Source organism: Lysinibacillus sp. fkY74-1, assembly GCF_053165895.1.
The window spans coordinates 1-57,671 of record NZ_CP170173.1 but is presented as its reverse complement, the minus strand read 5'-3'; the positions used below and the strand labels follow the sequence as shown (position 1 = coordinate 57,671).

The following is a 57,671-nucleotide window of genomic DNA, read 5'->3' as shown; positions in this document are numbered from 1 at the left end:
AATCATGATTCTGTCTTTTAAACAGTGAACCCTAATATTTATAAGGAGGCCCTTTTTTTAAAAATGATGGAATTGCTCGATTGGTAAAACAAAGACAGTGGCTCCTCCTACCTCAACCTCCACAGGGTAAGGAATATAGGAATCAGCATTTCCTCCTAATGGAGAAACTGGCGCAACCATCTGCTCCCGAGCACGACAATTATCCCGAATAATATCTAAAAGTTTGGGTATGAGAGAGTCTTCAGTTCCTATAAGAAACGTCGTATTTCCTGAACGTAAAAATCCTCCTGTGCTCGCTAATTTAGTTGCGCGAAACTGATTTTTCGTTAAAGCATTCGATAAGCGGCTGCTATCCTGATCTTGCACTACAGCTACGACTAACTTCATTCGCACTCACCCCTTTTATAAAATTAACCTAAATAGGTTTCAATATTATTCCTAAACTTTAGCATGTATAAACTTTTAATACTTCCACTATTAATAATCCAACTGAAAATAAAATAATGGATAGTATCATTATATCACATTGTTATAGACAACTTCATGCATTTACTGTATTGCTTTCAATAATAATGACCATACTTCTTCCACAACACTATCAATATCTTGGTCAGCATTCACCATACGTATACGTTCTGGGTAACGCTCAACGAGTAGTAAATATCCTTCATGCACCTTTTGATGAAATGGTAAACTTTCAACATCTAAACGATTTACTTCGCGATTACCCGTTGCATAAATACGAGCTAAACCTACTTCTGGTGCAATATCGAATAATATCGTCATATCAGGTAATTTCTTACCGATAGCAAATTCATTAATAGAAAGCACCTCATCAATACCTATCCCTCTTGCATAACCTTGATAAGCTAAAGAGGAATCGATAAAACGATCACATATCACCAATTTCCCAGCATCTAAAGCAGGTCGAACCTTTTCAAAATAATGCTGGCTTCTTGCTGCAGCATATAACAACGCTTCTGTTCTTTCATCCATTGCTGTATGCGCAGGATTTAAAATAATGGTTCTTATTTTTTCTGCAATTTCAATTCCACCAGGCTCTCTTGTAGCTAGAACATCAATATTTTTTTCGGCTAACCGCTCTGCTATCTTTTGAATGACTGTTGTTTTCCCTGCTCCCTCTGGACCTTCAAATGTTATAAATAAATTGCTATTCATGCTGTTAATTGCCTCCAACTATTTAATGACCTGAATCATTTTTTCTGTTAAACGGTGATTACCTTGAAATGTTGCACCTGCTGCTAGCAGTTCTTCTAATTGACTTAATTTTGCTACTGTTATTCTTTCACCTGGTACTAGCAATGGAATGCCAGGTGGATAAGGAATAATCATACTTGCTGATATTCGTCCTATAGTTCGCATATATGGTAACCATTCTTTATTTAAAGATGCCATCTCATCGAAAGTATAAACAGGCTCTGTCAGTTGTACAAACTTATAAGCTGTTTGAGAAGCCTTGATGTTATCTGTCTTTGCTGCTTCTAATAGCAATGTTACGGCTTCCTTTATTCGCACTCTTATTTCAGCAAATGGATAGGTATGTCCTTGCTTGAGTAATGGTAATATGAATAAAACTTGATTCCTATCAGCAAGCTCCCCATAGACTTGCTTTGCCTCTAGTGCCTCTTGTAATTGAAAGCCACTATAACCTTTGACACGTAAAAGTAATTTGAGAGGATCATCTACCTCAATTACATCCAAAGAGCCTATCGATCGTAGAGCTTCAATCCATTGATTCCTTTTTTCTATTATATATGCACCATCACTCTCCATATATGTCTGTACATAATAGCGAGCATCATCTAGAGACGCTAATAGCACATAAGATGGGCTACTAGATTGTAGCATACGTAAATAGTGATGGATTTTGTCAGCGCCTATTAACTCCGACCTCACGTGCATAAAGGAAGCCATCGTCATTGCAGGTAGTGTTTTGTGCGCTGATTGTACGACAACATCAGCCCCAAGGGACAAAGCAGACGGTTGAAATAAGGAACATGCCTGAAAGTGAGCGCCGTGTGCTTCATCCACCAATACAGGGATCCCCTTTTCATGGCAATAAGTAATTTGTTGCTGTATCTCATTAGAGGTTACCCCATAATAAGTAGGATATGTTAATACAACTGCTTTCGCCTCTGAATAATTTTCTACAGCTTCCTTTAAATCTAGAAAAGTAACATGTGTTGCCGTTAATGTTCGTTCATCCCATATTGGTGACACGAAAATAGGCTTGGCTCCAACAAGTTCGATGGCATGAAAAATAGATTTATGTGCATTCCTTTGAACAATAATAGTATCACCTTTTTGACAAGTAGCATAAATCATTGCTAAATTTCCAACAGTAGAACCACCAACCAAAAAGAAACTTTTCATCGCTCCGTATGTATCAGCTAATAAATGTTCTGCTTCTAAGATCATTTCCTCAGGATAATGCAAATCATCCAGCCCCGATAATTCTGTTACATCATAACGCATAACATCCTTAAATGCTTGTGGAAGGTGAGACAGTTCGCCATGCTTATGGCCTGGGACATGAAAAGAAATATTTTGTTGTTGTCGAAAACGTTCTAATCCCTCTATAATCGGCTTTTTCTTTTGCAAAACAAACACCCATTTTCGTTATATTCTCACCTAATTATACGAGATTATAACGCGATAAAAAAGTCATCTCTCAGCAAGATGCTCTATATTTACAGGTAAAATTATAATTTTTCAATATAATGCCTTACTATTAAAAAAACCGACCATCGCCCCTTCTGCAATAATCGGCTCTCCACCCTTTATAAATGAAACTTTTATTCTTTTGCTACCGTCACTGCCATTTGTCGAACGAGTTGCTCCACCAATTGTGGAACAAATTTTTCTAATACCGGATTCATCATTCCCGATAAAAAACCACTGGCCTTCATTGTTAAGCTACCTGTAAGTTGGAGTGATTCATCTTGATGCTGTTTAATTTCAAATAAGCCATCACCATTTATCGGATCTGATAAGCCAACTAAATCAAATAAGACTTGATGCGGCTCTAAAGATTTCATTTGAAGTTCCACTTTCACAGCTTTTTGAATGATGCCGAAGTCACCTTGAAAGACCCAAATCATATTATTTTCATTTAGCAATTCATGATGCAAATAACCTGGTATTAAAACAGCCCACTTTTCTCTATTTTGAATAAAGCTCTCTAACTTTTCCCTCTGTATATTAATTGCTTCACTAGTATATAGTCCTGTTGCCACTTTATTTCATCCCCCTTGTCCAATCTTTACCATTTAATCTTACCATTTTCTATGCTTACAAAGACAGACAAAAATAAAAACCGCCGAGATATATCTCAGCGGTTACAATTGCCTAGCGACGTCCTACTCTCACAGGGGGAAGCCCCCAACTACCATCGGCGCTAAAGAGCTTAACTTCCGTGTTCGGTATGGGAACGGGTGTGACCTCTTTGCCATCATCACTAGACTATGTTCGGCTTTCAATATACATCGCATTTCTTCGTCAGCTTCTGTCGTTCAGTCAGTCACGTACTTGAGTACGCTCCTTCCCTCTCTCCATTGCTTCCTCGAACTACTCGTATCTTGAAACCCTTTATAAAAGAAATTATTCTTTCAAAACTGGATAAACGGTTCATTGAATGCTTCAAACTTTTTGGTTAAGTCCTCGATCGATTAGTATTCGTCAGCTCCATGTGTCACCACACTTCCACCTCGAACCTATCTACCTCATCGTCTTTGAGGGATCTTACTTACTTGCGTAATGGGAAATCTCATCTTGAGGGGGGCTTCATGCTTAGATGCTTTCAGCACTTATCCCGTCCACACATAGCTACCCAGCGATGCCTTTGGCAAGACAACTGGTACACCAGCGGTGTGTCCATCCCGGTCCTCTCGTACTAAGGACAGCTCCTCTCAAATTTCCTACGCCCACGACGGATAGGGACCGAACTGTCTCACGACGTTCTGAACCCAGCTCGCGTACCGCTTTAATGGGCGAACAGCCCAACCCTTGGGACCGACTACAGCCCCAGGATGCGATGAGCCGACATCGAGGTGCCAAACCTCCCCGTCGATGTGGACTCTTGGGGGAGATAAGCCTGTTATCCCCGGGGTAGCTTTTATCCGTTGAGCGATGGCCCTTCCATGCGGAACCACCGGATCACTAAGCCCGTCTTTCGACCCTGCTCGACTTGTAGGTCTCGCAGTCAAGCTCCCTTGTGCCTTTACACTCTACGAATGATTTCCAACCATTCTGAGGGAACCTTTGGGCGCCTCCGTTACCTTTTAGGAGGCGACCGCCCCAGTCAAACTGTCCGCCTGACACTGTCTCCTGCCCCGCTAAGGGGCATGGGTTAGAATTTCAATACAACCAGGGTAGTATCCCACCGACGCCTCCTTCGAAGCTGGCGCTCCGAGATCTCTGGCTCCTACCTATCCTGTACAAGTTGTACCAAAATTCAATATCAGGCTACAGTAAAGCTCCACGGGGTCTTTCCGTCCTGTCGCGGGTAACCTGCATCTTCACAGGTACTATAATTTCACCGAGTCTCTCGTTGAGACAGTGCCCAGATCGTTACGCCTTTCGTGCGGGTCGGAACTTACCCGACAAGGAATTTCGCTACCTTAGGACCGTTATAGTTACGGCCGCCGTTTACTGGGGCTTCAATTCGCAGCTTCGCTTGCGCTAACCACTCCTCTTAACCTTCCAGCACCGGGCAGGCGTCAGCCCCTATACGTCACCTTACGGTTTTGCAGAGACCTGTGTTTTTGCTAAACAGTCGCCTGGGCCTATTCACTGCGGCTCTCATGCGCTTGCACGCTCAAGAGCACCCCTTCTCCCGAAGTTACGGGGTCATTTTGCCGAGTTCCTTAACGAGAGTTCTCTCGCACACCTTAGGATTCTCTCCTCGACTACCTGTGTCGGTTTGCGGTACGGGCACCTCTCACCTCGATAGAGGCTTTTCTTGGCAGTGTGAAATCAGGAACTTCGTCCATACGGACTCGCCATCACAGCTCAACGTTACAGTGTGCGGATTTGCCTACACACACGCCTTACTGCTTGGACGCGCATAACCAACAGCGCGCTTACCCTATCCTACTGCGTCCCCCCATTTCTCAAACGGTGAGGAGGTGGTACAGGAATATCAACCTGTTGTCCATCGCCTACGCCTATCGGCCTCGGCTTAGGTCCCGACTAACCCTGAGCGGACGAGCCTTCCTCAGGAAACCTTAGTCATACGGTGGACGGGATTCTCACCCGTCTTTCGCTACTCATACCGGCATTCTCACTTCTAAGCGCTCCACCAGTCCTTCCGGTCTGACTTCAACGCACTTAGAACGCTCTCCTACCACTGACATCGTAGATGTCAATCCACAGCTTCGGTGAATCGTTTAGCCCCGATACATTTTCGGCGCAGCGTCACTCGACCAGTGAGCTATTACGCACTCTTTAAATGATGGCTGCTTCTAAGCCAACATCCTGGTTGTCTGTGCAACGCCACATCCTTTTCCACTTAACGATTACTTTGGGACCTTAGCTGGTGGTCTGGGCTGTTTCCCTTTTGACTACGGATCTTATCACTCGCAGTCTGACTCCCGTGTATAAATATCTGGCATTCGGAGTTTGTCTGAATTCGGTAAGCCGGGATGGCCCCCTAGCCGAAACAGTGCTCTACCTCCAGTATTCTCATCACGAGGCTAGCCCTAAAGCTATTTCGGGGAGAACCAGCTATCTCCAAGTTCGATTGGAATTTCTCCGCTACCCACACCTCATCCCCGCACTTTTCAACGTGCGTGGGTTCGGTCCTCCAGTTAGTGTTACCCAACCTTCAACCTGCCCATGGCTAGATCACCGGGTTTCGGGTCTACGACCACGTACTATTTCGCCCTATTCAGACTCGCTTTCGCTGCGGCTCCGCCTTCTAAAGCTTAACCTTGCACGTAATCGTAACTCGCCGGTTCATTCTACAAAAGGCACGCTATCACCCATTAACGGGCTCTAACTACTTGTACGTACACGGTTTCAGGTTCTTTTTCACTCCCCTCGCCGGGGTTCTTTTCGCCTTTCCCTCACGGTACTGGTTCACTATCGGTCAGTCAGGAGTATTTAGCCTTGGAGGATGGTCCTCCCGGATTCCGACGGAATTTCACGTGTTCCGCCGTACTCAGGATCCACTCAGGAGAGAACGAACTTTCGACTACAGGGCTTTTACCTGCTCTGGCGGACCTTTCCAAGTCGCTTCATCTAACTCGCTCTTTTGTAACTCCGTATTGAGTGTCCTACAACCCCAAGAGGCAAGCCTCTTGGTTTGGGCTCTTCCCGTTTCGCTCGCCGCTACTCAGGGAATCGATTTTTCTTTCTCTTCCTCCAGGTACTTAGATGTTTCAGTTCCCTGGGTCTGCCTTCAAGACGCTATGTATTCACGTCAAGATACTACGCGATTAAACGTAGTGGGTTCCCCCATTCGGAAATCTCCGGATCAAAGCTCACTTACAGCTCCCCGAAGCATATCGGTGTTAGTGCCGTCCTTCTTCGGCTCCTAGTGCCAAGGCATTCGCCGTGCGCCCTTAATAACTTAACCTATCAGCTTTCCATACACATCACATTTCGTTGTCAGCCTCACTCGTTCAATCAGTCACGTACTGAAGTACGCTCCTTCATTTACTCGATTGCTTCCTAGAACTGCTCGTGTCTGAAAACCTTATCATGTTATTAAGCCTATAAAAAAACTTAAAAAATAAATGTGTTTGTTACAATTTCAATGTCGTTTTATCCAGTTTTCAAAGAACAAGTTTTGAAGTATTTCATTCAGAAAGAATGAACCTTCAAAACTGAACGCAAAACGTAATCTTACAAACCCTAGGTTTGTATTCCGAAAATATCCTTAGAAAGGAGGTGATCCAGCCGCACCTTCCGATACGGCTACCTTGTTACGACTTCACCCCAATCATCTATCCCACCTTCGGCGGCTGGCTCCAAAAGGTTACCTCACCGACTTCGGGTGTTACAAACTCTCGTGGTGTGACGGGCGGTGTGTACAAGGCCCGGGAACGTATTCACCGCGGCATGCTGATCCGCGATTACTAGCGATTCCGGCTTCATGTAGGCGAGTTGCAGCCTACAATCCGAACTGAGAACGACTTTATCGGATTAGCTCCCTCTCGCGAGTTGGCAACCGTTTGTATCGTCCATTGTAGCACGTGTGTAGCCCAGGTCATAAGGGGCATGATGATTTGACGTCATCCCCACCTTCCTCCGGTTTGTCACCGGCAGTCACCTTAGAGTGCCCAACTAAATGATGGCAACTAAGATCAAGGGTTGCGCTCGTTGCGGGACTTAACCCAACATCTCACGACACGAGCTGACGACAACCATGCACCACCTGTCACCGTTGCCCCCGAAGGGGAAACCATATCTCTACAGTGGTCAACGGGATGTCAAGACCTGGTAAGGTTCTTCGCGTTGCTTCGAATTAAACCACATGCTCCACCGCTTGTGCGGGCCCCCGTCAATTCCTTTGAGTTTCAGTCTTGCGACCGTACTCCCCAGGCGGAGTGCTTAATGCGTTAGCTGCAGCACTAAGGGGCGGAAACCCCCTAACACTTAGCACTCATCGTTTACGGCGTGGACTACCAGGGTATCTAATCCTGTTTGCTCCCCACGCTTTCGCGCCTCAGTGTCAGTTACAGACCAGATAGTCGCCTTCGCCACTGGTGTTCCTCCAAATCTCTACGCATTTCACCGCTACACTTGGAATTCCACTATCCTCTTCTGCACTCAAGTCTCCCAGTTTCCAATGACCCTCCACGGTTGAGCCGTGGGCTTTCACATCAGACTTAAGAAACCACCTGCGCGCGCTTTACGCCCAATAATTCCGGACAACGCTTGCCACCTACGTATTACCGCGGCTGCTGGCACGTAGTTAGCCGTGGCTTTCTAATAAGGTACCGTCAAGGTACAGCCAGTTACTACTGTACTTGTTCTTCCCTTACAACAGAGTTTTACGAACCGAAATCCTTCTTCACTCACGCGGCGTTGCTCCATCAGGCTTTCGCCCATTGTGGAAGATTCCCTACTGCTGCCTCCCGTAGGAGTCTGGGCCGTGTCTCAGTCCCAGTGTGGCCGATCACCCTCTCAGGTCGGCTACGCATCGTCGCCTTGGTGAGCCGTTACCTCACCAACTAGCTAATGCGCCGCGGGCCCATCCTATAGCGACAGCCGAAACCGTCTTTCAATATTTCACCATGAGGTGAAATAGATTATTCGGTATTAGCCCCGGTTTCCCGGAGTTATCCCAAACTATAAGGTAGGTTGCCCACGTGTTACTCACCCGTCCGCCGCTAACGTCAAAGGAGCAAGCTCCTTCTCTGTTCGCTCGACTTGCATGTATTAGGCACGCCGCCAGCGTTCGTCCTGAGCCAGGATCAAACTCTCCATAAAAGAAATTTGATTAGCTCAAATTGTTTTGCTGGCATCAATTTTGATGTCCAAATTTTTGTTTCGTTCACTAGCTAGGCTAGCTACTTAAAACTTTATTGATTACGTTTTGCTTGTTCAGTTTTCAAGGTTCATGTTGTTAGTCAGTGTCTTTCAACAGCAACTCTTATATAATATCACGTCGCATATAATGTGTCAACATAAATTTTTAATTTATATTTCGTTTCAACCAGTTATATTGGCGACTTCTATAACTATACCATAATATTATTATATTGCAAGCATTTTATAAAATAAATATTAAAGCTGTTATGCCTAGAACCCCTGGAATACCTAAAACGGCAATCGTTAAGACTGAGAAAAGATTGATGGGCACGTTATATCCTATATAACCAATACCTAAATGAATCATAAATAATAGTAGGAAAGCAAATGCAAATCGAAACCAAAAGACAGATAAACCTTCTAAAATTTTGCCAAGCTTAGCATGTCTTATTATGACATAAAGAAAAAGAAGCCCTACAGGAACACAAATACTCATAATTACTAACCAAGACATATGGTTACCTCCTCAAAAAAATAATTATGAAAGTTTATGTTTCCTGTATTGCTTCTATGAATAGCCAATAGAACTATTTTATTAACACCCTGCGAATTCTAGCTTCTTTAAATAAATAAAAATGAATGCTTTCCGCCGCTTTTCGTTGAGCAATCGCCCCTAGATCATAGTCGTCCATTAGTTCTTCTATTATCTTTGCTTGTTGTAAATCCTCTTTTGTTTCTTTTATAAGATTTACTAGCCTATCATCGAACTCTTTTTTCAGCTTTCCTTTACTACGGAAGAACATATTAATCCCTCACTCACAACTCACGTCGACCTTCCATTGCCTTCGATAACGTTACCTCATCTGCATATTCTAAGTCCCCGCCTACTGGTAACCCATGCGCTATGCGGGTCGTACGAATACCTGACGGTTTGACAAGGCGAGATATATACATAGCTGTTGCCTCGCCTTCAATAGTTGAATTCGTAGCTAGAATAAGCTCTTGGACACTTTCATCGTGCAACCGGACTAACAGGGAAGCTACATTGATATCCTCTGGGCCAATGCCATCCATTGGTGATATCGCACCCTGTAGTACATGGTACATACCATTATAGTCACGCATTTTTTCCATCGCAATTACATCTTTTGTGTCTTGAACAACACAAATAATAGAATGATCTCGTTGTTTATCTGTACATATGTGACACGGGTCTACATCTGTAATATTGCCACACACGGAACAATAGCTTAAATTCCGTTTAGCATCAATTAATGCTTTAGAAAAAGATAAGACATCTTCTTCCTTCATTGATAACACAAAAAACGCCAGACGAGCCGCAGTTTTCGGCCCGATACCTGGCAATTTCATAAAACTATCGATCAATTTTGATATTGGTTCTGGGTAGTACATATGGATACCTCCTAGAATGGAAGGTTTAAGCCTTGAGTGAATTTACCCATCGTTGAGTTCGTTTTTTCTTCTACTTTTTTTAATGCCTCATTAGTAGCAATAACGATTAAGTCTTGTAGCATTTCAATATCCTCTGGATCTACTACAGATTCATCAAGATTTACTGACACCACTTCACGTTGACCAGACACAGTTACCTTTACCATGCCGCCACCCGCAACACCTTCAAACTGCTCTGCATTTAGTGCCTCTTGAGCCTCCATCATTTCTTTTTGCATTTTTTGCATTTTTTTCATCATACCTTGCATATTTCCCATTCCACGCATAAATGTTTTCCTCCTAAAAATTTAATCTTCCATAATTTCAACAAAGTCTTTACCAAAGAGCTTTTCTGCCTCTGTCACAAGTGGATCCTGTGAAGCAAGTGGCTGAGCATCATCGATAAATGGCTCATCCGATATTTCTGCCGGTGGTGGTTCTAATAATTCCTCACCATTCTCTGATGCAGCTGATATTTTTTTATGCTGCATACTATGATCACGGATAAACTCTTCACGCATTTTTAACCAAGATTCTTCTGGTATGCAAAGCATTTCGTACATTATACCAGTTTGTCCTGCAATTAATTGGGTGAAGTGAGCCTTTAAAGACTGATTATCTGCAACCATCTGACAATGAATATCATACTTGAATTTTAACACAAAAGCACTTGAAGATGCCGCAACTGGTTCGGCTTCAGCTAAAAGTGCAGACTGCGATTTTTGCAGTTGATTTAGTGCTTGTGCCCAAATTGATTTTATACGTTGGACATCTTGCTTTGTAGCGTCTTTTAGTACCTCTTGGATACGACCTGTCGGAGCCTTATAGCCGTTTGGATTTTTAGCACGTGGTCTTTGCTCTTTTGGCGCTTGCGATGCTTGCGCAGGAGCTCCTGATTGTAATTGTAGAGATAATTGTTGAACCATTTGCTCAAGTGCTACAATTTTTTGAGCGAGATCAGGGCTAATCACCGTATCACTCGTTGGACTTATTGCTTGATTAGTGCTCCCTCCCGAAAACTGTACCATTTTAAGTAATGCCGTTTCTAAATAAATTTTTGTATGGTGAGAGAAGCGCATTTCTTGCTGAGTTTTCGCAAGTATATCAATATAGCCATAAAGCATATCCGGTGCAAATTCATGGGCCAAGGATAATACACGTTCCTCAGGAGACACGAGCTCTAATAATTCTGCTAAATCTTCACTTGTTTGAAGTAATAATAAATCACGGAAAAATGTAATTAAGTCTTCTGAAAGACGAAGTGGGTCTTTACCATCAGTAATTAGTTGTTCTAAAAGGGCAAGCATTTGTGCAACATCTTTCGCTTTGAGTGCATTGGCTAGATCATAAAAAACTTCCTGGCTTATTGAACCTGTAACTAACAATGTATCCTCAAGCTTTAGCTTCTCTCCACTGAAAGATACTACTTGGTCCAATAAACTCAAAGCATCACGCATTCCTCCTGCAGCAGATTGCGCAATTACCTTTAAGCCTTGCTCTTCATATGGCAGCTCAATATCTTCTAATACAACTTTCATACGTTCAATAATATCATTGGTAGAAAGTCGTTTAAAATCAAAGCGCTGACAACGGGAAATAATTGTAGCAGGCAATTTATGAGGCTCAGTTGTTGCTAAAATAAAAACTGCATGGGGAGGCGGCTCTTCTAAAGTTTTCAAAAGAGCGTTAAAAGCGCTTGTAGAAAGCATATGCACTTCATCAATAATGTACACCTTGTATCTACTGCTTGCAGGAGCAAAACGAACTTTTTCTATAATATCTCTAATCTCTTCCACACGTGAATTTGAAGCTGCGTCAAATTCAATGACATCAGGATGCGAGCCGTCCGTAATACTTAAACATGTAGCACATTCGTTACAAGGCTCTTCCGAAGGCGCATGTTCACAATTTAAAGCTTTTGCAAAAATTTTAGCTGTACTTGTTTTCCCTGTACCACGTGGTCCAGAAAAAAGGTAAGCATGCGTTGTTTTATTCGCTAGGAGAGCATTTTGTAGCGTTCTTTTGACATGCGCTTGACCAGACATCTCTCGAAAAGACTGCGGCCGATACACACGGTAAAATGCTTGATACGTCACTGTTTTCCTTCTCTCCTTCTCCATTAAATAGAATAGTCTTATTATAGCATTTGCTGCCTTATATATAAAATGAAGTTACTAAATAAAAATAAAAAAAGCATCCGCCTTATAGTAGACGGATGCTTTGAGTTGGCAATTTAATGCCGTGCACCTTTCCTTGACAGCCGCACATAAGCGTTACTCCTGTCGTTAGCTCAGATTAGGCAACCCCGCGGCACATGGATATGACCACTTAATGCTGCTTCCTTCCGGACCTGACATGGTTCATGGGTATCCATTGCGCAGGACCCAATCGTCAACACTACGTGCAGAAGGCAGACCAAACAATACGGACAGCCTCGAAAAAGGAATTCAGTCTCGCTAGAGCGGATTGCGAGTTACAGGACACCGCTACCTTCCCACCTAGCACGGCAATAACTAGTATACTGACTGTTTGTATAAATTGCAACTTAATGCACAAATTATTTATTACCCATGTATTTTAGCATTACTAAATTTTTAAAAAAATGTTGACTTGAGTTTTAAGTTATGATAAATTTATTTTTGTCGAAAGACAGCAAAGCAATATAACATGGAGGTATACCCAAGTCTGGCTGAAGGGATCGGTCTTGAAAACCGACAGGCGGGTAACACCGCGCGGGGGTTCGAATCCCTCTACCTCCTCCAGTTTTTAATTTCCGACTACGAATGTAGCCGTTTTTTTTTGCCAAAATTGTATGTATTACTTGTTAAATACCACTTCCGCCTCGGTTGTGGTATTTTTTTATTATATCGCTTATGGGAGGTTGTCAAATTGCCACCGAAAAAGAATATAGCTCGCACTTCCCTCACTTGGGTGATTTTAATTGCTATCATGACCGCAATAGGCAGTGAGATTAAAATTATGCCGTTTGCCAATACGACTTTTCGCTTTGGTTTAGGTACCATAATCTTTTTCTTATGCACATTAATTAAACCTACACCTATTATTTTAGCTGGGTTCGCGACAAGTATAGTGACCATCTTTTTTCGTGTTTTAAATTCATATTTACATGATATATCCGTATTAGAGAGCATTTTTAACCATTTACCAGCGGGATTATTTTATGTATTGTTTGCTATATGCCTACGAATTTTAGATGTCCAAACATATAGGGAAAAACCACTAAAGCTTGGTTTACTCGTTGCTTTTAGTGAGGTCATTAGTAACTTAGCAGAACAAATTTTCCGTTTTTTTGTACAAACCTATACATTTCTATTTCTTCATGACCTTTTGATTTTGTTAGCGGTGGCCTTATTACGAAGCTTTTTTGTAGTTGGTATTTATAGCTCTATATTGATTGCCGAACAAAAAAAACGTGTTCAAGAGATGCTTAATATTGGATCTGATCTCTATGTTGAGACCCTGTATTTAAAAAAATCCATGAATCATATTGAAACCATAACAGCTAGCGGATTTGAATTATATCGACAATTAAAAGCTCAAGGATATCGAGCGGAAAGCTTACAAGCTCTTCATATTGCCCAGGAAATCCATGAAGTGAAAAAGGATTCACAACGAATATATGCAGGCATTTCAAAGATTGTTGGTGAAAGGAGCTTTGGTCCTTTTGTATTATCTGAATTATTGCATTATATAGAAGATGGCAATAGTAAATACGCTGAATTGCTTGGGAAAAATATCGAATTCCAGACAAGTATAGACTTCGATTTTCAAACAAGGGAACATATTGCATTGCTCGCTCTTTTAAATAATTTAACTGCTAATGCGGTGGAGGCTATCGAAGAGCAAGGTATCATTTCTATTGCTATTCAACGACAAGAGGATAATACTGTAATAACAATATGTGATACTGGAAAGGGAATTTCACAGAAGGATTTTTCTATTATTTTTGAACCTGGATTTACCACCAAATATAATATAGATGGTGTCGCAGCAACTGGCATTGGCCTTTCGCATGTTGCTGAACTAATAGAAAAATTAAAGGGCTCCATAACCGTTGAATCAAACAATCAATACACAACGTTTAAAATCATAATTCCTACGCAAACTATTCAAACGGGAGAGACTTAAATGAGGTATTTTATTGTAGACGACGATCGTGCAAGTCGTGTCATGTTAAAACAAATTATTGAAGATAGTGGGTTAGGTACAGTGATTGGCGAAGCTCGCAATGGTGAGGATGCCATACCCCAAATTTTAATGACCCAGCCGGAGTTTGTGCTAATCGATTTGCTGATGCCAAAGCTTGATGGTATAGCAACAGTCGAGCATCTTATTCAAAATCGTTTTGAGGGCCAATTTATCATGATCTCTCAGGTCGTGAATAAAGAAATGGTTGGTGAGGCTTATGAACAAGGAATAGAATTCTTCATTCATAAACCAATTAACCGCATTGAGGTAGAAAACGTTTTAAAAAAAACTACCGAACAATTTCGGCTAAAAAATTCACTGTTAGTTATTCGTCAATCGCTTACAAATATTGAATTAAGTGAACAAAAAGCAAATAAAGCAACTTCACGTGATCATATTCAGTCCATATTAAATGATATGGGGATTGTAGGTGAAATTGGGAGCGAGGATATTATAGCTATTATCGAAACTTTACTTGCTCATCAGCATAAGATTGCACCCCTTCCTCCATTAAAGGAGCTCTACGAGGAAATCGCAGCTGTAACAAAGGCTACACCTGATGAAATTTTGAAGGAAAGTAAAGCCATAGAGCAGCGTGTGCGCAGAACAATATTAGCTGCCATGATTAATCTGGCAAATTTAGGCGTTGTCGATTACACCAACTCTGAGTTTGAATATTATGCCCCTCGCTATTTTGATTTTAAAGAAATTCGTCAACTCATGACTCAAATTGAAGACCATGATAATCGTAAAGCAAAGGTAAATATTAAGAAGTTTATTCAAGTGCTATATTCAGACATTTTAACAAAAGTAAATTAATTTTCTCGGATTTTGTCGGATTCCATAAGTCCTCCGTATTATTAAAGTAAGGCGTGTCCTAAAAATTTAATATCAGGGGGTACAAAGGGTTTGAAGAAGAAATTTAAAATCAGTCTAGCCGCTCAAATTTTAATCGGCTTGATTTTAGGGATCATTGTTGGTGGTATTTTTTATGGAAACCCCAAGATTGAGACATATTTACAACCATTAGGGGATATCTTTTTACATCTTATTAAGATGATTGTTGTTCCCATTATTATTTCGACATTAATCGTTGGTGTTGCTGGTACTGGAGACATGAAGCAGCTTGGACGATTAGGCGGGAAATCCATTATTTACTTTGAAATTATAACGACAGTAGCAATCTTAGTTGGATTACTTTCGGCGAATATTTTCCAACCAGGTGCTGGAATAAACATGAGTGAATTATCTCAAGGGGATATTTCGAAATATGTAACAACAACTGAAGAAGTACAGCATGAGGGACCATTCGATATTATTGTAGGTATTGTCCCAACAAATATTATTCAGTCTATGGCTGAGGGTAATATGCTTGCGATTATCTTCTTCTCAGTTATTTTTGGTTTAGGGGTTGCAGCAGTTGGTGAACGAGGAAAGCCAGTCTTAGACTTCTTCCAAGGGGTTGCAGATGCTATGTTCTGGGTAACTAACCTCGTAATGAAGTTTGCGCCAATCGGGGTATTTGGTTTAATTGGTGTAACCGTTTCCAAATATGGGTTTGCTTCACTGGTTCCACTTGCCAAATTAGCCATCCTTGTTTATGCAACCATGTTATTCTTCATCTTTGTTGTTCTTGGCCTTGTGGCAAAATTTGCAGGAATCAGCATCTTCTATTTAATTAAAGTGTTAAAGGATGAGTTGATCTTAGCATTCTCAACCGCAAGTTCTGAAGCTGTATTACCGCGTATTATGTTAAAAATGGAGAAATTAGGGGCTCCGAAGGATATTGTATCCTTTGTTATACCTACCGGTTACTCCTTTAACTTAGACGGATCAACGCTATATCAAGCGATTGCAGCATTATTTATTGCGCAAATGTACGGTATTCACCTTAGCATTGGTGAACAAATTACGTTAATGCTTGTATTGATGGTTACTTCGAAAGGGATTGCAGGTGTTCCGGGGGTATCCTTCGTCGTACTGCTAGCCACTTTAGGTACTGTTGGCATTCCATTAGAAGGACTAGCATTTATTGCTGGTATTGACCGTATCCTTGACATGGGACGTACAGTTGTTAACGTAATTGGTAACTCATTAGCGTCATTAGTGATGGCGAAATGGGAAGGCCGTTTCGATCGCGAAAAAATGAAGAATTACTTTAATGAAAATGAAAATTTAGCATAAAATAAAAAACTCTCACGATGTTGGATGGCATCGTGAGAGTTTTATTTAATTTCCAAGCACTTTATCTAAGTACGCAAGAATGGATTCTTTGCCGTTTGCATGTGCTTCTTGTGCACGCTTTTCATCTTTTAACATCTTTTCTTCCGCAGCTTCGATTACTTTTTCAGCATCTTGCTGTGGTACAACAATGACACCATCGACATCTCCAATAATATAGTCGCCTGGGTGAACCGTCACTCCTCCAATGGCAATGGGCACATTTACTTTGCCACCCCCATTTTTATTACCAGCAGCTACTGTTGTACCTAAAGAGAATACAGGGAAATCTAACTCACGTATAGCAGCAATATCACGAATTACGCCGTCAACTACAAAACCTTGTACTCCAACACCCTTTGCTAAGGACACCACAAAATCTCCTGCTACCGCTCGATTGGTGTTTCCCTTTGCATCTATAACTAAAATATCTCCTTCATTGGCCGCTCTAATAGCCTCCAACACTGCACCATTTTCTCCATCTGGTAAACGTACGGTTACCGCACGTCCAGCAATTTTAAAATGATCGGCTAGCGGTTTAATAGTACTACACAAATTCGTATGCCCACCTGTCGCATCTGAAATAGCTGTTGTTGGCACATGCTGAAAACTTACTTCCACTTTTGTCATCCATAACACCCCTATTATGATTAATGAAAGTCTTACACAAATATTGTAATGAAACCATTTATACTATTTCAATATATCTACTAAAATATTGAACTTAAATAATTTCAATAAATTGCTTGGACTGCTCGTCTAATGCTTCTGCTGCAGTTGCGATTTCACTAAAATCTTTAGTCGTAATAGTAATTTGTTCGTGTGTCTTTTCTACTTTTTCAGCTATTTTTGTAATACTGTCTGTCACTTGACTAATTTCCCGCTCTATCCCCTCTATATTATCCTTCACTTCTGAAATGGATTGCTCTACTCTAACGGAAAGCTTTCTCACCTCTTTTGCCACTACGTCAAAACCTCGACCATATTCTCCAGCTCTTGCGGCTTCGATCGCTGCATTCAAAGCTAATAAATTGGTTTGGGCAGCAATCTCTTGAATGGTTTTCACAATACCTTTAATGGAATCAGCTTGATTCTGTAGCTGTGTAAGATTGCTGACATTTTCTTTTGATTCCTGTGAAACCTCTTGAATGGTGCTCAGTAATTCTTGACTATTTTGAATACCGGTTTCTGAGCGTTGATGAAGTCCATTAGACATTTCCTTCAATTGATCGGCTACATTAGTTATTTCATTTTGACGTTCAGTAATATTCGTAGCAATTTTTGAAACGCCAATTACTTTATTTGAGTGATTGGCGAAAACGGGCATATACGTAGCCTCCAGCCAAACCCTATGTCCATTCGCATCAATTCTTTCAATTTTATCCTGATAACTATTCCCTGCTACTAAATTGCGCCAAAACTGTTCGTATGCTGGACTATGAACGAAATTCGGTAAACAAAAATCTTTATGATTCTTTCCAAGCAATTCTTGTACGGTATAGCCTAATGTTTTAGCAAACAGCTCATTTACATAGGCAACTCTTCGATCCATATCAAAACGAATAATTGCTATATTGCGCTCAATAGCTTGCACTACTAAATCATCAGTCACTTGAGTATCTGCACCTTGCATAATTCACCTCATCCATTTCTATTTTTTACCGTTTATTTAATATTATAAAAAACACGGGGAATATTCACCCATGTTTTTTTAGTAACCGTAATATATCATCTGCTGTATTTGCTATACGGAAGAAGGATTTCTGTTCAGATCGTATAAATCCTTCCTTTAGCATTATTTTAAAATGCTGTAAGAGTGCGTCATAGAAACCATTTACGTTATATAAAATAACAGGTTTTTCATGAAGGCCAATTTGTGCCCAAGTAAAAACTTCGAAATATTCGTCCAAAGTCCCTGCGCCTCCTGGAAGAGCAATAAATGCATCAGCCAGCTCCGCCATTTTAGCTTTTCGAATATGCATGGACTCTACAAAATGAATTTCTGTTAATGAAGCATGAGCCAGTTCTCGCTTCTGTAAATGAGTTGGCATAACACCAATCACCTCTCCACCCGCTGCTAAAACAGCATCCGCAACCTTTCCCATTAATCCTGTTTTGGAACCACCGTAAACAACACCATGTCCGTGCTTAGCTAATACAGCACCTAGCTCTGCCGCTTTCTCCCCATATACTGGACTTTTCCCTATGCCAGATCCGCAATACACTGCAATTCTTATAGTAATCCCTCCTATTCAAAAAACGTGAAACAATCAGTCATGTATTGTTTCACGTTCTTTGGTCGTTTCTTGCTCTTCTATTTTCTTAAATGGCTTGTTTGTTTTAGCATATGACTGATACGGCTCACAATTGATTCAATTGCATCAGGATTTTTTAATAAATCATAATCATTAATATCTAAACGTAGAACTGGACAGGAATTAAAATTATTAATCCAGTTTTCATAACGTTCATGCATTTCTATCCAATAATCATTTGGCGTTTGTTGCTCCATTGCGCGCCCACGTTCTTGTATTCGCCCAATAACAGCATCAATCGGTCCTTCAAGATAAACAAGTAAATCGGGATGTGGGAAATACGGTGTCATTACCATAGCATCAAACAAATTCGTGTACGTTTCATAATCTGTTGGGCTCATTGTTCCCTTATCATAATGCATTTTTGCGAAAATCCCAGTATCTTCATAAATAGAGCGGTCTTGTATAAACCCTCCACCATACTCAAAAATACGTTTTTGTTCCTTAAAACGCTCTGCTAAAAAATAAACTTGTAAATGGAAGCTCCACTTTTCAAAATCCTCATAAAATTTATCAAGATATGGATTGGTATCTACTTTTTCGAAGGATGTACGGAAATTCAGTGCTTCTGCTAAAGCTTTTGTCATCGTGGACTTTCCTACGCCTACAGTACCGGCAATCGTGATGACGGTTTGTGGAGGAATATCGTATTTCTCTCTTAAATTCATTATTGCAAACTCCTTTTTTGTAACGTATCCTTAATTATTTTCAAAACATAATTTAAATCGTCTGGATTTTTCACAAAATCGAGCTGATCTCCATTAAATCGAATAACTGGTATTTCAGGATGCATTTTCTCAAAATGTTCGATAAAAGAATGATAATCGATAACGAGCTGCTCCATGTAATCGCGTGATATCATTTTTTCAAAGTCTCGTCCACGCATGGCAATTCGTTTCATCAATGTTTCAACGCTTGCATGTAAATAAACAACTACATTAGGTACAGGCATATCTTTTGTTAATATTTTATAAATTTCCTCATACTTTTCGTATTCGGTAGATGCCAGTGTACGCTTCGCAAATATTAAATTCTTAAAAATATGATAGTCTGCTACAACTGGCTTGGCATGAGCTAATCGGAATTTTTTAATGTCCGTTAATTGCTTATAGCGATTACATAGGAAGAACATTTCCGTTTGGAAACTCCACTCCTCAATATTTTCATAAAACTTATTTAAAAAAGGGTTTTCGTCTACAATTTCTTTTAATAGATGGTAATTAAATGTCGCTGCTATCTCTTTCGATAAAGAGGTTTTACCAACACCAATCGGACCTTCTACCGTAACAAATGGAACCGTCACCAGAAGCTCCTCCTTTTGTTCTATGGATTCGATCATTGTGTCCTACATAAATGAATCAGTACCTTTCATTTTATCATAGTGATAAAATGAAAAACAGAATCAACCTATGAAAATTAAGTATGAGATTTTTCCCCGTATAGTTTGAAAAAAGACATTGAGGATATGTATCCCAATGTCTTTTCATCTTCACAATTTCACTCGCTGTAAACGTAGAGCATTTAATACAACTGATACAGAACTGAAAGCCATTGCTGCCCCTGCCACCCACGGAGCAAGTAGACCAATTGCAGCAATCGGAATACCTAAAGTATTGTAAGCAAATGCCCAAAACAGATTTTGTTTAATATTACGCATTGTTTTTCTACTCATAAGAATAGCGTCCGCAATACTATTTAAATCACCACGGATTAACGTAATATCTGCCGCTTCCATCGCCACATCTGTCCCTGTACCAATGGCCATACCAATATTCGCTGTCGCTAGCGCAGGTGCATCATTAATTCCATCTCCCACCATCGCTACATTTTTACCTTGAGCTTGAAGCTTTTTCACCTCATCTGCTTTTCCTTCTGGTAAGACTTCAGCAATAACTTGGTTAACACCTACCTCTGTTCCTATTGCCTGGGCTGTACGTTCATTATCTCCCGTCATCATAATGACTGTAATACCCATATCCTGTAAACGATGAATAGCCTCTTTAGATGTATCTTTTACTGTATCAGCAACAGCAACTACCCCCGCATATTGGCCATTTATTGCAGCCAACATTGCTGTTTTGCCATTGCTCTCTAATTCCTCCATTTTAGGTAAAATACTATCTAGCTGGATGCCATACTGTTGCATTAATTTTCGTGTACCAATGATAACACCTTGACCTGAGACCGTTGCCTGCACACCGTAACCTGGAATTGCCTCAAAAAATTGAACATCCCCTAAAGCAATACCACGTTCTTCTATACCATGAACAATCGCCTCTGCAAGTGGATGCTCCGACTGTTTCTCAGCTGCACCGATTAATGATAAAAAGTGTGTCTCCTCTTGGTCTGGGGCTAAAAGAACATCCGTTAGCACTGGCTTACCATGTGTCACTGTCCCTGTCTTATCTACAACTACCGTATCAATACTTTGTGTTTGTTCTAAATGTTCGCCACCTTTGAATAAAATGCCAAATTCAGCGGCGCGACCCGAACCGGCCATTATAGAGGTCGGTGTGGCTAAACCAAGTGCACATGGACAAGCAATCACCAGTACTGCAATTAAGACCTCTAAAGCAGGGGTAAATTCTCCAGGACGTACCCAAATAATCCAAACTATGAATGTCACAATCGCAATGCCAACAACAATTGGTACAAAAACACCTGAGATTTGGTCTGCTAAACGTTGAATCGGTGCTTTTGATCCTTGAGCATCTTCTACTACCTTAATAATTTGTGCGAGGGCAGTATCACGGCCAACCTTTGTGGCTGTCATTTTTATAAAACCATTTTTATTAATGGTTGATCCAAATAATTGATCGCCCTGCTTTTTATCAACTGGTAAACTTTCTCCTGTCAACATGGATTCATCAACAGCCGTTGTTCCTTCTAAAACTTCTCCGTCAACGGGAATCTTCTCACCTGGTTTAACTAGGATGACATCACCAATCATCACTTCTTCTAAAGGTACTTCCCTCTCCATACCGTCTCGTACAACAATGGCTGTTTTGGCTTGTAGTCCCATTAGTTTTTTTATAGCTTCAGATGAACGTCCTTTCGCTTTTGCCTCAAATAATTTCCCTAATAAAATTAATGTAATTAAAACAGCACTTGTTTCAAAATAGAGGTGTGGGCCATGATGTGTTCCTATCGTCACAATTGCTTGATAAACACTATAGAAATAAGCTGCTGATGTCCCCATCACAACCAGTACATCCATATTTGCACTGCCATTTCGCAATGCTTTATATGCCCCTACATAAAACTGCTTACCAATAATAAACTGTACGGGTGTAGCCAATACCATTTGAACCCATGGATTCATAAGGAATTCTGGCACATATAAAAACGATGTAAAGGAAAAATGGCCGACCATCGTCCAAAGCAGTGGTAAGGATAGAATGGCCGATAAAATAAATTTTTGTTGCTGCTGTTTAATAACCTTTTCTCGATGATCCTCTGTTTCCTGCTCATCTGCTTTTTGATGGGCGCCGTAACCTAACTTCTCAACCTTTGCAATAATATCTGCAATGTTCACCTCTGATGGGTTAAACTCAATCATTGCCTTTTCAAGAGCTAAGTTGACATTGGCAGATGATACACCGCTCATTTTATTTAATCCTTTTTCTATTCGAGTGGCACAGGCCGCACATGTCATCCCTGTAATATCAAGTTCAGTTTTTTGTTTAACTACTCCATAGCCAAGCGCCTCTATCTTTTTTTCAAAATCTGCTTCACTTAGCTTTGCTGGATCGTACTTAATAGATGATTTTTCAAGCGCTAAATTAACCGTTGCTTGTTCTACTCCATCCATTTTATTTAATCCTTTTTCTATTCGAGTGGCACAGGCCGCACATGTCATCCCTGTAATTTGCAAATTAGCTTCCTTATGATCAGAACTCATTTACCTTTCACCTCTCCTTATACCGACAGGGGGTATATATTTTTGAAAATAAGAGAGTGCCATCACAGCACTCTACAATTTTTATTTTACTTCATAGCCTTGATCATCAATTGTCTCTTTAATTTGATCAAGTGATACTTGTGCATCATCAAATGCAACATCAACTAAACCTTCTGCTAAATTTACTTTTACTTGTTCAACACCAGTTAAAGCACCAACATTTTTTTCAACTGCGTTTACACAATGACCACATGACATTCCTTGCACATTTAATGTTACATTTTGCATAATAAATCTCTCCCTTTTTATTTTTATAAACATCTATTTTTTCATTAACTTTTGAATCGTTACTACTAATTCATCTAAAACTGCATCATCGCCCTCTGATAGACGATCCACAACACAACCCTTTAAATGTCCTTCTAGTAAAATTTTCGCTACACTATTCAAAGCAGACTGTGTAGCAGAAAGTTGCGTAATAACATCATCACAATAAACGTCTTTTTCGATCATTCCCTTAATGCCCCGGATTTGACCTTCTATACGGTTTAAACGAGTTGTTAAATCCTTTTTCACACGCTCAGGGTGATGGCTTTTTCGACAAGACGTAGCTCCCTCTGTATGACAAGCATCCTCTTTTACTATGTCCTCCATTCACTACACCTCCTATTTCATTTTCATCATACTATACCCACGAAGGGTATGCAAGTCGTAAATTTTTTTTTATTCATGATGATGCTCATGAACATTTTTCAATTGACATAAAATCGAGCTTTCATGTGGATGGGAAGCCGTTTCTAATTGAATGGTTACATGTTTAATACCCTTATGCTCAAGATTATGTTCAATTTTTCGTAGAATATGCTCACCATCTACAATTTTTAAGTACTTATTTACAACTGCATGACAGGACAAAGCATTGGTTCCACTAGTAATTGTCCAGATGTGTAGATCGTGGATGCTTTCTACCCCATCAGTTTGTTCAATTAATTGAATTATCTCCTGAACATCCACATTAGAGGGTGTTCCTTCCATTAATACATGAATAGCGGATTTTGTAACATAGTAGCCACTTCTTATTACTAATAAGGCAACAATAACACTCGCTAGAGGATCAGCCCATCCCCAACCAAAAAACATAATTAGTAAGGCAGCCACAATAGCTCCTACAGATCCTAGCATATCACTCAGTACATGTAAAAAAGCTCCACGCATATTTAAATTGTCCTTTGTATCACTTCCACGCATCATAATCCATGCTACTAAAATGTTAACCAAAAGACCGATTGTACTTATAATAAGCATTCCTGTAGTAGCCACTTCAGGGGGATTTGCAAATCGTTCGATCGCTTCATAGAAAATAAATAATGCTATCCCAATCAATGTAACGCCATTTAATACTGCCGCTAAAATTTCAAATCGTTTATAACCATATGTTTTACTATAGCTTGCTGCCTTTTCTCCAAAAACAAACGCGAGCAAAGCTATAGCTAATGAAATGGAGTCACTTAACATATGACCTGCATCCGATAAAAGAGCCAAACTATTTGTTAAAAAACCACCAATTGCTTCCACAACCATATAACTAGTAATAATAATAAATGATACGATTAACACTTTTTTATTAGCGCCATGTGTATGATCATGGCCATGATCATGGTTATGTCCCATTATTAATCCCTCCGTTCTTTAATTATGTGCAGCATGCTCAATTGCTTGCTTCAATAAGTTCATAATGTGATCGTCATCTTTTGAGTAAAATAAAGTTGTACCTTCTCTTCTAAATTTCACTAATCGTAAATTTTTTAGAAACCGTAATTGATGAGAAACTGTCGATTGTCCTAAATCTAAAATTTCAGCAATGTCATTGACAGAATGCTCATCTGCACAAAGTAAATTTAAAATTCGAATTCTCGTCGGGTCACTTAATGCCTTAAAAGTTTGAGACACAACAAATAATGTCTCATCGTCTAAATGCTGACTATTTTCCATTTTCGTTATTTTTATTTCTTCATCCATATTAGTTTACCCCCATTTATTTATATTTATATATGAGCATGTGTTCATATATAAATATAAATGGTTATTTTAGGAATGTCAATCAATAATTATGCCTTGTCGTATTGCTTCTGAAATCTGCAAGAATTTAAAAGTAGCAATTACCAATTAAGCAGGATAAACTACTTTTAAGGAGAGATATTTAGTGGATATTTTTGAAACAGATCGTTTATTTATGAAACAAGCATTAGAGGAAGCAAAAAAAGCAGCTATACTTGGGGAAGTACCTATAGGGGCTGTCCTTGTTTATGATGGGGAAATTATTGCAAGAGCTCATAACCTACGAGAAACAACACAAAATGCAACAACACATGCTGAATTAATGGTTATTCAAGAGGCTTGTCAAAAAATCGGCAGTTGGCGTCTCGAAAAAACAACACTTTACGTTACGCTTGAGCCTTGCCCCATGTGTGCAGGTGCAATCCTCCAATCCCGTGTACCACGTGTCGTTTATGGAGCAAGGGATATAAAAGCAGGCTGTGTAGATTCACTCTATCGTTTATTAAATGATGCACGCTTTAACCATGAGTGCGAAGTTTCTGAAGGAATTTTAGCAGATGAATGTGGACAAATCCTAACCGATTTTTTCCGAGCTTTACGTGAACGAAAGAAGGCAGAGAAAAAGACACGACAAGCAGCAATGACTGAAAAGAATTAGCTAAAAAAAGAAGGTGCTCCTATTGAGGCACCTTCTTTTTTATATTTAAGGCGATGGCGATATATAGGAAATGTGTCGTAGCAACCACAGCACATATATTGAACCTAATATGAAGCTTGAATTGTGGATTGTTCAAAAACGTATTCAACTTCAATATATCAAGTGAATGGCTATACATGTATAAGCTGGTCATCTGGTGTTAAGCCGATTTACAATAGTTATTTAAATCTGCTTAATCATAAATTGCACATCCTTTAGCATCTGAAATTAAGACATTGTCAAATTCATTTAAAGCCTCAGCAAATTGCTGTAAATTCATGAATTTCTCCCCCTGTCCCTATAAATATTACCCCTAATAACGAATTTTCGAAAATTACGAGAAATATCATTTTTGAAATGAAAAAAGGCTATTTTAGCTTAACCTTTATACGGTAATCTAAAATAGCCTTGATGTTTATTTTGGGGCAATTACTTCTTTTCCACCCATATATGGTCTTAAAACTTCAGGAATTACTACGCTTCCATCGGCTTGTTGATAGTTTTCAAGAATAGCGGCAACTGTACGACCAATCGCAAGACCTGAACCGTTTAATGTGTGAACATATTCTGGTTTTGCATTTGGCTCACGACGGAAGCGAATATTTGCGCGTCGTGCTTGGAAGTCCTCAAAGTTTGAACAAGAAGAAATTTCTCGGTACATGTTTTGTGCTGGAATCCAAACTTCTAAATCATATTTCTTCGCAGCAGTGAATCCTAAATCGGCTGTACACATTTTTAATTTACGATATGGTAAGCCAAGTAATTGCAGCACTTTTTCAGCATGACCCGTTAATAGCTCTAACTGCTCATATGACTCCTCAGGTTTAACAAAGCGAACTAATTCCACTTTGTTAAATTGGTGCTGGCGGATTAAACCACGTGTATCACGACCTGCAGAGCCCGCTTCTGAACGGAAACATGCACTGTATGCAGCAAAACCTTGTGGTAAAGCTTCAGCAGTTAAAATTTCATCACGGTAGAAATTGGTCACGGGTACTTCAGCTGTTGGAATCATGAAATAATCTGTTTCCGCTAATTTAAATACGTCTTCCTCAAATTTAGGTAGCTGTCCAGTACCCGTTAAGCTTTCACGATTTACAATCACAGGTGGTAGCATTTCCTCATAGCCATGCTCTTCAGCATGTAAATCCATCATAAAGGTCATTAACGCACGTTCTAAGCGAGCCCCTAGGCCGCGGTAGAATAAGAATCGGCTACCAGTTACTTTTGCGCCACGTTCAAAGTCCACAATTTTTAGATCCGTAGCTAGGTCCCAGTGTGCTTTAATCTCAAAATCAAATGCTGGAATTTGACCCCATGTATATTCCTCAACATTGTCATCTTCTGTCGTACCCACTGGTACAGATTCATGAGGAACGTTCGGCAGGCGCATCATCATATCTTTAAAGCGATCTTCCACATCATTTAATTGAATATCAAGCTCTTTAATTTCATCGCCCACTTGACGCATACGCGCAATCACTTCATCTGCGTTTTCTTTGTTGCGCTTCATAACAGAAATTTGCTCAGATACTTTATTTCGTTCTGCCTTCAGTTCTTCCGTTTTAGCAATTAGTTCACGACGCTTTGCATCTAAATTTTCAAAGTCATCTAAATTCCCTAAATCTTCATTACGTGTTAATAGCATTTCTTTAATTTCGGCGAAATTATCACGCACGCGTTTAATATCTAACATCGAACATACCTCCAGTAGTTTCTTAATGATGGGAAATTGTTGCATCTTGTTTCTATATCTTGATTCAGCGGTCATTTAAACACCAGAATAGAAAGGCGATATTTGGCTAAATCAAGATAAACACAAAAAAGCCCCCATCCCATAAAGGGACGAGAGCTACCCGCGTTGCCACCCTAATTGATTAGACACTATATCTAATCCACTTATTTTATAACGGCATTCCAGCCGGCAGCAGCCTACTTCAATGACTTCGACTGTGCAACTCCAGGACGGATTCACAAGTGCTTTTATCAGCTTTCACCAACCGCTGACTCTCTAAAAAAAACGTGCTTGCTACTACTTCCCATCATCGTGTTCAGTTAATTAAATTTTAACCATACTGTACTATATGAAAACAAATTTTGCAAGTCATACCATAGATGCTACAAAATATTCAAGAATACGTGTGTCTGAAGTTAATTCGGGATGAAAGGAACAACCTAGTAAATGTCTATCCTGGGCTAAAATAATCTTACCTTCATGCTCTGCGAGAATTTCAACATCTTTTCCGACTTTCACTATATGAGGTGCCCGAATAAAAACTGCTGGAATCGCCTCTCCTATTTTAGGAATATCCAGCATTACTTCAAAGCTGTCAACCTGGCGTCCATATGAATTTCTTGCAACTGTCACATCCATAACTGCTAAATGTGGTTCATCATTTACTAAAGTAGTAGCCATTAAAATTAATCCTGCACATGTCCCAAACATGGGTAAACCACGTTGTGCTATTTCTCGTATAGGCTCTAGTAGTTCAAAACGATCCAACAGCTTTCTCATTGTAGTACTCTCTCCACCAGGTAATACAAGTCCATCTAGTTTTACTAAATCCTGCTTATGTTTTACTTCAACAGCTTCACAGCCAAGGCTTTCTAGCATTTGAACATGCTCTCGTACCGCCCCTTGTAACGCTAAAACACCAATTCGTTTCATCTTACCAGCCTCGCTCTTGCATGCGCTCATTTAGCCCGAGCTGTGCAATATCAATACCTTTCATTGGTACACCTAGTTCCTTTGATATTTCAGCAATAAGCTTATAATCTTTGTAATGTGTCGTCGCTTCTACAATCGCATGTGCAAATTTTTCAGGATTATCAGATTTAAAGATACCTGAACCGACAAACACACCATCAGCCCCAAGCTCCATCATTAATGCCGCATCAGCTGGCGTAGCTACACCTCCTGCTGCAAAATTAACCACTGGTAAACGACCAAGGCGTTTGATCTCTCTTAATAATTCAAAAGGTGCTCCTAGTAATTTTGCCTCTGTCATTAATTCATCCTCTGTCATACCTACTACTTTTCGGACTTGGGCATTCACTTTACGAATATGTCGAACTGCCTCCACAATATTCCCTGTTCCTGGTTCACCTTTTGTTCGTAACATAGCTGCTCCTTCCCCAATGCGACGGGCTGCTTCCCCAAGATCACGACAGCCACACACAAATGGTACGGTATAATTACTTTTTAATAAGTGATATTCTTCATCTGCTGGTGTAAGTACTTCACTTTCATCAATATAATCAACCCCCATCGCTTCTAAAACACGGGCTTCTACAATATGACCAATACGAGCTTTTGCCATAACAGGAATGGAGACTGCTCCTAGTACTTCCTCTACAATACGAGGATCTGCCATACGAGCAACACCTCCTGCTTTGCGAATATCTGAAGGTACTCTTTCTAATGCCATTACCGCTACTGCTCCTGCCGCCTCTGCAATTTTTGCTTGCTCAGCATTGATCACGTCCATAATGACGCCGCCCTTTTGCATCTCAGCCATACCACGCTTCACCAAATTTGTACCTGTCTGTTTCATTGTCTAACCTCCATCTTTATGATGAAATTTAGTATAATAGAAATTGACCATATAAAAATATCCAGTTTTCAAAATAACTATAAGGTCAGGAGGTTTTTATCATATGGATATGCTTTTATTTCAGCTTGAAAGAAATGGCGATAAACCGCTATATGATCAGCTTTATAATGGTATTAAAGAAGCTATTATTTCCAAGAAAATAGCAGTGGGAGAAAAATTACCATCAAAAAGAAAATTAGCCGATTTTTTGAATATCTCTCAAACAACGATTGAAATTGCCTATGCACAGCTTCTTGCAGAAGGCTATATTATGTCCAAATCTCGTGTTGGTTATTTTGTAGAAGAAATCGATGAACTACCCTACATCCAGCAGGACATCGTAATTCCTTTCAATGAGCACGTTAAGAAAAAGTCATACAAAATAGATTTTAATCCTGGTTCTATTGATATCGATGCTTTCCCATTTCAGATCTGGAGAAAATATGCAAAGGAGCTGTTTGATGAAGCCTCAAAAAATTTATTATTAACAGGGGAACCTCAAGGGGAGCTTTCTTTACGAACTGAAATTGCAAATTATTTATATCAATCACGTGGAGTTATCTGTAATCCAGAGCAAATTGTCGTTGGCTCTGGTACTGAGCAGCTTCTGCCTATGATTTTACGTCTTTTTAGGGATGATACATGCTTTGCTCTGGAAAACCCAGGCTATCCAGCTGTGCATCGTATGTTCTCTCAGCATAAACGGAAAGTATATCCTATTGCCGTCGATGAAGAAGGTATCGTCATTCACGAGCTAGAGCGAACACAAGCTAATGTTGTCTATATTACACCATCACATCAATTTCCTACTGGCGCCGTATTATCCGCTACTAGGCGTGCACAGGCTTTAAACTGGGCAGCACAAAGCTCATCTCGTTATATCATTGAAGATGATTATGATTCAGAGTTTCGTTATACTGGAAAACCAATTCCTGCTCTACATGCTCTAGATAGAAACGATAAAGTCATTTATATGAGCACTTTTACAAAATCGTTAATGCCATCTTTGCGTGTAGCCTATTTTGTACTTCCACCTCAATTACTTGCTACGTATAATGATGTTTTTAATTACTATTCATCAACTGTACCTCGCTTCGATCAGCATATCGTAGCAAATTTTATGCATGATGGTCATTTTGCAAAACACCTTAATCGAATGCGTAAAGTTTATCGTAAAAAACATGATCAGCTTACTTCTATTTTAGAAAAATATTCATCATCCATTAAAATTACAGGTGAGCAAGCAGGAATGCATATATTATTAGATGTTAAACACGAATTACCAGAAAAACAATTACAACAACTTGCCTTCTACGCAGGAATAGGGATTTATCCGTTGTCTGATTATCGACTAGATCATGGTGAATCTTCGCAAGCACAATTTTTACTTGGCTTTGGCGGTATACCTGTCCATGTAATTGAACAGTCGATAGAACAATTAATGGATTGTTGGGGGATACAAAAAAATAACCCATCTACTACAACCAAGTAGTAGATGGGTGACTCCCATTAAGATTCAATTAGTTGAATATGATAATGCTCAAACCAACTATGAATTTGCCCTAGATATGCTAAAAGTTGAGGTCCTGCCATTAATTGTCCATACCATGGAATTTTGAAAGAGCTCCCCCCCGATTCAATTAATTCTGCAAGTTTTTTGTACTCAAATAATTCATGTAAGATAGAGTTTTTATCTTTAAGAATTTCCCTTAGCCATGTTTGCACACCTGCTGTATAAACTGGATGATACGTTTTAGGATAGGGATTTTTTTTACGGTATAATACTTCATCAGGCAATAAATGTGCCATCGACTTTCGAAGTAAGCCCTTTTCTATGCCATCTAAATTCTTCATTTCCCAAGGAATATTCCATGCATATTCCACAAGGCGATGATCTGCAAAAGGAACTCGTACCTCTAAACTCGCTCCCATACTCATACGATCTTTCCGCTCTAGCAATGTCTGCATAAACCATTGCATATTTAAATAAAACATTTCACGGTGTTTTACTTCTGCAGGACTTTCACCATCTAGTAACGGGACTTCTGTAATTGTTTGTGTATATAGCTGCTGTGCGTAGGATTCAATTTTTAATTTTTTATCCCACTTCTCCTGAAGTATTGCATTTCTTTCAGCCAATGACCGAATCCAAGGAAAGCCCGTAGTTTTTTCCTTAAACCATGGATATCCACCAAAAATTTCATCTGCACATTCGCCAGATAGTGCTACAGTAAAGTCTCTTTTAATTTCTCGACAAAACCAGAGTAACGAAGAATCTACATCCGCCATACCTGGTGAATCTCTAACTATAACTGATTCTACTAGTAAATCAATCAGCTGTTGCTGAGTTATTTCTTCTGCATGATGTGTCGTCTTAAAAGCCTCGGTCATCTTTTGAATCCAATACGTATCTGTTGACGTTTGAAATGCATGTGGATTAAAAAAACGTTCATTATCCTCATAATCAATTGAATACGTATGCAACTGATTGTTTTGTTGGCGGAATCTATCAGCAGCAATTCCTGTAATAATACTAGAATCAAGTCCTCCTGATAGAAATGTACAGATTGGTACATCCGAAATAAGCTGTCGTTCAATAGCATCTGTTAACAGCCAACGAACCTGCTCAATCGTCTCTTCCAATGTTTCTTCATGCTTGCGGCTTTGTAGCTGCCAATACTGCCATTTTCTTAATCCCTCTCTAGAGAAGCGCATTGCAAATCCTGGTCGTAACTCCTCAATATTTTGAAAAAGAGTCTTACCTGGTGCTCTAGAGGGGCCTACAGCCATCATACTTGCCAATCCCTCCGTATTGATGGCAGCTTGAACCATTGGATGTGCCAGCAAAGCCTTTACTTCAGATGCAAAAAGAATCCCCCCCTGTTGCTCTGTAAAATAAAGGGGCTTCACACCCAATCTATCTCTGCATAAAAAAAGAGATTGCTCCTGTTCATCCCAAATGCCAAATGCAAAAATACCATTTAGAAAGTCTACGCATTGCTCTTTCCATTCAATATAGGCGGTCAATAACACTTCTGTATCTGAATGTGTTGTGAAAGTATGACCTCTCTTCTCCAGCTCTTTACGCAGCTCCTGAGTATTATAAAGTTCGCCATTATATGTAATGACATAGTTTATCCCTTCATGTAGTTTTTTCATAGGCTGCTTGCCACCTATTAAATCGATAACCGCTAACCGTCGATGGCCAAATGCAATATGCTCACTACACCAAATATTTTCATCATCTGGCCCTCTCCTGTTTAATGTCCGTGTCATTGCTTGTAAAACTTTTTCACTTGCTTTTAAATTCTTTTGAAAGCTAGCCCACCCTGTAATGCCACACATTTAGCCACATCCTTTCGCCTATTAGCGTATGCTGTATGGGTCAAAAATGTGAAAAAGCACATGAATGTTTCTTAACATTCATGTGCCCTTTAATTAATGATTAGAATAGTCCACCAACGAAGTCAGAAATTCCACTCCATAAATTGCCGAAGAAGTTCCCAATACCTTGGAAGAACAATGAGATACCGCTAGCACGCTCTACAGAGCCCGTAGTAACAATATCGGATGAAATATCCTTTCCATCGATAAAGCCGTAGTCTGTGCCCTCTGTGCGCTCAATAACGACCTTTCCTACAACAGTATCTTTCTTAACTCCTGCCTCAAGACTCTTTTTATCTAAAACCAATTTAGGTTTATAAAGATCTTTATCAGAAGACTTAATCATAAATGAAATAGGTTCTTTTACAGCAATCTCTACTTTGTCTTCTTTACCCTTTGTCACTTTTACTGTTTTTTGATCTTTAAACGTATAGTTCGCTGGTAAAATTTCTTGTTTTGAGAATTGTGAAAAACCATAGTTAAATAATTTTGCTGTTGCATCAAAACGAGCTTTATATGATCCTTGTCCACTTGCATCAACAGCTTTCATGACAACTGCGATTAATCGAGTACCATTGCGCTCTGCAGTACCTGTAAAGCAATGGCCTGCAAAGTTTGTAGTACCGGTTTTTAATCCATCGACACCTTGATATTCAAAAACTAAACCCGGTAACATAAAGTTCCAGTTAGACATCTCAATGGCGTCCTCTGTACCTTCACGGAATGTCTTCTTAGTAATTTGGGAAGTTTCTAATACCTTTGGGTGATCCTTTAATAGATGATAGGCTAGTTTTGCCACATATTTAGCAGGCATCACGTTCTCATCTTCTGGTCCTGTCCCTGCTGGATGCATCCCAAAAAGATCCGCGTTGTTTAGACCTGTTGCATTAACAAACTTATAACCTTCTAGGCCAAGTTCTTCTGCTTTTTTGTTCATTAATTTCAAAAATTCAGTCTCTGTTCCAGCAATTGTTTCAGCTATAGCAACAGTTGCAGCATTCGCTGAATAAATAGCCATTGCCTCGTACAATTCTCGAATTGTGTAAGAACCATCTCGACGTAAAGGTACATTACTTAATGCACGATTTTGAGACATACGATACGTATAATCGGTTACATGGTATTCTTGATCCCATTTAACTGTCCCTGCATCAATAGCGTCCAATAACAGGTATTCAGTCATCATTTTTGTCATACTTGCAATACCTAGTGAAGTATCCGCATTTTGTTCATATAAAATTTTGCCTGAATCTGCGTCAATTAAAATCGCAGCATCTACTGTTAATCCTAAATCCGTCTCTGCACTTGCCTTTGCAGGAATACCTGCAAAAATACCAATTAATAAAACGGGAATTAGGAGTAAGCGTAGTACGGTGTTCATTTTCTTTTTCACCTTTAAAGCCCTCCAAAAAATAATCTTGTCCTCGACATTTTATCATAGATAACAACATACGTGTTGACTCTCTACCATAAAAAAATGCTCTCGCGCCATCTTTGTAGACGATGCGAAAGCATAAAAGTTGCAAGTAATTTATTACATGGAATAGTTTGGTGACTCTTTTGTAATCTGTACATCATGTGGATGTGATTCACGGAGACCTGCACCTGTCATTTTAACAAATTGAGCATTTTCTCGTAAATACTCAAGGTGTGGTGCTCCACAATAACCCATACCAGCTCGGATACCACCAATCAGTTGATAAATTGTATCGGCTAATGGCCCTTTATAAGGAAGGCGACCTTCAATACCCTCAGGCACTAACTTTTTCGCATCTTCTTGGAAGTATCGATCTTTTGAGCCTTTTTCCATTGCTCCGATAGATCCCATACCACGGTATACTTTGAAACGACGACCTTGGAAGATTTCTGTCTCTCCTGGTGATTCAGAAGTACCTGCAAGAAGTGATCCTAGCATAACAACATTTCCGCCAGCTGCTAAAGCTTTCACAATATCGCCAGAGTACTTAATACCACCATCCGCAATAATTGTTTTACCAAGCTCACGTGCTACTGTAGCACAATCATAAACTGCTGTAATTTGTGGCACACCTACGCCAGCCACAACACGTGTAGTACAAATTGAGCCTGGGCCAATTCCTACTTTAACAACATCTGCTCCAGCTTCGAATAATGCACGTGCACCTTCTGCAGTAGCTACGTTACCAGCAATGATTTCTAGTTCTGGGTAAGTTTCTCGAATTGAGCGGATTGTTTGCAATACGCCTTCAGAATGTCCGTGTGCTGTATCGATTACTACAATGTCAACTTGTGCTTCTACAAGCTTCTCAATACGTACCATTGTATCCTTCGATACACCAACTGCTGCACCTACAAGTAAGCGACCATGTGTATCTTTAGCAGCATTAGGGAATTCAATAACTTTCTCAATATCTTTGATTGTGATAAGTCCAGTTAAGCGACCCTCTTCATCAACAATCGGAAGTTTTTCGATTTTATATTGTTGAAGAATTTTTTCTGCATCCTCTAGAGTCGTTCCAACAGGAGCCGTAATTAAATCTTCTTTTGTCATAACATCTTCAATTTTTAAAGAGTAATCTGAGATAAAACGTAAATCACGGTTTGTAATGATCCCTACAAGTTTTTGGTTTTCCATACTATCAACAATAGGTACACCAGAGATTCGGTATTTACCCATTAAATGCTCAGCATCGAAAACTTGATGAGTCGGAGTTAAGAAGAATGGGTTTGTAATAACACCATTTTCAGAACGTTTTACTTTTTCTACCTGTTCAGCTTGTTCGTCGATACCCATGTTTTTGTGGATAATGCCGATACCGCCTTGTCGTGCCATAGCAATCGCCATTTTAGACTCTGTAACTGTATCCATACCTGCGCTGATCATAGGAATGTTTAATTTAATCTTTGGTGTTAATTGAACAGATAAATCAACATCTTTCGGTAATACTTCAGAATGAGCTGGTACTAATAATACATCATCAAAAGTTAAACCTTCTTTGGCAAATTTAGTCTCCCACATTTTCGTAACTTCCTCCTATAGTTAAAAGAATATTAATTGTAAGATTAACAACGTGGACTGCTACTGTCAAGAAACTTATAAAAGAAAGACAATTCAGACTTTTAATCATAGCAAATTTTAATTAAAAATCCAAATAAATAGCTATATAAAAACTCCTAACAATCTTAATATAGTTATATGAAACGTGACAATGATATTTAAAATGAAGGATTTTCGTATAAAATTCTGTAATTTATGAAGGATTTTCATAAAATAATAAAAAAACAGCCAGCACACAGCTGACTGCTTTATTGCCTAGCGACGTCCTACTCTCACAGGGGGAAGCCCCCAACTACCATCGGCGCTAAAGAGCTTAACTTCCGTGTTCGGTATGGGAACGGGTGTGACCTCTTTGCCATCATCACTAGACTATGTTCGGCTTTCAATATACACCGCATTTCTTCGTCAGCTTCTGTCGTTCAGTCAGTCACGTACTTGAGTACGCTCCTTCCCTCTCTCCATTGCTTCCTCGAACTACTCGTATCTTGAAACCCTTTATAAAAGAAATTATTCTTTCAAAACTGGATAAACGGTTCATTGAATGCTTCAAACTTTTTGGTTAAGTCCTCGATCGATTAGTATTCGTCAGCTCCATGTGTCACCACACTTCCACCTCGAACCTATCTACCTCATCGTCTTTGAGGGATCTTACTTACTTGCGTAATGGGAAATCTCATCTTGAGGGGGGCTTCATGCTTAGATGCTTTCAGCACTTATCCCGTCCACACATAGCTACCCAGCGATGCCTTTGGCAAGACAACTGGTACACCAGCGGTGTGTCCATCCCGGTCCTCTCGTACTAAGGACAGCTCCTCTCAAATTTCCTACGCCCACGACGGATAGGGACCGAACTGTCTCACGACGTTCTGAACCCAGCTCGCGTACCGCTTTAATGGGCGAACAGCCCAACCCTTGGGACCGACTACAGCCCCAGGATGCGATGAGCCGACATCGAGGTGCCAAACCTCCCCGTCGATGTGGACTCTTGGGGGAGATAAGCCTGTTATCCCCGGGGTAGCTTTTATCCGTTGAGCGATGGCCCTTCCATGCGGAACCACCGGATCACTAAGCCCGTCTTTCGACCCTGCTCGACTTGTAGGTCTCGCAGTCAAGCTCCCTTGTGCCTTTACACTCTACGAATGATTTCCAACCATTCTGAGGGAACCTTTGGGCGCCTCCGTTACCTTTTAGGAGGCGACCGCCCCAGTCAAACTGTCCGCCTGACACTGTCTCCTGCCCCGCTAAGGGGCATGGGTTAGAATTTCAATACAACCAGGGTAGTATCCCACCGACGCCTCCTTCGAAGCTGGCGCTCCGAGATCTCTGGCTCCTACCTATCCTGTACAAGTTGTACCAAAATTCAATATCAGGCTACAGTAAAGCTCCACGGGGTCTTTCCGTCCTGTCGCGGGTAACCTGCATCTTCACAGGTACTATAATTTCACCGAGTCTCTCGTTGAGACAGTGCCCAGATCGTTACGCCTTTCGTGCGGGTCGGAACTTACCCGACAAGGAATTTCGCTACCTTAGGACCGTTATAGTTACGGCCGCCGTTTACTGGGGCTTCAATTCGCAGCTTCGCTTGCGCTAACCACTCCTCTTAACCTTCCAGCACCGGGCAGGCGTCAGCCCCTATACGTCACCTTACGGTTTTGCAGAGACCTGTGTTTTTGCTAAACAGTCGCCTGGGCCTATTCACTGCGGCTCTCATGCGCTTGCACGCTCAAGAGCACCCCTTCTCCCGAAGTTACGGGGTCATTTTGCCGAGTTCCTTAACGAGAGTTCTCTCGCACACCTTAGGATTCTCTCCTCGACTACCTGTGTCGGTTTGCGGTACGGGCACCTCTCACCTCGATAGAGGCTTTTCTTGGCAGTGTGAAATCAGGAACTTCGTCCATACGGACTCGCCATCACAGCTCAACGTTACAGTGTGCGGATTTGCCTACACACACGCCTTACTGCTTGGACGCGCATAACCAACAGCGCGCTTACCCTATCCTACTGCGTCCCCCCATTTCTCAAACGGTGAGGAGGTGGTACAGGAATATCAACCTGTTGTCCATCGCCTACGCCTATCGGCCTCGGCTTAGGTCCCGACTAACCCTGAGCGGACGAGCCTTCCTCAGGAAACCTTAGTCATACGGTGGACGGGATTCTCACCCGTCTTTCGCTACTCATACCGGCATTCTCACTTCTAAGCGCTCCACCAGTCCTTCCGGTCTGACTTCAACGCACTTAGAACGCTCTCCTACCACTGACATCGTAGATGTCAATCCACAGCTTCGGTGAATCGTTTAGCCCCGATACATTTTCGGCGCAGCGTCACTCGACCAGTGAGCTATTACGCACTCTTTAAATGATGGCTGCTTCTAAGCCAACATCCTGGTTGTCTGTGCAACGCCACATCCTTTTCCACTTAACGATTACTTTGGGACCTTAGCTGGTGGTCTGGGCTGTTTCCCTTTTGACTACGGATCTTATCACTCGCAGTCTGACTCCCGTGTATAAATATCTGGCATTCGGAGTTTGTCTGAATTCGGTAAACCGGGATGGCCCCCTAGTCCAAACAGTGCTCTACCTCCAGTATTCTCATCACGAGGCTAGCCCTAAAGCTATTTCGGAGAGAACCAGCTATCTCCAAGTTCGATTGGAATTTCTCCGCTACCCACACCTCATCCCCGCACTTTTCAACGTGCGTGGGTTCGGGCCTCCAGTAAGTGTTACCTTACCTTCACCCTGGACATGGGTAGATCACCTGGTTTCGGGTCTACGACCACGTACTATTTCGCCCTATTCAGACTCGCTTTCGCTGCGGCTCCGCCTTCTAAAGCTTAACCTCGCACGTAATCGTAACTCGCCGGTTCATTCTACAAAAGGCACGCTATCACCCATTAACGGGCTCTAACTACTTGTAGGCACACGGTTTCAGGATCTCTTTCACTCCCCTTCCGGGGTGCTTTTCACCTTTCCCTCACGGTACTGGTTCACTATCGGTCACTAGGTAGTATTTAGCCTTGGGAGATGGTCCTCCCGGATTCCGACGGAATTTCACGTGTTCCGCCGTACTCAGGATCCACTCAGGAGAGAACGAACTTTCGACTACAGGGCTTTTACCTGCTCTGGCGGACCTTTCCAAGTCGCTTCATCTAACTCGCTCTTTTGTAACTCCGTATTGAGTGTCCTACAACCCCAAGAGGCAAGCCTCTTGGTTTGGGCTCTTCCCGTTTCGCTCGCCGCTACTCAGGGAATCGATTTTTCTTTCTCTTCCTCCAGGTACTTAGATGTTTCAGTTCCCTGGGTCTGCCTTCAAGACGCTATGTATTCACGTCAAGATACTACGCGATTAAACGTAGTGGGTTCCCCCATTCGGAAATCTCCGGATCAAAGCTCACTTACAGCTCCCCGAAGCATATCGGTGTTAGTGCCGTCCTTCTTCGGCTCCTAGTGCCAAGGCATTCGCCGTGCGCCCTTAATAACTTAACCTATCAGCTTTCCATACACATCACATTTCGTTGTCAGCCTCACTCGTTCAATCAGTCACGTACTGAAGTACGCTCCTTCATTTACTCGATTGCTTCCTAGAACTGCTCGTGTCTGAAAACCTTATCATGTTATTAAGCCTATAAAAAAACTTAAAAAATAAATGTGTTTGTTACAATTTCAATGTCGTTTTATCCAGTTTTCAAAGAACAAGTTTTGAAGTATTTCATTCAGAAAGAATGAACCTTCAAAACTGAACGCAAAACGTAATCTTACAAACCCTAGGTTTGTATTCCGAAAATATCCTTAGAAAGGAGGTGATCCAGCCGCACCTTCCGATACGGCTACCTTGTTACGACTTCACCCCAATCATCTATCCCACCTTCGGCGGCTGGCTCCAAAAGGTTACCTCACCGACTTCGGGTGTTACAAACTCTCGTGGTGTGACGGGCGGTGTGTACAAGGCCCGGGAACGTATTCACCGCGGCATGCTGATCCGCGATTACTAGCGATTCCGGCTTCATGTAGGCGAGTTGCAGCCTACAATCCGAACTGAGAACGACTTTATCGGATTAGCTCCCTCTCGCGAGTTGGCAACCGTTTGTATCGTCCATTGTAGCACGTGTGTAGCCCAGGTCATAAGGGGCATGATGATTTGACGTCATCCCCACCTTCCTCCGGTTTGTCACCGGCAGTCACCTTAGAGTGCCCAACTAAATGATGGCAACTAAGATCAAGGGTTGCGCTCGTTGCGGGACTTAACCCAACATCTCACGACACGAGCTGACGACAACCATGCACCACCTGTCACCGTTGCCCCCGAAGGGGAAACCATATCTCTACAGTGGTCAACGGGATGTCAAGACCTGGTAAGGTTCTTCGCGTTGCTTCGAATTAAACCACATGCTCCACCGCTTGTGCGGGCCCCCGTCAATTCCTTTGAGTTTCAGTCTTGCGACCGTACTCCCCAGGCGGAGTGCTTAATGCGTTAGCTGCAGCACTAAGGGGCGGAAACCCCCTAACACTTAGCACTCATCGTTTACGGCGTGGACTACCAGGGTATCTAATCCTGTTTGCTCCCCACGCTTTCGCGCCTCAGTGTCAGTTACAGACCAGATAGTCGCCTTCGCCACTGGTGTTCCTCCAAATCTCTACGCATTTCACCGCTACACTTGGAATTCCACTATCCTCTTCTGCACTCAAGTCTCCCAGTTTCCAATGACCCTCCACGGTTGAGCCGTGGGCTTTCACATCAGACTTAAGAAACCACCTGCGCGCGCTTTACGCCCAATAATTCCGGACAACGCTTGCCACCTACGTATTACCGCGGCTGCTGGCACGTAGTTAGCCGTGGCTTTCTAATAAGGTACCGTCAAGGTACAGCCAGTTACTACTGTACTTGTTCTTCCCTTACAACAGAGTTTTACGAACCGAAATCCTTCTTCACTCACGCGGCGTTGCTCCATCAGGCTTTCGCCCATTGTGGAAGATTCCCTACTGCTGCCTCCCGTAGGAGTCTGGGCCGTGTCTCAGTCCCAGTGTGGCCGATCACCCTCTCAGGTCGGCTACGCATCGTCGCCTTGGTGAGCCGTTACCTCACCAACTAGCTAATGCGCCGCGGGCCCATCCTATAGCGACAGCCGAAACCGTCTTTCAATATTTCACCATGAGGTGAAACAGATTATTCGGTATTAGCCCCGGTTTCCCGGAGTTATCCCAAACTATAAGGTAGGTTGCCCACGTGTTACTCACCCGTCCGCCGCTAACGTCAAAGGAGCAAGCTCCTTCTCTGTTCGCTCGACTTGCATGTATTAGGCACGCCGCCAGCGTTCGTCCTGAGCCAGGATCAAACTCTCCATAAAAGAAATTTGATTAGCTCAAATTGTTTTGCTGGCATCATTTTGATGTCCAAAATTTTGTTTCGTTCACTAGCTAGGCTAGCTACTTAAAACTTTATTGATTACGTTTTGCTTGTTCAGTTTTCAAGGTTCATTTTTAAGTTCACTGCTTTGTTAAGAGTTAACTTTTATATAATAACATGTTTTATATTGTTTGTCAAACAGTTATTTTGTTTTTATATTTTAGTAGCTGCATATCTCAACAGCAACTTTTATATAATAACATGCTTATTATTAATGGTCAATAGTTATTATAATTGTTTTTTATAATCTTAATCGTGGCCAGTTTCGTAAAAATTGTATGGTACGATTTCTTCCTATTTCTAAGAGCGTTTCTTTTGTTTCCTCATTTAAATCGAACTGCGTAGCACTATAATCTTCTACAGGAATAAAAATTATATCTCTTTCATGTCTTCTTGATATATATCTTTCATCATGTGCATCTTTCATAGTTGAAAATAATGCTTCAAACAAATTCAAACCATTTTTTATTTCATGAGGACATTGTTCCTCTCTCCGTCTGCTTAATTTAAGTCCTAAAATTGGTCGTACTTTTCTTCCCTCCCTATCGTCAAAAATCCATAATGGGAAATTACTTAATACACCACCATCCACAATTATTGATTCACCTTTTCCAGTCTTTAATGTAACTGGTTCGAAGAAAAATGGTATACCACAGCTCATACGTAAGGCGCAAGCAACCGAAAAATTCTTAGCATCAATTTCATACTTGTGTAAATCATCTGGTAATACAATCATTCTACCATTGGTTAGATCTGACGCGACTAACTTTAGAGAATCTTTAGGTAGATCTCCAAAAGTATACACCCCTTTTTCGGCCAGCTTTTTGAAGAACCACTTTTCTAATGCCTTTCCTTTATACAGACCTAAATGATTATAAACATTTATCCATTTCATAAAAGGGAAAGGTAATATTGTTCTTCTAGAATCCAGTAATGAAGGTACGTCTAACTCTTCAAGCATCATTTCGATTTCTCTACCGCTATATCCTGCAGCAATGAACGCAGCTAAAATTGCTCCTGCACTTGTACCAGCAACACGTTTAAAACGGAAATTTTCATCTTCTAGTACTTGATATGCTCCGACAAGGGCAAAACCCTTCAAACCTCCTCCAGAAAAAACACCATCAATCCACATAATTCCCTCTCCCTTTTCCCGTAATCTTTACATTATAAGAATCCAAATAGATGATTAGAACTAAAATTTGTATTTTAATGTCGAAGACAGTCTATTGCCGAAAAGGGAATTATTTATAATATTGAGGAAAATAATACGATTTCATAGATAGGTATCCTCTTTTAGAAATCAGGAAGTTATATAGCATCTATTTAATTTTGTCATTTACTAAATTTAAACGTATTTCATATGAAATAAAAAAACAGCCAGCACACAGCTGACTGTTTTTGTTGCCTAGCGACGTCCTACTCTCACAGGGGGAAGCCCCCAACTACCATCGGCGCTAAAGAGCTTAACTTCCGTGTTCGGTATGGGAACGGGTGTGACCTCTTTGCCATCATCACTAGACTATGTTCGGCTTTCAATATACATCGCATTTCTTCGTCAGCTCCTGTCGTTCAGTCAGTCACGTACTTGAGTACGCTCCTTCCCTCTCTCCATTGCTTCCTCGAACTACTCGTATCTTGAAACCCTTTATAAAAGAAATTATTCTTTCAAAACTGGATAAACGGTTCATTGAATGCTTCAAACTTTTTTGGTTAAGTCCTCGATCGATTAGTATTCGTCAGCTCCATGTGTCACCACACTTCCACCTCGAACCTATCTACCTCATCGTCTTTGAGGGATCTTACTTACTTGCGTAATGGGAAATCTCATCTTGAGGGGGGCTTCATGCTTAGATGCTTTCAGCACTTATCCCGTCCACACATAGCTACCCAGCGATGCCTTTGGCAAGACAACTGGTACACCAGCGGTGTGTCCATCCCGGTCCTCTCGTACTAAGGACAGCTCCTCTCAAATTTCCTACGCCCACGACGGATAGGGACCGAACTGTCTCACGACGTTCTGAACCCAGCTCGCGTACCGCTTTAATGGGCGAACAGCCCAACCCTTGGGACCGACTACAGCCCCAGGATGCGATGAGCCGACATCGAGGTGCCAAACCTCCCCGTCGATGTGGACTCTTGGGGGAGATAAGCCTGTTATCCCCGGGGTAGCTTTTATCCGTTGAGCGATGGCCCTTCCATGCGGAACCACCGGATCACTAAGCCCGTCTTTCGACCCTGCTCGACTTGTAGGTCTCGCAGTCAAGCTCCCTTGTGCCTTTACACTCTACGAATGATTTCCAACCATTCTGAGGGAACCTTTGGGCGCCTCCGTTACCTTTTAGGAGGCGACCGCCCCAGTCAAACTGTCCGCCTGACACTGTCTCCTGCCCCGCTAAGGGGCATGGGTTAGAATTTCAATACAACCAGGGTAGTATCCCACCGACGCCTCCTTCGAAGCTGGCGCTCCGAGATCTCTGGCTCCTACCTATCCTGTACAAGTTGTACCAAAATTCAATATCAGGCTACAGTAAAGCTCCACGGGGTCTTTCCGTCCTGTCGCGGGTAACCTGCATCTTCACAGGTACTATAATTTCACCGAGTCTCTCGTTGAGACAGTGCCCAGATCGTTACGCCTTTCGTGCGGGTCGGAACTTACCCGACAAGGAATTTCGCTACCTTAGGACCGTTATAGTTACGGCCGCCGTTTACTGGGGCTTCAATTCGCAGCTTCGCTTGCGCTAACCACTCCTCTTAACCTTCCAGCACCGGGCAGGCGTCAGCCCCTATACGTCACCTTACGGTTTTGCAGAGACCTGTGTTTTTGCTAAACAGTCGCCTGGGCCTATTCACTGCGGCTCTCATGCGCTTGCACGCTCAAGAGCACCCCTTCTCCCGAAGTTACGGGGTCATTTTGCCGAGTTCCTTAACGAGAGTTCTCTCGCACACCTTAGGATTCTCTCCTCGACTACCTGTGTCGGTTTGCGGTACGGGCACCTCTCACCTCGATAGAGGCTTTTCTTGGCAGTGTGAAATCAGGAACTTCGTCCATACGGACTCGCCATCACAGCTCAACGTTACAGTGTGCGGATTTGCCTACACACACGCCTTACTGCTTGGACGCGCATAACCAACAGCGCGCTTACCCTATCCTACTGCGTCCCCCCATTTCTCAAACGGTGAGGAGGTGGTACAGGAATATCAACCTGTTGTCCATCGCCTACGCCTATCGGCCTCGGCTTAGGTCCCGACTAACCCTGAGCGGACGAGCCTTCCTCAGGAAACCTTAGTCATACGGTGGACAGGATTCTCACCCGTCTTTCGCTACTCATACCGGCATTCTCACTTCTAAGCGCTCCACCAGTCCTTCCGGTCTGACTTCAACGCACTTAGAACGCTCTCCTACCACTGACATCGTAGATGTCAATCCACAGCTTCGGTGCATGGTTTAGCCCCGTTACATCTTCCGCGCAGGCCGACTCGACCAGTGAGCTATTACGCTTTCTTTAAATGATGGCTGCTTCTAAGCCAACATCCTGGTTGTCTGTGCAACGCCACATCCTTTTCCACTTAACGATTACTTTGGGACCTTAGCTGGTGGTCTGGGCTGTTTCCCTTTTGACTACGGATCTTATCACTCGCAGTCTGACTCCCGTGTATAAATATCTGGCATTCGGAGTTTGTCTGAATTCGGTAAACCGGGATGGCCCCCTAGTCCAAACAGTGCTCTACCTCCAGTATTCTCATCACGAGGCTAGCCCTAAAGCTATTTCGGAGAGAACCAGCTATCTCCAAGTTCGATTGGAATTTCTCCGCTACCCACACCTCATCCCCGCACTTTTCAACGTGCGTGGGTTCGGGCCTCCAGTAAGTGTTACCTTACCTTCACCCTGGACATGGGTAGATCACCTGGTTTCGGGTCTACGACCACGTACTATTTCGCCCTATTCAGACTCGCTTTCGCTGCGGCTCCGCCTTCTAAAGCTTAACCTCGCACGTAATCGTAACTCGCCGGTTCATTCTACAAAAGGCACGCTATCACCCATTAACGGGCTCTAACTACTTGTAGGCACACGGTTTCAGGATCTCTTTCACTCCCCTTCCGGGGTGCTTTTCACCTTTCCCTCACGGTACTGGTTCACTATCGGTCACTAGGTAGTATTTAGCCTTGGGAGATGGTCCTCCCGGATTCCGACGGAATTTCACGTGTTCCGCCGTACTCAGGATCCACTCAGGAGAGAACGAACTTTCGACTACAGGGCTTTTACCTGCTCTGGCGGACCTTTCCAAGTCGCTTCATCTAACTCGCTCTTTTGTAACTCCGTATTGAGTGTCCTACAACCCCAAGAGGCAAGCCTCTTGGTTTGGGCTCTTCCCGTTTCGCTCGCCGCTACTCAGGGAATCGATTTTTCTTTCTCTTCCTCCAGGTACTTAGATGTTTCAGTTCCCTGGGTCTGCCTTCAAGACGCTATGTATTCACGTCAAGATACTACGCGATTAAACGTAGTGGGTTCCCCCATTCGGAAATCTCCGGATCAAAGCTCACTTACAGCTCCCCGAAGCATATCGGTGTTAGTGCCGTCCTTCTTCGGCTCCTAGTGCCAAGGCATTCGCCGTGCGCCCTTAATAACTTAACCTATCAGCTTTCCATACACTTCACATTTCGTTGTCAGCCTCACTCGTTCAATCAGTCACGTACTGAAGTACGCTCCTTCATTTACTCGATTGCTTCCTAGAACTGCTCGTGTCTGAAAACCTTATCATGTTATTAAGCCTATAAAAAAACTTAAAAAATAAATGTGTTTGTTACATTTTCAATGTCGTTTTATCCAGTTTTCAAAGAACAAGTTTGGTGGAGCCTAGCGGGATCGAACCGCTGACCTCCTGCGTGCAAGGCAGGCGCTCTCCCAGCTGAGCTAAGGCCCCAAGAGGTATATATGGTGGGCCTAAATGGACTCGAACCATCGACCTCACGCTTATCAGGCGTGCGCTCTAACCAGCTGAGCTATAGGCCCTCTTGGAAGTTTTATATCATTAATAAACCTTCAAAACTGAACGCAAAACGTAATCTTACAAACCCAAGGTTTGTATTCCGAAAATATCCTTAGAAAGGAGGTGATCCAGCCGCACCTTCCGATACGGCTACCTTGTTACGACTTCACCCCAATCATCTATCCCACCTTCGGCGGCTGGCTCCAAAAGGTTACCTCACCGACTTCGGGTGTTACAAACTCTCGTGGTGTGACGGGCGGTGTGTACAAGGCCCGGGAACGTATTCACCGCGGCATGCTGATCCGCGATTACTAGCGATTCCGGCTTCATGTAGGCGAGTTGCAGCCTACAATCCGAACTGAGAACGACTTTATCGGATTAGCTCCCTCTCGCGAGTTGGCAACCGTTTGTATCGTCCATTGTAGCACGTGTGTAGCCCAGGTCATAAGGGGCATGATGATTTGACGTCATCCCCACCTTCCTCCGGTTTGTCACCGGCAGTCACCTTAGAGTGCCCAACTAAATGATGGCAACTAAGATCAAGGGTTGCGCTCGTTGCGGGACTTAACCCAACATCTCACGACACGAGCTGACGACAACCATGCACCACCTGTCACCGTTGCCCCCGAAGGGGAAACCATATCTCTACAGTGGTCAACGGGATGTCAAGACCTGGTAAGGTTCTTCGCGTTGCTTCGAATTAAACCACATGCTCCACCGCTTGTGCGGGCCCCCGTCAATTCCTTTGAGTTTCAGTCTTGCGACCGTACTCCCCAGGCGGAGTGCTTAATGCGTTAGCTGCAGCACTAAGGGGCGGAAACCCCCTAACACTTAGCACTCATCGTTTACGGCGTGGACTACCAGGGTATCTAATCCTGTTTGCTCCCCACGCTTTCGCGCCTCAGTGTCAGTTACAGACCAGATAGTCGCCTTCGCCACTGGTGTTCCTCCAAATCTCTACGCATTTCACCGCTACACTTGGAATTCCACTATCCTCTTCTGCACTCAAGTCTCCCAGTTTCCAATGACCCTCCACGGTTGAGCCGTGGGCTTTCACATCAGACTTAAGAAACCACCTGCGCGCGCTTTACGCCCAATAATTCCGGACAACGCTTGCCACCTACGTATTACCGCGGCTGCTGGCACGTAGTTAGCCGTGGCTTTCTAATAAGGTACCGTCAAGGTACAGCCAGTTACTACTGTACTTGTTCTTCCCTTACAACAGAGTTTTACGAACCGAAATCCTTCTTCACTCACGCGGCGTTGCTCCATCAGGCTTTCGCCCATTGTGGAAGATTCCCTACTGCTGCCTCCCGTAGGAGTCTGGGCCGTGTCTCAGTCCCAGTGTGGCCGATCACCCTCTCAGGTCGGCTACGCATCGTCGCCTTGGTGAGCCGTTACCTCACCAACTAGCTAATGCGCCGCGGGCCCATCCTATAGCGACAGCCGAAACCGTCTTTCAATATTTCACCATGAGGTGAAACAGATTATTCGGTATTAGCCCCGGTTTCCCGGAGTTATCCCAAACTATAAGGTAGGTTGCCCACGTGTTACTCACCCGTCCGCCGCTAACGTCAAAGGAGCAAGCTCCTTCTCTGTTCGCTCGACTTGCATGTATTAGGCACGCCGCCAGCGTTCGTCCTGAGCCAGGATCAAACTCTCCATAAAAGAAATTTGATTAGCTCAAATTGTTTTGCTGGCATCAATTTTGATGTCCAAAATTTTGTTTCGTTCACTAGCTAGGCTAGCTACTTAAAACTTTATTGATTACGTTTTGCTTGTTCAGTTTTCAAGGTTCATGTTGTTTATTTCAGCGTCACCTCTTGGCGACTTATTTATAATATCAAGATTCGACAACTATGTCAACATATTATCTAAAAATATTTCAATAGATTATATTTTAGTCACTCAAATACTTAATTGTACGTGAAAATATTATATTGCCTGTAGAAAAGAGTAATGTAAATGAAGGTGTTTTACTTTACGTAATAGCCTACCTCTTCTCTTTATTATCCTTAATATGAATGAGAAAAGGCAGCCATAGTTATGGCGTGCCTTTCTATAAATTAGTAATAATTCGAGAAATATAAAAACTGCGATTTTTTCCTAAATCAAAAATTTCACCTGTATGAACTAATTTAATGAGTGGACGTGTTGGCGCAAACTTATTTACAAACATGACTTCTCCACGCTCCAAGTTAGAAAGTTCAACAATTGTACCAATAGGAAGATCCGCTACAATATCGATTAATGCACGTACCACTTTAATATCAAACTTACCAAACTCAGATTCATTAATCATTTCTATTACTTTAAATGAAGATTGCTTGGACCTGTATACTCGTTCACATGTCATAGCATGGAATACATCTGCCACAGCAATGATTTGTGCAAAGATAGAAATATTAGCAATCTTTTCACCTTTCGGATATCCACTACCATTTAAACGTTCATGGTGTTGGAATATTGCCTCTTTCATAGTTTCTTTTAAAATGGTTAAATCCTTCACCATGTTATAGCTATAAATTGGATGTTTATAAATTTCATCAAACTCTTGCTCAGTAAGAGGTGTCTTTTTATCTCGAATTCGGGGGTGTACTTTAGCCATTCCACAATCAGCCAATAGACCACCTATCGCAATTTGAATTGTAGTCCCCCTATCATAACCCAACTTTTGAGCAACTACAGAGGAAATCAGGGCAGTAGCTACACAATGGTGATATAAATAGTCTTTAGGATTAGAAAACTCATTTAAATCAAAAATAATTGTTCGATCCTCCAATACCATCTCCACCAAAGGCAATATAATGGTTCTCGCTTTGGCGATATCTACCTTAGAACCTGCTTCCCAATTTTTGAATTCCTTTTTAAATTGTTCAATAGAATGATTATAAGATTTTCTAAAAGTCGGAATGTCCTCTACTACTACTTCTACATCTATTTCTCTCTTTTCTGAATGAATATCGTTTTGATTTTTATAAACAGGGACGTTAAAAATATTAAATGCCTGAAAAACTTGTAAATGTACATGGGAAATCGTTGTATCTTTAAAGATGATAGGATACTGTGTATTAGCAAAAATATCTTCAGAAATTACTCTACCAACGCCTAACTCTGAAATTGGAACATGTATTGTTTCCATGAAATGAACACCTCTCCACTTTAACTTGCTTCAAATAAGGGTACCTTTATTTTATCATGTAATTCAAAATAATTACTTATTTTTCATTATTTATAATAAAAAACCGATGAACGACATGAACGCTGTCGTCATCGGTTTAAGTTATTCCTCTATTTCCTCTTCATCTTCAGGCAACTCTTCTTCTTTTTCAACCTTAGCTACAGTTGCAACTAATTCATCATCACCTAAGCGAATTAAACGAACACCTTGTGTGCTGCGTCCAATTAATGAAATATCATTAACATCCATACGAATAAGCATGCCGTTAATAGTAATAAGCATAATATCCTCTGAACCATCAACTGTTTTCACAGCCACCATCGGACCATTTTTATCAGTAATTTGCATTGTTTTTAATCCAACGCCACCACGGCTTTGTAAACGATAATCATCTTCAGAAGTACGTTTACCATAACCTTTTTCAGTAACTACTAAAATTTCTTGTCCTGGTTCAACAATCTCCATACCTACTACTTCGTCACCATCACGAAGTTTAATACCTCGTACACCACCAGCTGTACGTCCCATAGAACGAATATCATCTTCCTGGAAACGAACAAGCATACCATCACGTGTACCGATGATAATTTGCTTATCCCCATCTGTTAAACGAACAGAAATAAGATCATCATCTTCTCGTAAACTGATAGCTATTAAACCATTCGTACGAATGTTGGCAAATTGTGATACAGGTGTACGTTTCGTAATACCTGTTTTAGTTGTAAAGATAAAGTACGCATCTTCATCAAATGATCCAACACGAATCATCGCTGTTACTTTCTCACCTTTATCGATATTGAGCAAGTTAACAATCGGTAGCCCTTTAGCTGTACGACCATACTCTGGAATTTCGTAACCTTTCGCTCTAAATACTTTACCTTTGGAAGTAAAGAATAGAATTGTATCATGTGTAGAGGTATTCATAAGATGCTCTACAAAGTCATCTTCGTTTGTACCCATTCCCTGAACACCACGACCACCGCGTTTCTGACTACGATATGTATTCGCAGCTAAACGTTTAATATAGCCGTTATGCGTTAAAGTAACGACTGAATTTTCAACAGGAATTAGATCCTCATCCTCAATCATTTCAATACCGCCAGAAGTAATTTCAGTACGGCGTGTATCACTATAGCGGTCTTTCAGCTCTAAAATTTCAGTACGAATGATATCAACAATTTTAGCTTCGTCCGCTAAAATTGCCTTTAATTCAGCGATTAGAACCTGAAGCTCTTGATATTCCGCTTCAATTTTTTCACGCTCTAAGCCACTTAAACGAACTAAACGCATATCTAAAATGGCTTGAGCTTGTCGTTCTGATAAATTAAAACGCTCCATTAATTGAGGCTTCGCTTCTTCACCACTACGTGAACCACGAATAATCGCAATTATTTCATCAATATGGTCTAATGCAATTCGTAAGCCTTCTAAAATATGTGCACGGTCCTCTGCTTTTCGAAGATCGAATTCAGTACGACGACGAATAATAACTTTTTGGTGCTCTAAATAATGGTATAGCATTTCTTTTAAGCCTAATACCTTTGGCTGACCATTTACTAATGACAGCATATTGATACCAAAGCTTGATTGCATAGCTGTTTGTTTGTAAAGATTGTTTAAAACTACATTAGCATTTGCATCTTTTCGTACCTCAATCACTACTCGCATACCACGACGGTCTGACTCATCACGTAAATTCGTAATACCATCGATTTTTTTATCACGGACAAGCTCTGCAATTTTTTCAATCAGCTTTGCCTTATTTACTTGGTATGGTAACTCGTGAACAAGGATAGTTTCCTTACCATTAGCTTTTTGCTCAATTTCCACCTTCGCACGAATAATGATGGAACCACGGCCAGATTCATAAGCTCTACGAATACCACTACGGCCCAAAATTAATCCGCCAGTAGGGAAATCCGGGCCAGGGATGATTTCCATCAATTCCTCTGTGGTAATAGCTGGGTTTTCAGAAAGTGCTATAACCGCATCAATGGTTTCACCTAGATGGTGAGGAGGAATATTTGTGGCCATACCAACAGCAATCCCTGCAGCACCGTTTACCAATAAGTTTGGATAACGACTTGGTAAAACAATCGGTTCTTTTTCAGAGCCATCATAGTTATCTGTATAGTCAATTGTATCTTTATTGATATCACGTAGCATTTCCATCGCAATTTTAGACATACGTGATTCTGTATAACGCATAGCTGCAGCTCCATCACCATCAACAGAACCAAAGTTCCCATGACCGTCAACAAGCATATAACGATAGCTGAAATCTTGCGCCATACGTACCATAGCGTCATAAATGGAAGAGTCACCATGTGGATGGTACTTACCCATTACATCCCCAACAATACGTGCTGATTTTTTGTAAGGTTTATCTGCTGTATTTCCTAACTCCTGCATCCCATATAAAATACGACGATGTACTGGTTTTAATCCATCACGTACATCAGGTAATGCACGTGAAACAATTACACTCATTGCATAATCAAGAAAGGATGTTTCAATTTCTTCTGTAATATTAATTCCTTTAACACCGGAGCGTTCTTGTTCTGACAAAGTGTAGACCTCCTCTCAAGAAAAATTAGATATCTAAATTAGCGTAAACAGCATTTTCCTCGATAAATTGACGACGAGGTTCAACTTCATCGCCCATTAAACGCTCAAATGCTTGGTTAGCTTTAATTGCATCATCTAATTCTACTTGTAATAATGTACGGTGCTCTGGATCCATTGTAGTATCCCAAAGTTGTTCAGCATTCATTTCACCAAGACCTTTATAACGCTGTACATTCGGTTTTGGCATTTTTGGTAGACGTTCTAAAATTTCTTTTAATGTTTCATCATCATAGCAATATTCAACATGCTTACCTTGTTTCACTTGATAAAGTGGTGGCTGTGCAATGTAAATATAGCCTGCCTCTATAAGTGGACGAAGGAAACGGAAGAAGAATGTTAAAAGCAATGTACGAATATGTGCACCATCAACATCGGCATCTGTCATAATAATGATTTTATGATAACGGGCCTTTTCTAAATTGAACTCTTCTCCAATACCAGTACCGAATGCTGTAATCATGGCACGGATTTCTGCGTTCGATAAAATCTTATCTAAGCGTGCCTTTTCAACATTGAGAATTTTCCCACGTAAAGGCAATATTGCTTGGAAGTGACGATCACGTCCTGATTTAGCTGATCCTCCCGCAGAATCACCCTCAACAATATAGATTTCACAATCAGCTGGATTTGTTGAAGAACAGTCCGCCAATTTACCAGGCAAGCTTGACACTTCCAATGCATTTTTACGACGGGTAAACTCACGGGCCTTTTTGGCTGCGACACGAGCACGAGCTGCCATTAAACCTTTTTCAACAACTTTGCGTGCAACAGTTGGATTTTCCAACATAAATCGTTCAAAACCATCCGAGAATAAAGAGTTAGTAATTTGACTAACTTCTGAGTTCCCTAGCTTTGTTTTTGTTTGCCCCTCAAATTGAGGATCCGGATGTTTAACAGAGACAATAGCTGTTAAGCCTTCGCGTACATCCTCACCTGTCAAATTGGCATCCGCTTCTTTCAACAATCCACCTTTTCGTGCGTAATCATTAATGACGCGTGTAAGAGCTGTTTTAAAACCAGACTCATGTGTACCACCTTCATACGTATTAATATTATTAGCAAATGAAAAAATATTAGAAGAGAAACCTGCATTGTATTGCATAGCAATCTCAACAGAGATACCATCTTTTTCTCCAAGAACATCAATCGGATCATGAATAGGCTCTTTAGATTGATTTAGGTGCTCAACATATGAACGGATACCACCTTCATAGTGATATGTAGTTGAACGCTCCTCGCCTTCTCGTTCATCAGCAATGGTAATCTTGATTCCACGATTTAAATATGCCAATTCTCGAATACGGTGAGCTAAAATATCATATTCATAAACAGTAGTTTCTTTAAAAATTTCTGGGTCCGCTTTAAAACGTGTTGTTGTTCCATTACGGTCTGTATCGCCAATAATCTTTAGTTCTTGTATCGTTTTTCCACGTTGGAATTTGATTTCATGAATATGACCTTCACGGTGAACTTGCACAATTGTTTCAACAGAAAGAGCATTTACAACGGATGCCCCTACTCCATGTAGACCACCTGAAACTTTATAGCCTCCACCACCAAATTTACCACCAGCATGTAAAACCGTCATGATAACTTCAACAGCAGGCTTACCCATCTTTTCTTGAATGCTGACTGGAATACCACGACCGTTATCTTCTACACGAATCCAATTTTCTTTTTCTATTGTTACCTGTATATCAGTACAAAATCCTGCCAGAGCTTCATCGATACTATTATCAACGATTTCCCATACTAAGTGGTGTAACCCTTTTGAGCTTGTTGAACCGATATACATCCCTGGTCTTTTACGTACTGCCTCTAAACCTTCTAATACCTGTATCTGATCGGCCTCATAAGCTTGGTTTTGTAAACCTTCGTTCTCTATAGCCACGGCTTTCATCTACTCCTTCATAACATCATTGTGTGTAAATGAATGAACAGTCAACCGAGCTGACTATTACCATTCTTTTGTAATCTAAAAAACTACCCTGGCTAACTTTTTTCAATCGCACCTTGTTTCACGTGGAACAGTTGAGCCTGCTCCATCGTTTCATGATGAATACCTTCAACACTTGTCGTTGTGACAAAGGTTTGCACTTCACCTTGAATGGTATTTAATAAATGCGATTGACGATAATCATCGAGTTCCGACAAGACATCATCTAAAAGTAGTATGGGTGTTTCATTTGTTTCTTGTTTAATTAATTCAATTTCAGCAAGTTTTAAAGACAATGCAGTTGTACGCTGCTGTCCTTGAGAGCCATATGTTTGCACATCATAGCCATTTACTAAAAACTGCAAATCATCACGATGTGGACCAACTAACGTTACACCTCTGTCAAATTCACGTTCTCTTGCTTCCATCAATTTTTGATGTAAAGTATTTTCAATTTCGCTAGAAGAATGTTCTTTTTCTATTCCAGCTACCGTACGATATTTTATAATGAGCGTTTCCTTCCCTTGTGATATACCTGCATGTATAGGTTCAGCCCACTCCTGCAATAAATCCATAAATTGAAATCTTTTACGAATAATTTGGGTAGCTGCATGAATATATTGTTCATTATAAACCTCATACATCACATCATTTGACATGGACTTGCCCTGGTTCATCTTTAAGAAATGGTTACGTTGTTTTAAAACTTTTTGAAAGGTTAATAAATCGTGTAAATAGACAGGCGAAATTTGCCCAATCTCCATATCAATAAAACGTCGGCGTATTTGCGGACTACCTTTTACAACGTTTAAATCTTCTGGTGCAAACATAACGACGTTCATTTGGCCAATATAATGACTAAGGCGACTTTGCTCTATATGATTTAGCTTGCCCTTTTTACCTTTCTTTGTAATCGTAAGCTCTATCGGTAAAATACCATGTCTTTTTTGAACTGCCCCTTCTATTTTACCATAGTCTGAATCCCAACGTATCAATTCTTTATCGTTCGTTGTTCGATGGGATTTAGCCATTGCTAGTACGTAGATAGACTCCATAACATTTGTTTTTCCTTGAGCATTTTCACCAATGAACACATTAATTTTAGGAGAGAAGTTTAAAGCTAAGGCATCATAATTACGGTAATTTGTAAGTTTTATTTGTTCAATATGCATAGTTTACTGCCCAGTTGGTCCTACGATTTGAAAACGACCACATCCTGGTATATTTACAACGTCTCCGTTTCGTAATTTACGACCTCGACGATCATCTACTTCTCCATTGACATACACAGCATTTTCCTGTAAAAACCACTTAGCCATTCCACCTGAACTAATGGCATCAGATATTTTTAATAGCTGCCCTAACGTGATGAACTCCTCATCGATTTTAATGTCCTGCATAGTGTGTTTCCCTCCAAATACAGACTGTCTATCTCTCTATCATACCTAAAATTTCGCCATAAGTAAAAAAGATAGCCGCAAATTGCGACTATCCTAACAGATCTTAAATTTTTAGTAAGTACGTACAGGTAAAATTAATTGTAAAATTGCATCGTCATGAACCGAGCGTAAAATAAATGGTCTCATTGCGCCTGTAAATTGAATGACTACATCTTGGCCATCGATAGCTTTCAATGCTTCCATCATATATTTGGCACTAAAGGAAATTTTCAAGCCTTCTCCTTCTAATGACTCAACAGGAATTTCTTCTTGTACTTTACCGATTTCAGGTGAATTAGAAGAAACCTCAACTGCTTGATGACCCAATATTTCAAAACGGACAACATTATTACGATCCCCTCTTGCTACAAGCGAAGCACGGTCTATAGCTTGTAATAAAGACTTACCATTAATTGTAACATTAGTTTGGTATTCTTCTGGAATTAAACGGGAAGTGTCTGGGTAATTTCCTTCTAGTAAACGTGAGAAGAATAATACATCCCCTGTTTTAAACAATACCTGCTGACTTGTAATAACAATTTGAACAAGGTTTGTAGAATCCTCTAATACTTTATTTAATTCATTTAAACTTTTTCCTGGGATTACAACACTATGTTCAACCTCTGGTAAATTTTCCAGTTGAACCTTACGTCTTGCTAAACGATGACTATCTGTTGCAACACAGATTAATGTTTCATTTTTAATCTGCCAGTTTACACCTGTCAACACGGGTCTACTTTCAGAAGTGGCAACGGCGAATACAGTTTCACGAATAATTGTTTTTAAAAGATCAGCAGGAATAGTAAATTTTTGATCCTCTGTTAATTCCGGTAATAATGGATATTCAGCTGCATCAGAGCCAATTAAATGGAACTCCGATTTACCTGAGCGAATATGCGTTTGGAAACCAGGAGTTACTTGGATTTCAACATCATTTGTTGGTAATTTACGTATAATTTCATTAAACATACGGGCTTGTACAACAATTGATCCTGTTTCTGCAATGTGAATGATCTGTTGTCCATCTTCCTCAACGGGGATAAATGTTTGAATTGTAATATCCGCATCACTACCTGTTAAGCGAATACCTTCTTCAGTTACATCAATTTTGATGCCTGTTAAAATTGGAATAGTTGTTTTTGAACTTACCGCTTTCATGACATCATTTAAACCCTCTAATAAACGGTCACGTAAAATATCAAATTTCATTCGTTTTCCCTCACATATTTATATTATTTATTTATATAAAATAAAAAAGATATAGTAATAGGCTCTGTGGATTTGTGGATAAGTGCCTTTTTATGAATAAAATCAGTCTATCCACATGTAGATAGACTGTGTATAAGTTTGTGTTTAAATAGTAGGATTGTCCACAGTAATTACTTCCCTAGCATGCTACGAATTTGTTTAACATCTTGTTGAAGCTGGACGTCATTTTTCAACAAAGAAGATATTTTTTCGTGAGCATGAATCACAGTTGTATGATCACGTCCACCAAATTCTTCGCCAATTTTCGGCAGTGAAAAATCTGTTAATTCACGTGATAAATACATGGCAATTTGGCGAGGAAAAGCAATTAACTTTGTACGCTTTTTCGCCGTAAAATCTTCTAAACGTATACTAAAATGCTCACCAACAGCATTTTGAATGTCTAATATTGTCACAGTTCGTGGCTTTGAATTAGGAATGATATCTTTAAGTGCCTCAGCAGCAAGTGTGGCATTAATATCTTTGTTTACGAGCGATGAATAGGCAACGACGCGAATAAGCGCACCTTCAAGCTCCCTAATATTGGAGTCAATCTGGTTCGCAATATAGAGCATTACTTCATTGGGTACCTCTAAACCATCTGCTTTTGCTTTTTTACGCAAAATAGCAATTCGTGTTTCCAAATCAGGAGGTGCAATATCCGTTATTAATCCCCATTCAAAACGTGAACGTAGCCGATCCTCTAATGTAGGAATTTCCTTAGGAGGTCTGTCACTCGATATAACAATTTGCTTGGATTCCTCGTGTAAAGTATTAAACGTGTGGAAAAATTCTTCTTGAGTTGATTCTTTTCCAGCAAGGAATTGAATATCATCAATTAGCAGTACATCCACATTGCGGTATTTATTGCGAAAATCAAGTGCTTTGTTATCACGAATAGAGTTAATAAATTCATTTGTAAATTTCTCAGATGATAAATAGACCACCTTTGCATTAGGATTATGCTCTAAAACATAATGACCGATGGCATGCATTAAGTGTGTCTTACCAAGCCCAACTCCCCCATAGATGAAGAAAGGGTTATAAGCCTTTGCAGGTGCTTCAGCGACTGCTAGAGAGGCAGCATGTGCAAAGCGGTTACCAGAGCCAATAACAAACGTATCAAAAGTATACTTCGGGTTTAACATCCCCGGTGAAATATCATGGTGATCGTTATTCTTTGCTTGGATAATCGGCGCCGGCAAATCAAAATCGTCCGAATCCTGGTTTTTTTGAACAACAAATTTAATAAGCAAGTCTTCGCCTGTAAGCTCCGTTAATATACCTGTAATCAAATGAATATAATGATTCTCAAGCCAATCTCGAGCAAACGAATTTGGCGCAGCTATTGTCACAGTTGAACCACTGCCATTGTAGGACAGTAATTTGGTAGATTTTAGCCACGTTTCGAAGCTTGGTTTAGAAATTTTTTGTTCAACTTGAGCCAGGACATTATTCCATAATTCTTCTAAATGTTCCAA

General features: G+C 41.1%; 38 protein-coding genes, 3 tRNA genes, 9 rRNA genes, 1 other RNA gene and 1 other annotated feature. Of the genes, 6 read left to right on the top strand and 45 right to left on the bottom strand.

The features are described from left to right. Nucleotides 1–57: 57 nt before the first annotated feature. The 13 genes from ACE1MS_RS00255 to ffs form a co-directional block, all read right to left on the bottom strand. On the bottom strand, nt 58–387 hold the full coding sequence (locus tag ACE1MS_RS00255; RefSeq protein WP_004229230.1) for a cyclic-di-AMP receptor: 330 nt from the start codon (nt 385–387) through the stop codon (nt 58–60). 162 nt (nt 388–549) lie between these two features. Next, entirely contained in the window at nt 550–1,179 is a 630-nt protein-coding gene (tmk, locus tag ACE1MS_RS00250; RefSeq protein WP_031416090.1) for a dTMP kinase, read from the bottom strand. 18 nt (nt 1,180–1,197) lie between these two features. Continuing rightward, nucleotides 1,198–2,622 (bottom strand): aminotransferase class I/II-fold pyridoxal phosphate-dependent enzyme, encoded by a 1,425-nt coding sequence (locus ACE1MS_RS00245; RefSeq protein ID WP_206700933.1) that lies wholly within the window; start codon nt 2,620–2,622, stop codon nt 1,198–1,200. A 194-nt stretch (nt 2,623–2,816) separates the two neighbouring features. Continuing rightward, nucleotides 2,817–3,257 carry an SRPBCC family protein gene (locus ACE1MS_RS00240; RefSeq protein ID WP_012291858.1) on the bottom strand — a complete coding sequence of 147 codons (441 nt, stop codon included), beginning with the start codon at nt 3,255–3,257 and terminating at the stop codon, nt 2,817–2,819. Between the two features lie 110 nt (nt 3,258–3,367). Then, nucleotides 3,368–3,483 (bottom strand): 5S ribosomal RNA (rrf, locus tag ACE1MS_RS00235). Between the two features lie 186 nt (nt 3,484–3,669). After that, nucleotides 3,670–6,598 (bottom strand): 23S ribosomal RNA (locus tag ACE1MS_RS00230). A gap of 307 nt (nt 6,599–6,905) precedes the next feature. After that, nucleotides 6,906–8,457 (bottom strand): 16S ribosomal RNA (locus tag ACE1MS_RS00225). Together the 16S, 23S and 5S rRNA genes form the textbook arrangement of a ribosomal RNA operon. A 283-nt stretch (nt 8,458–8,740) precedes the next feature. Next, the gene (locus ACE1MS_RS00220) at nt 8,741–9,013 is read right to left on the bottom strand and encodes a pro-sigmaK processing inhibitor BofA family protein (protein ID WP_008179699.1); all 273 of its coding nucleotides are present in this window, start codon (nt 9,011–9,013) and stop codon (nt 8,741–8,743) included. A 73-nt stretch (nt 9,014–9,086) separates the two neighbouring features. Then, entirely contained in the window at nt 9,087–9,302 is a 216-nt protein-coding gene (locus tag ACE1MS_RS00215; protein ID WP_008179697.1) for a YaaL family protein, read from the bottom strand. A gap of 13 nt (nt 9,303–9,315) precedes the next feature. Continuing rightward, on the bottom strand, nt 9,316–9,912 hold the full coding sequence (gene recR / locus ACE1MS_RS00210; protein WP_031419468.1) for a recombination mediator RecR: 597 nt from the start codon (nt 9,910–9,912) through the stop codon (nt 9,316–9,318). Between the two features lie 11 nt (nt 9,913–9,923). Beyond that, the gene (locus ACE1MS_RS00205; RefSeq protein ID WP_004233957.1) at nt 9,924–10,238 is read right to left on the bottom strand and encodes a YbaB/EbfC family nucleoid-associated protein; all 315 of its coding nucleotides are present in this window, start codon (nt 10,236–10,238) and stop codon (nt 9,924–9,926) included. Between the two features lie 21 nt (nt 10,239–10,259). Next, nucleotides 10,260–12,047 carry a DNA polymerase III subunit gamma/tau gene (gene dnaX / locus ACE1MS_RS00200; protein ID WP_031419466.1) on the bottom strand — a complete coding sequence of 596 codons (1,788 nt, stop codon included), beginning with the start codon at nt 12,045–12,047 and terminating at the stop codon, nt 10,260–10,262. A gap of 143 nt (nt 12,048–12,190) precedes the next feature. After that, nucleotides 12,191–12,458, bottom strand: an RNA gene (gene ffs, locus ACE1MS_RS00195) — signal recognition particle sRNA large type. Between the two features lie 162 nt (nt 12,459–12,620). Between ffs and ACE1MS_RS00190 the strand changes: the two genes are divergently transcribed. From ACE1MS_RS00190 to ACE1MS_RS00175, 4 genes are all read left to right on the top strand, one after another. Continuing rightward, nucleotides 12,621–12,713 (top strand) — tRNA-Ser (locus ACE1MS_RS00190). A gap of 127 nt (nt 12,714–12,840) precedes the next feature. After that, nucleotides 12,841–14,100 (top strand): sensor histidine kinase, encoded by a 1,260-nt coding sequence (locus ACE1MS_RS00185; protein ID WP_325882224.1) that lies wholly within the window; start codon nt 12,841–12,843, stop codon nt 14,098–14,100. Further along, nucleotides 14,101–14,979 carry a response regulator gene (locus tag ACE1MS_RS00180; protein WP_012291855.1) on the top strand — a complete coding sequence of 293 codons (879 nt, stop codon included), beginning with the start codon at nt 14,101–14,103 and terminating at the stop codon, nt 14,977–14,979. 90 nt (nt 14,980–15,069) lie between these two features. Beyond that, entirely contained in the window at nt 15,070–16,344 is a 1,275-nt protein-coding gene (locus tag ACE1MS_RS00175) for a cation:dicarboxylate symporter family transporter (protein WP_012291854.1), read from the top strand. A 45-nt stretch (nt 16,345–16,389) separates the two neighbouring features. Here the strand turns inward: ACE1MS_RS00175 and ACE1MS_RS00170 are convergent, their stop codons facing one another. The 10 genes from ACE1MS_RS00170 to ACE1MS_RS00125 form a co-directional block, all read right to left on the bottom strand. Continuing rightward, nucleotides 16,390–17,010, bottom strand: coding sequence for an RraA family protein (locus ACE1MS_RS00170; protein ID WP_031418655.1), 621 nt, complete (start codon nt 17,008–17,010; stop codon nt 16,390–16,392). Between the two features lie 94 nt (nt 17,011–17,104). Then, nucleotides 17,105–18,013, bottom strand: a complete 909-nt coding sequence (locus ACE1MS_RS00165) for a methyl-accepting chemotaxis protein (RefSeq protein WP_012291852.1) — start codon at nt 18,011–18,013, stop codon at nt 17,105–17,107. Between the two features lie 64 nt (nt 18,014–18,077). Continuing rightward, complete coding sequence (locus ACE1MS_RS00160; protein ID WP_036166758.1) at nt 18,078–18,605, bottom strand: LOG family protein; 528 nt, start codon at nt 18,603–18,605, stop codon at nt 18,078–18,080. A gap of 89 nt (nt 18,606–18,694) precedes the next feature. Then, a complete protein-coding gene (locus ACE1MS_RS00155) occupies nt 18,695–19,363 on the bottom strand; it encodes a deoxynucleoside kinase (RefSeq protein WP_031418652.1) in 669 nt (222 codons plus the stop codon). Next, nucleotides 19,363–19,998, bottom strand: coding sequence for a deoxynucleoside kinase (locus ACE1MS_RS00150; RefSeq protein WP_036160336.1), 636 nt, complete (start codon nt 19,996–19,998; stop codon nt 19,363–19,365). Before ACE1MS_RS00150 ends, ACE1MS_RS00155 begins: the two co-directional genes overlap by 1 nt. A 186-nt stretch (nt 19,999–20,184) precedes the next feature. After that, nucleotides 20,185–22,596: a heavy metal translocating P-type ATPase gene (locus ACE1MS_RS00145; protein WP_325882225.1), complete on the bottom strand. Its 2,412-nt coding sequence runs from the start codon at nt 22,594–22,596 to the stop codon at nt 20,185–20,187. 81 nt (nt 22,597–22,677) lie between these two features. Further along, complete coding sequence (copZ, locus tag ACE1MS_RS00140; RefSeq protein ID WP_012291847.1) at nt 22,678–22,884, bottom strand: copper chaperone CopZ; 207 nt, start codon at nt 22,882–22,884, stop codon at nt 22,678–22,680. Between the two features lie 33 nt (nt 22,885–22,917). Further along, nucleotides 22,918–23,250, bottom strand: coding sequence for a metal-sensitive transcriptional regulator (locus ACE1MS_RS00135; protein WP_008179668.1), 333 nt, complete (start codon nt 23,248–23,250; stop codon nt 22,918–22,920). A gap of 69 nt (nt 23,251–23,319) precedes the next feature. After that, nucleotides 23,320–24,267 carry a cation diffusion facilitator family transporter gene (locus ACE1MS_RS00130; RefSeq protein ID WP_012291846.1) on the bottom strand — a complete coding sequence of 316 codons (948 nt, stop codon included), beginning with the start codon at nt 24,265–24,267 and terminating at the stop codon, nt 23,320–23,322. 18 nt (nt 24,268–24,285) lie between these two features. Beyond that, a complete protein-coding gene (locus tag ACE1MS_RS00125; RefSeq protein WP_012291845.1) occupies nt 24,286–24,615 on the bottom strand; it encodes an ArsR/SmtB family transcription factor in 330 nt (109 codons plus the stop codon). Between the two features lie 184 nt (nt 24,616–24,799). Between ACE1MS_RS00125 and tadA the strand changes: the two genes are divergently transcribed. Further along, the gene (gene tadA / locus ACE1MS_RS00120; protein ID WP_031418649.1) at nt 24,800–25,312 is read left to right on the top strand and encodes a tRNA adenosine(34) deaminase TadA; all 513 of its coding nucleotides are present in this window, start codon (nt 24,800–24,802) and stop codon (nt 25,310–25,312) included. A 454-nt stretch (nt 25,313–25,766) separates the two neighbouring features. Here the strand turns inward: tadA and serS are convergent, their stop codons facing one another. From serS to pdxS, 3 genes are all read right to left on the bottom strand, one after another. Continuing rightward, nucleotides 25,767–27,047 (bottom strand): serine--tRNA ligase, encoded by a 1,281-nt coding sequence (gene serS / locus ACE1MS_RS00115; RefSeq protein WP_036218031.1) that lies wholly within the window; start codon nt 27,045–27,047, stop codon nt 25,767–25,769. A gap of 142 nt (nt 27,048–27,189) precedes the next feature. Next, nucleotides 27,190–27,406, bottom strand: a binding site (T-box leader). 49 nt (nt 27,407–27,455) lie between these two features. Further along, complete coding sequence (gene pdxT / locus ACE1MS_RS00110; protein WP_012291842.1) at nt 27,456–28,019, bottom strand: pyridoxal 5'-phosphate synthase glutaminase subunit PdxT; 564 nt, start codon at nt 28,017–28,019, stop codon at nt 27,456–27,458. 1 nt (nt 28,020) lies between these two features. Continuing rightward, on the bottom strand, nt 28,021–28,905 hold the full coding sequence (pdxS, locus tag ACE1MS_RS00105; RefSeq protein WP_012291841.1) for a pyridoxal 5'-phosphate synthase lyase subunit PdxS: 885 nt from the start codon (nt 28,903–28,905) through the stop codon (nt 28,021–28,023). Nucleotides 28,906–29,008: 103 nt separating this feature from the next. Between pdxS and pdxR the strand changes: the two genes are divergently transcribed. Beyond that, nucleotides 29,009–30,436 carry a MocR-like pyridoxine biosynthesis transcription factor PdxR gene (gene pdxR, locus ACE1MS_RS00100; RefSeq protein ID WP_012291840.1) on the top strand — a complete coding sequence of 476 codons (1,428 nt, stop codon included), beginning with the start codon at nt 29,009–29,011 and terminating at the stop codon, nt 30,434–30,436. Between the two features lie 17 nt (nt 30,437–30,453). Here pdxR and asnB read toward each other — a convergent pair whose 3' ends face one another. The 19 genes from asnB to dnaA form a co-directional block, all read right to left on the bottom strand. After that, a complete protein-coding gene (gene asnB / locus ACE1MS_RS00095; RefSeq protein ID WP_447402635.1) occupies nt 30,454–32,289 on the bottom strand; it encodes an asparagine synthase (glutamine-hydrolyzing) in 1,836 nt (611 codons plus the stop codon). A gap of 100 nt (nt 32,290–32,389) precedes the next feature. Beyond that, nucleotides 32,390–33,721, bottom strand: a complete 1,332-nt coding sequence (locus ACE1MS_RS00090) for a D-alanyl-D-alanine carboxypeptidase family protein (protein ID WP_012291838.1) — start codon at nt 33,719–33,721, stop codon at nt 32,390–32,392. 141 nt (nt 33,722–33,862) lie between these two features. Beyond that, complete coding sequence (guaB, locus tag ACE1MS_RS00085) at nt 33,863–35,326, bottom strand: IMP dehydrogenase (RefSeq protein ID WP_012291837.1); 1,464 nt, start codon at nt 35,324–35,326, stop codon at nt 33,863–33,865. Between the two features lie 292 nt (nt 35,327–35,618). Then, a 5S ribosomal RNA gene (gene rrf / locus ACE1MS_RS00080) occupies nt 35,619–35,734 on the bottom strand. A 186-nt stretch (nt 35,735–35,920) separates the two neighbouring features. Further along, nucleotides 35,921–38,848: ribosomal RNA gene (locus ACE1MS_RS00075) — 23S ribosomal RNA — on the bottom strand. A 307-nt stretch (nt 38,849–39,155) separates the two neighbouring features. Then, a 16S ribosomal RNA gene (locus ACE1MS_RS00070) occupies nt 39,156–40,707 on the bottom strand. 300 nt (nt 40,708–41,007) lie between these two features. Further along, the gene (locus ACE1MS_RS00065) at nt 41,008–41,901 is read right to left on the bottom strand and encodes a patatin-like phospholipase family protein (RefSeq protein ID WP_012291836.1); all 894 of its coding nucleotides are present in this window, start codon (nt 41,899–41,901) and stop codon (nt 41,008–41,010) included. Between the two features lie 271 nt (nt 41,902–42,172). After that, nucleotides 42,173–42,288, bottom strand: a 5S ribosomal RNA gene (gene rrf, locus ACE1MS_RS00060). A 187-nt stretch (nt 42,289–42,475) separates the two neighbouring features. Continuing rightward, a 23S ribosomal RNA gene (locus ACE1MS_RS00055) occupies nt 42,476–45,403 on the bottom strand. Nucleotides 45,404–45,616: 213 nt separating this feature from the next. Further along, a tRNA-Ala gene (locus tag ACE1MS_RS00050) sits at nt 45,617–45,692 on the bottom strand. A gap of 12 nt (nt 45,693–45,704) precedes the next feature. Continuing rightward, nucleotides 45,705–45,781 (bottom strand) — tRNA-Ile (locus ACE1MS_RS00045). Nucleotides 45,782–45,874: 93 nt separating this feature from the next. Beyond that, a 16S ribosomal RNA gene (locus ACE1MS_RS00040) occupies nt 45,875–47,426 on the bottom strand. A 391-nt stretch (nt 47,427–47,817) separates the two neighbouring features. Continuing rightward, nucleotides 47,818–48,900 carry an HD-GYP domain-containing protein gene (locus ACE1MS_RS00035; protein WP_012291834.1) on the bottom strand — a complete coding sequence of 361 codons (1,083 nt, stop codon included), beginning with the start codon at nt 48,898–48,900 and terminating at the stop codon, nt 47,818–47,820. Between the two features lie 141 nt (nt 48,901–49,041). Beyond that, entirely contained in the window at nt 49,042–51,507 is a 2,466-nt protein-coding gene (gyrA, locus tag ACE1MS_RS00030) for a DNA gyrase subunit A (RefSeq protein ID WP_012291833.1), read from the bottom strand. 25 nt (nt 51,508–51,532) lie between these two features. Further along, nucleotides 51,533–53,467 (bottom strand): DNA topoisomerase (ATP-hydrolyzing) subunit B, encoded by a 1,935-nt coding sequence (gyrB, locus tag ACE1MS_RS00025; RefSeq protein ID WP_012291832.1) that lies wholly within the window; start codon nt 53,465–53,467, stop codon nt 51,533–51,535. 92 nt (nt 53,468–53,559) lie between these two features. Continuing rightward, nucleotides 53,560–54,675, bottom strand: coding sequence for a DNA replication/repair protein RecF (recF, locus tag ACE1MS_RS00020; protein WP_447402634.1), 1,116 nt, complete (start codon nt 54,673–54,675; stop codon nt 53,560–53,562). A 3-nt stretch (nt 54,676–54,678) separates the two neighbouring features. Further along, a complete protein-coding gene (yaaA, locus tag ACE1MS_RS00015; RefSeq protein ID WP_012291830.1) occupies nt 54,679–54,903 on the bottom strand; it encodes a S4 domain-containing protein YaaA in 225 nt (74 codons plus the stop codon). 111 nt (nt 54,904–55,014) lie between these two features. Next, nucleotides 55,015–56,151, bottom strand: a complete 1,137-nt coding sequence (dnaN, locus tag ACE1MS_RS00010) for a DNA polymerase III subunit beta (RefSeq protein ID WP_012291829.1) — start codon at nt 56,149–56,151, stop codon at nt 55,015–55,017. A 170-nt stretch (nt 56,152–56,321) separates the two neighbouring features. Then, the gene (dnaA, locus tag ACE1MS_RS00005; protein WP_025115702.1) at nt 56,322–57,671 is read right to left on the bottom strand and encodes a chromosomal replication initiator protein DnaA; all 1,350 of its coding nucleotides are present in this window, start codon (nt 57,669–57,671) and stop codon (nt 56,322–56,324) included.

Coding starts and splice junctions, on each gene's coding strand:
- ACE1MS_RS00255 (WP_004229230.1), bottom strand. CDS start 387: ATGAAGTTAGTCGTAGCTGTAGTGCAAGATCAGGATAGCAGCCGCTTA.
- tmk (WP_031416090.1), bottom strand. CDS start 1,179: ATGAATAGCAATTTATTTATAACATTTGAAGGTCCAGAGGGAGCAGGG.
- ACE1MS_RS00220 (WP_008179699.1), bottom strand. CDS start 9,013: ATGTCTTGGTTAGTAATTATGAGTATTTGTGTTCCTGTAGGGCTTCTT.
- ACE1MS_RS00215 (WP_008179697.1), bottom strand. CDS start 9,302: ATGTTCTTCCGTAGTAAAGGAAAGCTGAAAAAAGAGTTCGATGATAGG.
- recR (WP_031419468.1), bottom strand. CDS start 9,912: ATGTACTACCCAGAACCAATATCAAAATTGATCGATAGTTTTATGAAA.
- ACE1MS_RS00205 (WP_004233957.1), bottom strand. CDS start 10,238: ATGCGTGGAATGGGAAATATGCAAGGTATGATGAAAAAAATGCAAAAA.
- ACE1MS_RS00180 (WP_012291855.1), top strand. CDS start 14,101: ATGAGGTATTTTATTGTAGACGACGATCGTGCAAGTCGTGTCATGTTA.
- ACE1MS_RS00170 (WP_031418655.1), bottom strand. CDS start 17,010: ATGACAAAAGTGGAAGTAAGTTTTCAGCATGTGCCAACAACAGCTATT.
- ACE1MS_RS00165 (WP_012291852.1), bottom strand. CDS start 18,013: ATGCAAGGTGCAGATACTCAAGTGACTGATGATTTAGTAGTGCAAGCT.
- ACE1MS_RS00155 (WP_031418652.1), bottom strand. CDS start 19,363: ATGAATTTAAGAGAGAAATACGATATTCCTCCACAAACCGTCATCACG.
- ACE1MS_RS00145 (WP_325882225.1), bottom strand. CDS start 22,596: ATGAGTTCTGATCATAAGGAAGCTAATTTGCAAATTACAGGGATGACA.
- copZ (WP_012291847.1), bottom strand. CDS start 22,884: ATGCAAAATGTAACATTAAATGTGCAAGGAATGTCATGTGGTCATTGT.
- ACE1MS_RS00135 (WP_008179668.1), bottom strand. CDS start 23,250: ATGGAGGACATAGTAAAAGAGGATGCTTGTCATACAGAGGGAGCTACG.
- ACE1MS_RS00130 (WP_012291846.1), bottom strand. CDS start 24,267: ATGGGACATAACCATGATCATGGCCATGATCATACACATGGCGCTAAT.
- ACE1MS_RS00125 (WP_012291845.1), bottom strand. CDS start 24,615: ATGGATGAAGAAATAAAAATAACGAAAATGGAAAATAGTCAGCATTTA.
- serS (WP_036218031.1), bottom strand. CDS start 27,047: ATGTTAGATATTAAACGCGTGCGTGATAATTTCGCCGAAATTAAAGAA.
- pdxT (WP_012291842.1), bottom strand. CDS start 28,019: ATGAAACGAATTGGTGTTTTAGCGTTACAAGGGGCGGTACGAGAGCAT.
- pdxS (WP_012291841.1), bottom strand. CDS start 28,905: ATGAAACAGACAGGTACAAATTTGGTGAAGCGTGGTATGGCTGAGATG.
- pdxR (WP_012291840.1), top strand. CDS start 29,009: ATGGATATGCTTTTATTTCAGCTTGAAAGAAATGGCGATAAACCGCTA.
- asnB (WP_447402635.1), bottom strand. CDS start 32,289: ATGTGTGGCATTACAGGGTGGGCTAGCTTTCAAAAGAATTTAAAAGCA.
- guaB (WP_012291837.1), bottom strand. CDS start 35,326: ATGTGGGAGACTAAATTTGCCAAAGAAGGTTTAACTTTTGATGATGTA.
- ACE1MS_RS00065 (WP_012291836.1), bottom strand. CDS start 41,901: ATGTGGATTGATGGTGTTTTTTCTGGAGGAGGTTTGAAGGGTTTTGCC.
- ACE1MS_RS00035 (WP_012291834.1), bottom strand. CDS start 48,900: ATGGAAACAATACATGTTCCAATTTCAGAGTTAGGCGTTGGTAGAGTA.
- gyrB (WP_012291832.1), bottom strand. CDS start 53,467: ATGAAAGCCGTGGCTATAGAGAACGAAGGTTTACAAAACCAAGCTTAT.
- recF (WP_447402634.1), bottom strand. CDS start 54,675: ATGCATATTGAACAAATAAAACTTACAAATTACCGTAATTATGATGCC.
- yaaA (WP_012291830.1), bottom strand. CDS start 54,903: ATGCAGGACATTAAAATCGATGAGGAGTTCATCACGTTAGGGCAGCTA.
- dnaN (WP_012291829.1), bottom strand. CDS start 56,151: ATGAAATTTGATATTTTACGTGACCGTTTATTAGAGGGTTTAAATGAT.